Here is a 55,060-nt window from a genome sequence, read left to right on the forward strand (position 1 = left end):
ACCCCACCGCCGACCGCGTCCTGGACCGGATGCGCGGCTTCGACGGACAGGGCCGCACCTCATGACCGTCCTCAAAACCTCACTCCGCAGCTTCTACGCCCACAAGGGGCGCATGGCGCTGTCGGCGGTCGCGATCGTGCTGTCGGTCGCGTTCGTCTGCGGCACGCTCGTCTTCAGCGACACGATGAGCAGTACTTTCGACCGTTTCTTCGGCAGGACGAGTTCGGATGTGACCGTCGCGGCCGAGGAGGAGGAGCATCGGCAGCAGACCGGCGTTCCCCGGACGCTTTCCGAGGACGTGGTGGAACGGGTGGCCGCCGTCGAGGGGGTCGCCGGGGCGCACCCCGCGGTGGAGTCGACCGATCTCACGGTGGTCGACGCGGCCAACGAGAACCTGGACTCGGACAGCGGGGCGCCCACGATCGGCGCCGACTGGGGCCCGGTCAACCAGCGGTTGATGGAGCTGGTCGAGGGCCGGGAACCGGCGGGCGCCGACGAGGTGTTGGTGGACGCGGACACCGCCGAACGGCGGGACGTCGCGGTCGGCGACGCGTTGACCGCGGTCACGGCCGCCGGCAGCCACGCGGTGACGGTGGTCGGGGTGGCCGAGTTCGAGGGGAGCAACCCGGGCGTCGCCTATCTGCTCTTCGAGCCGACGGCGGCGCGTGCCACGCTGCTCGGCGCACCGGACCTGGTCAGCTCCGTGGCGGTGGACGCGGCGGACGGGGTCTCCGACGCCGAGCTGAAGTCCCGGATCGCGGAGGAGCTGGGCGGTGGCTTCGAGGTCAACACCCGGGAGGAGAACCGGAAGGAGGCCATGGAGGAGGTCGGCTTCCTGGACGTGCTGCGGTACGCGATGCTCGGCTTCGCCGGGATCGCGGTGCTGGTCGGGATCTTCCTGATCGTCAACACCTTCTCCATGCTGGTCGCCCAGCGCACCCGCGAGATCGGCCTGATGCGCGCCATCGGGACCAGCCGCCGCCAGATCAACCGCTCCGTCCTCGTCGAGGCGCTGCTGCTGGGCGTCGTGGGCTCGGCGCTGGGGGTGGCCGCCGGGATCGGGCTGGCCGCGCTGATGCTCCGCGGGATGAGCGCGATGGGGATGAACGTCGAGGGCACCTCGTTGACGGTCGCCGCGACGACCCCCGCGATCGGGATGGCGGTCGGTGTGGTCTCCACGGTGCTGGCGGCCTGGCTGCCGGCGCGCCGGGCGAGCCGGGTCTCCCCGATGGCGGCGCTGCGCGAGGCGGGCACGCCGGGTGACGCGCGGGCCGGCCGGGTGCGGGCGGCGTTCGGCCTGCTGCTGACGGGCGGCGGTGCCGCCGCGCTGGGGATGGCGGCCGCCGCGGACGAGGCGTCGGACGGTTCGGCCTTCCTGGCGCTGGGCCTGCTGGGGACGCTGGTGGGCGCGGTGGTGGCGGCGCCGGTGCTGGCGTCGTGGATCGTGCGGGTGTTGAACGCGCTGGTGCTGGGCGTCTTCGGCCCGGTGGGCCGGCTCGCCGGGCGGAACGCGCGGCGCAACCCCCGGCGCACGGGCGCGACGGCCAGCGCGTTGATGATCGGACTGGCGCTGGTGAGCGGGCTCGCGGTGGTGGGTTCCTCGGCGGTGGCCTCGGCCTCCGACCAGTTGGACCGCACGGTCGGCGCCGACTTCATCGTGGACAGCAGGGGCCAGTCGATCGTGGAGGAGGCCGCGGACGTCGTGCGGGAGACGCCGGGTCTGACGCATGTCACGGACTACACCGGCGTGTGGGCGACGTTGACCACGCCGGACGGCGCGGAACGGGACGAGGAGCTGGTGGCTGCCTCGCCGACCTACGCCGGTGACCTGGTCTCCGAGACGGTCGAGGGCGAACTGGCCGACGCCTTCGCGCCGGGCGCGATGTCGGTGCCGGAGACCTTCGCCGAGGAGCGCGGGCTGTCCCTGGGGGACACGGTGCGCGTCGACTTCACCGGCGGCGGTTCGACGGAGCTGACGGTGGCGGCCGTGACCTCGGAGGACACGGTGATCGACCAGGGCGCCATGTATCTGGGCATCGACACGGCCCGTGAGCTGCTCGGCGCGGAGATGCCGAACAACATCGCGATGTTCGCCAAGGCCGAGGACGGCCAGGAGGAGGCGGCCTACGCCGCGCTCAAGGAGCGGATGGAGCGCTTCCCGCAGTACGACGTCGCCAACCAGGCCGACTACAAGCAGCAGTTGGAGGACGAGATCGGGGCGCTGCTGAACCTGGTCTACGCGCTGCTGGCGCTGGCGATCCTGGTGGCGGTCCTGGGGGTGGTCAACACGCTGGCCCTCTCCGTGATCGAACGGACCAGGGAGATCGGGCTGATGCGAGCCATCGGCCTCTCCCGGCGGCAACTGCGGAGGATGGTGCGGCTGGAGTCGGTGGTGATCGCGCTCTTCGGGGCGGTGCTGGGGCTGGGGCTCGGCATGGCGTGGGGGCTGACCTCGCAGCGGCTGCTGGAGCTGAGCGGGTTCCGGGTGCTGGAGATCCCGTGGTCGACGCTGGCCGTCGTCTTCGTCGGCTCGGCGGTGGTGGGCCTCGTCGCGGCCCTGATGCCCGCCTTCCGTGCCGGCCGGATGAACGTGCTGCGCGCCATCGCGGACTGACTCCGTCGGTTTCGGGGAGCGACGACCCACCTGACCGGTACCGCTCCGTTGTCGTCCGCACCCCGGTGGGGGCGGGGGAAAGACGACAACGGGCCTGGCCGGCCGGGTGGGTCGTCGCCTGCGTCCCGGTGCGCGGTCACTCGCGCAGATCCCCACGCCCCCGGCCGTGGCGAGCGCGGTCGATCAGACGCGGGTCCACATTGGGCCACTGACAGCCGCCCTGCGGACACGCGAAACCACACGGCACATCCATGGCGAGGGAACGACGACAACGCAGCAGCACCGACCAGGTGGGTTGTCGCCCTCCCGCTCAGGCGTCAAGCGTCAGCGCCCAGCTCCCGGCTGCGGTCCCGCGCCGCCTCCAGGGCGGCGATCAGCGCGGCGCGCACCCCGTGGTTCTCCAGCTCGCGGATCGCGTTGATCGTCGTGCCGCCGGGCGAGGTCACCGCCTCGCGGAGGGCGACGGGGTGCTCGCCGGTGTCCCTGAGCATCGCGGCGGCGCCCACCGCCGACTGGACGATCAGCTCGTGGGCCTTGTCCCTGGGCAGGCCGAGCAGGATGCCGGCGTCGATCATGGCCTCGACCAGGAAGTAGAAGTAGGCGGGCCCGGAGCCGGAGAGCGCGGTGGCCGCGTCCTGCTGGGACTCGGGGAGCCGCAGGGTGCGCCCGACGCCGGCGAAGATCGCGTCGGCGGCGTCCAGGTGGCGCTCCGAGGCGTGGGAGCCGCCGGAGATCACCGACATGCCCTGGTCGACGAGGGCGGGGGTGTTGGGCATCACCCGCACCACCGGGGTGCCGGGGGTCAGCCGGGACTCCACGAACGCGGTGGTGATGCCGGCGGCGGCGCTGATCACCAGCCGGTCGGCGGCGACGTGCGGGGCCAGTTCGTCCAGCAGCGCCGGCAGGTCCTGCGGCTTGACCGCGAGGATCAGCGTGTCGGCGAGCTTCGCCGCCTCCGCGTTCGGCACCGCCCGCACGCCGTGCCGGGTCCGCAGCTCCACCGCGCGGTCCTCGCGGCGGGCGGTGACCAGCACGTCGTCGGGGGCCCTGCCGGCGCCCAACAGGCCCACCAACAGGGCCTCGCCGATCTTTCCCGTGCCGATGACGGCGATCTTCCCTGACATTCCGTGCTCACCCGCTCCGCATCCACGTCCGCACGCGACGGCCGTCCGTCCCGACACCGCCGTCATCCTCGCACCGGGCGGGCGCCGGGCGTCGAATCGTCCGAGTGTCGGTCAGGAGCCGGCCGCGAATGCGTGACGATCGCGCGTTCTCAGTCGGTGGTGAGCTCGTTCGGTCGCGGAAGATACGTCAGCCGCACGACATAGGACTCCTCCACCAGGCCGTCGGGGAAGAGCGCGCCGACGATCGCCTCCTCCTCGGCGAGCACCGGGCGGGTCTCCACCTGGTCCAGCACGGCGAACTGGGAGTGCGTGGCCAGATTGGCCAGATGGGTGGCGATCGGCACGGTGCGGCTCCAGGCGACCTCGCGGTAGACGGGGCGGAGCGCGGGTTCGAGCGCGGCGAGGTGGCGGCCCACGATGCGGGTCACGTCGTGCGCGCCGTGCTGCGGCAGGCGTCTGCGCAACCGTTCGACCTGCTCGTCGATCCAGCCGACGGAACGGTCGTTGGTGTTCCACCAGAGCGCCAGGCCGCCCTCGGGGCGCAGCACCCGCAGCGCCTCGGGCAACGCGACCTCGGGCCTCGTCCAGTGCCACGCCTGGGCGTAGGTGACCAGGTCGACGCTGCCGTCGGCGAACGGGAGCGCGTCCCCGACCGCCCGCACCAGGGGCACGCCGGGGGAGGCGGTGGCGAGTTGGGCGGCCATGCCGTCGCCCGGCTCGACCGCGGTGACCCGGACGCCCCGCTCGCCGAGGCCGCGGGTGGCCTTGCCGGTGCCGGCGCCCACGTCCAGCGCGTGGGCGTCGGCCAACGGACGGCCGAAGCACTCCTCCAGCGCGTCGTAGAGGGCGGGCGGATAGTCGGGGCGGGCGGAGGCGTACTCGGCGGCGACGGCGTTGAACGAGGTGGCGAAGTCAGAGGTCCGCATGGCCTCAGCCTTCCCCAACGTCCCCCTCCGCACCGGGGTTCTTCGGGGTCGGGCGGTCCTCGGGACGGTGGTGCTCCCGGGGGAAGCCGCGGTTGTCGTACTCGCCGTTGGGCTGGGCCGGCCGCACGATGCGGACCAGGCGGTGCAGGGCGCGCATGGGAACTCCTCCACGGAGGTGGATCACGGAAACGGTCGGTAACCGCCGGAAACAGTCTGGAACGGTCGGGAGGGCGGGTGGAAAGGCAAGCGTGAAGACAAGCGGAAGGACGGGCGGCGGGGCGGCGAAGTGCGGCGGGGACCCGTCCGGTCGGTTCGGCTCAGTCGACCTCGCGCATCATCCGCTCGACGGAGCCGACGGAGGTGCGGACCTGCGCGAGTTCGTCGCTGTAGCGGCGGAGGATCTCCGTGTTGTCCTCCAGGAGTTCGGCGTACTTGGCCGCGAGCCTGCGGTACTCCTCCTCGCGGCCGGCCAGCATCCTGGCCCGCCAGGTGGCGGCGATCTGCCAGACCACGACGATCATCAGGACGAAGACGCCTCCGGTGCCCAGGGCCGCCGCCCAGACGGCGGCGGGTTCGCTGGCCGCCTGGGAGGCCAGGGTGTCGTTCACCGCGTTTCCTCTCTCTGCCCGGTCCGGCTGAGTGTCTCGGTGGCCAGGGCGATGCTGTCGGGGGTGAGCTGGTACACGAACGGGGTGACTTCGTAGAAGCGCATGGCCTTGCCGTCGTCCGAGAGCTCCAGCGTGCTGGTGACCAGCCCGGCGGCCTCCAGACGTTGGAGGTGCATGTGCAGCAGCGGCCGGCTGATCCCGGTCTCCCTGGCCAGCCTGCTCACGTAGTTCCGCTCGTGGGTGAGCGCGGCGACGATCCGCAGCCGGTGCGGGTTGTTGAGCGCGCCCAGCACCTTCAGCAGGTGGTCGCCGTCGGACACGGCGTCCGCGTCGTCCCGGGACACGCGTCTCCTCTCCGGACCCGACCGCCGCCGGACCGCCCCGGGGCGCCCGACGCCCCGCGCGGCCGACGTGGCCGTGCCGTTCTCATGCGACCAGCGTCCAGCGGCGCGCGGCACGCGTCAAGAAAAGCTGACACATGCCAGGGGCCGCTGAGGGTTCCCCCTGAAGCACCCCTGAGACAACGGCTCGGGGTTCTCCGGGGGCCGCGTCAACGCCGCTTGCGGCGCGCGGGGTTGCGGGAGCGCTTGGCCACCAGCCGGCGGTAGCGCTCCAGCGCCTCCTCGTGGGTGGCGCGCGCCAGCCGCTCCCCCGGCGCCTCGACCGCGCTGCGCAGGGTGTAGGCGAGCAGCACCCCGACGAAGCCGACCACGTTGATGGAGCGGAACGCCGCCTCGTCCACTCCCGTCTCCGGCGCCGGCCTGGTGTATCGCAGCCACTGGCGGGTGAAGGCCAGCGCCGTGCAGATGGCGAACGCGAGCGCGACCAGGGCGCCCAGCCACCCCGGCGTCTCGGCCCCGCTCATCCCGCCGTAGCCCAGGGTCAGCAGCAGCGCGCCGGCCGCGGTCGCCACCAGGGCGCCGGTGAAGAGGACGACGCGGCGCAGCCGGTAGCCGCCGGAGCGGTCCACCCAGCTGGTGCCGTAGAACCGGATCGACTCCGGGCGCGGCTCGCTCGGGGGCTGGGCCGCGCTCTCCGACGCGGGCGAGGGGGCGGTGGGCCGCACAGACTTGGACATGTGGTCGATTATCTCCGTGGCGACCGCGCCGGGTCACGCCCCCCACGGAAGTACGCTGTCCCACGGCGCACCGCGAGGGACCGACACGCCCCGGGTGCGACCGGTACCGAGCCACTCCGGGGGAGTCGCATGGCTGACGGCCGCGAGACCAGACCAGAACGGATCGGTGACTACGTCATCGAACGCCGGCTGGGCAGCGGCGGCATGGGCGTCGTCCACCTGGGCCGCACGGTCGCCGGCCGGCAGGTCGCGATCAAGGTGATCCGGCGCGAGTACGCGGAGAACGCGGGCTTTCGCGCCAGGTTCCGCCGCGAGGTGGCCGCCGCGCGGCGGGTCAGCGGCGCGTTCACCGCGCCGGTGGTGGACGCGGACCCGGAAGGCGACCCGCCCTGGCTGGCCACGCTCTACGTTCCCGGCGGCTCGTTGACGGAACGGATAGACCGCGAGGGCCCGTTGGCGGCGCGGGAGGCGGCGCGGGTCGGCGCGGAGCTGGCCGAGGCGCTGCTCGACATCCACCGCTGCGGGCTGGTCCACCGGGACCTGAAGCCGGGCAACGTGCTGCTCGCCGACGACGGGGTGCGGGTCATCGACTTCGGCATCTCGCGCGCGTTGGACGACGGACACCGGCTGACGGAGGACGGCGCGGTGCTCGGCTCGCCGCCGTTCATGGCGCCCGAGCAACTGAGCGGCGGCGGCGAGGTGACGGCGGCGGCCGACGTGTTCGCGCTGGGCGCCGTCGTCGCCTACGCGGTGACCGGGCACAGCCCGTTCGACACGGACGGCACGGCCGGCGGCGACCCGCTCGCGGTGGCCTACCGGGTGGTGCACGAGGAGCCCGACCTGAGCGACGTGCCTCAGTCGCTGCGGGATCTGGTCGGGTTGTGCCTGGTCAAGGACCCCGAACAGCGGCCGGGCGTCGCGGCGGTGCTGCGGATGGCGGCCTGGGCCGACACCCGCGCGCAGGCCGCCGGCGTGCGCGAGTCGCCGGTGTGGCGCGGCACGGGTCCGGCGGAGCCGGGCACCGGCGCGGGCGGAGCGGGCGCGGGCGAGCGGCGCGGCACGCGCCCCGGCGTGAACGCCGGCGTGCGCGACGGGGAGGGGCGCGGGGGGCGCTGGCGGCGCTGGGCGGCGGCCGCGGTGGCGCTGGTGGCGGCGGGCGCGGTGGCCACCGCGCTGTGGCAGTACCGGCCCTCCGACGACGGCGAATCGGAGGGCGGGGGCACCGGCGCGGCGCCGGAGGACCCGTCGACGCTCGAAGGCCCGGCGCCGGCCGACCCCTGGGAGGTCGACCTGCGGGACTGGGGCGTGCGCGACGCGCCCACCGAGGGCTTCGGCTGCGAACCGGCCACCGACGGCGGCGTGCTGTGCTCGGCCGCCGGCCAGTTCACCCTGCTGCTCGACGCGGACGGCGGGGAACGCTGGCGGTTCAACGGCCCGCGCGCCGGCGGTCCCTGGCCGAACGCGACGGTCGTCGGCGACAGCGTCATCGCCCCGTCGGACGGGGGCCTCGCGGCGCTCGACCCGGCCAGCGGCGAGGTGCGTTGGCAGATCGACGCCCCCGAGCTGGGCGACACGCTGGCCGTCGGCGACGAGGCGGTGGCGTTCCGCAACGGCGACAGCACGGTGCGCTTCTACTCCGCCGACGGGCCGGACCCGTTGGGGAGCTGGGAGGCGCCCGGCCGCTACCTCACCGACCTGCTCGGGCACGGAACCCGTTTCCTGGCCGCCAGCAGGGAGGACGAGAGCGGGCAGTTGCCGCGGCTCCAACTGCTCTCGGACAGCGGCCAGTCCCTGTGGCCGACCCCGCTGGCGCCGCCGGACGAGGTGCCGGGGCTGCTGCACGGGGTCGGGATGGACGAGGAGGCCGCGTACTTCGAGGAGTGGGACGTGGACCTGCCGGTGACCAACGCGGTCTGGCGGCTCGACCTCGCCACCCGCGAGTGGACCAGGACGGAGCTGCCGGAACCGACCGAGCCGCGCACGGTGTTGGCGGAGGGCACGCTCTACGCCTCCAGCCTCGGCGGTCAGCTCGCCGCCGTCGACCCGGCGGCCGGCGAGGTGCGCTGGCACCGGTCGACCGGCGCGCGGATCGCGTCCCCGCCGACGCTGGCCGACGGGGTGCTCCATCTCTCCGACGGCGACGGCGCGTTGCACCGGTTCTCGGCGGAGGACGGCGAACCGCTGGGCGCGGGCGAGCCGCACCCCGGAACGCCGGGCCCCGGCAGCGACGCGTCCCCACCGTCACCGGCGGTCGGCGACGAGGCGGTGTTCGTCCCGACGCTCGGCAACACGCTGTATGCGGTGCCCCGCCGGTAGGGGTTGGCGGGGCGAGCACGACAACCCACCCGGCCGTGAAGCTCCCGGCGCGCAAGGGGCGCGGGGAACGGCGCGAGCAACCCACCACGGTTGGCAGACGACAACCCACCCGGGCCGGCAAGGCCAGTAGTCGACTGCGCCCCGCCACCCAGCAAGCGCGCAGTTCCCCGCGCCCCCAAACCGCCCACCGGCCGAAAAGGGGCGCGGGGAACGGCGCGAGCAACCGCCCACCGGCGCGCAAGGGGCGCGGACGAACAGCCGCGCGGAGTCGGCGGTTAGCCGCGCCGCTCCAGGGCGTCGAGGTCGCGGACCGCGCCGCGGTCCGCGCTCGTGGCCATCGCCGCGTAGGCGCGCAGCGCCAGCGAGACCTTCCGTTCGCGCGCGACCGGCGCGTACCGCCCGTCCAGCTCGGCCCGGCGCCGCGCCAACTCGTCGTCGGCGACCTTCAGTTCCAGCGAACGCCCGGGGATGTCGATGCGGATCGGGTCGCCGTCCCGCACCAGCGCGATGGTGCCACCGGCCGCCGCCTCCGGCGAGACATGACCGAGGGAGAGCCCCGACGTCCCGCCGGAGAACCGCCCGTCGGTGATCAGCGCGCACTTGGCGCCCAGCCCGCGTCCCTTGAGATAGGAGGTCGGGTACAGCATCTCCTGCATCCCGGGGCCGCCCCTGGGGCCCTCGTAGCGGACGACGACCACGTCGCCCTCCTTGACGCGCTTGGTGAGGATCGCCTCCACCGCCTCCTCCTGGGACTCGACGACCACCGCCGGCCCCTCGAAGGTCCAGATCGACTCGTCGACGCCCGCGGTCTTCACCACGCAGCCGTCCTCGGCGAGGTTCCCGAAAAGCACCGCCAGCCCGCCCTCGGCCGAGTAGGCGTGCGCGACGTCCCGGATGCAGCCCTTCTCGGCGTCGGTGTCCAGCGTCTCCCACCGTTCGGACTGGGAGAACGCCTCGGCGGAACGGACGCAGCCCGGCGCCGCGTGGAACAGATCGACCGCCTCGGGCGACGGCGAACCGCCCCTGATGTCCCACGTCTTGAGCCAGTCGGCGAGCGTGGCGCTGTGCACGGAGTGCACGTCCTCGTTGAGCAGCCCCGCCCGGTACAGCTCGCCGAGGATCGCGGGGATGCCGCCGGCCCGGTGCACGTCCTCCATGTAGTAGCTGCCGTTGGGCGCCACCTTGGAGAGGCAGGGCAGCTGGCGGGAGAGCGCGTCGATCTCCTGGAGGCCGAAGTCCAGCTCCGCCTCCTGCGCGGCGGCCAGCAGGTGGAGGATGGTGTTGGTGGAGCCGCCCATGGCGATGTCCAGCGCCATGGCGTTCTCGAACGCCGCGCGGGAGCCGACCACGCGCGGCAGGACCGAGGCGTCGTCCTGCTCGTAGAAGCGGCGGGTGATCTCGACCACCGTGCGGCCGGCGTCCTCGTAGAGCGCGCGGCGCGCGGTGTGGGTGGCCAGCACGGAGCCGTTGCCGGGGAGGGAGAGGCCGATCGCCTCGGTGAGGCAGTTCATCGAGTTGGCGGTGAACATGCCGGAACAGGAACCGCAGGTCGGGCAGGCGTTCTCCTCGATCCTGGCCATGTCCTCGTCGGAGACGGAGTCGTTGGCCGCCTCCGACATGGCGCTGATCAGGTCCAGCTTCCGGACGGTGCCGTCCACCAGCGTGGTGGTGCCGGACTCCATCGGGCCGCCGGAGACGAAGACCGTCGGGATGTTCAGCCGCATCGCGGCCATCAGCATCCCGGGGGTGATCTTGTCGCAGTTGGAGATGCAGATCAGGGCGTCGGCGCAGTGCGCCTCCACCATGTACTCGACGGAGTCGGCGATCAGGTCGCGGGACGGCAGGGAGTAGAGCATCCCGCCGTGGCCCATGGCGATGCCGTCGTCCACCGCGATCGTGTTGAACTCGCGGGGAACGCCGCCGGCCTCCTTGATCGCCTCGGAGACGATCCGGCCGACCGGCTGCAGGTGGGTGTGGCCGGGGACGAACTCGGTGAAGCTGTTGGCCACCGCGATGATCGGCTTCCCGAAGTCCTCCCTGGCTACCCCGGCGGCGCGGAGGAGGGCGCGGGCGCCCGCCATGTTGCGGCCGTGGGTGACGGTTCTGGACCTCAGGCTGCCCATGATGATGCCTCTCCTCGCGAGACGGTGCGGCTACCCTCCCGAGGCTACGCCCGCCGGCCGCGTTCCGGGACGGCGATACCGGCATCCGGACAGGCGGGGGCTGCCCGAGGGCCCGGCGTTCCCTCGCACGGGGCCCCGTTCCGAGGCCCCGTTCGGCAGGGCGCCCGCCGTCAGCCCACGGGCGCGGGCGGGTCGGCCGGGTGCGGGGCCAGCAGCGGGAGGGGGCGGACGCCGGGCGGGGTGGCACGCTGGGCGGCGAGCCTGGCCTCGCACAGCTCGACGAGCTGGTCGTAGCCGTCCTTGCCCATCAGCTCGGTCAGCTCGGCGCGGTATCCGACGTAGAGCGGCTCCGACCCGCCGTGTGCCGCCGGTGCGCCCGTGCACCACCAGTGCAGGTCGTGACCGCCGCCGCCCCACCCCCTGCGGTCGTACTCGCCGATGGAGACGCACAGCAACTGCTCGCCGTCGGGCTGCTCCACCCACTCGTAGGTGCGGCGCACCGGCAGCTGCCAGCAGACGTCCGGCTTGGTCTCCAACGGCTCGCGCCCCTCGGAGAGCGCCAGGAGGTGCAGCGCGCAGCCCTGCCCGCCGGCGAACCCGGGCCGGTTGTTGAAGACGCAGGCGCCGAGGTGGCGGCGGGTGCGTCGTTCGCCGTCCTCGTCGAGCTCGACCCAGCCCTCGCGGGAGGAGCCCTCCGCGTGGAACTGCCACTGCTCGGGCGTGAGTCGGGCCACATGCCCCGCGACCCGCTCCTCGTCCTCCTCGTCGGAGAAGTGCGCGCCCAGCGTGCAGCAGCCGTCGCTGGCGCGCCCCGGCTGGATGCCCTGGCAGCCGCGGCCGAAGACGCAGCTCCAGCGGGAGGTCAGCCAGGTCAGGTCACAGCGGAAGTACTGCTCGGGGTCGGCCGGGTCGGGGAACTCGACCCACGCCCTCGGGTGGTCGAGCGCCACCTCGTCCCCGGCCGCCCGGCGCCTCGCGCCGTCCCACGCGCCGTCGGAACCGCGGTCGTCCGGGGCGCTTCTGTCCGGCTTCGCCCTCTTCGTCTTCGCCACAAGGCCCAGGGTAGAGGGCCGGGTAGCGTTGTCGGGCATGAGACTCGGAGTTCTCGACGTGGGTTCCAACACGGTTCACCTGCTGGTGGTTGACGCCCATCCCGGCGCCCGCCCGCTGCCCGCCTACTCCCACAAGACGGAGTTGCGGCTGGCCGAGTTGCTCGACGAGCGGGGGGCGATCAGCCCGGCCGGCGTGGAGCGGCTGGTGGCCACCGTCCGGGAGGCGCTGGAGGTGGCGGAGGAGCACGGCGTCGCCGACCTGCTGCCGTTCGCCACGTCGGCGGTGCGGGAGGCGGGCAACGCGGAGCAGGTGCTGGCGCGGGTGGCGGCCGAGACGGGGGTGGCGCTCCAGGTGCTGTCCGGGGAGGACGAGGCCCGGCTGACCTTTCTCGCGGCGCGGCGCTGGCTGGGCTGGTCGTCGGGGCGGCTGCTGCTCTTCGACATCGGCGGCGGCTCCCTGGAGATCGCGTTCGGCCTCGACGAGGCGCCGGACGCGGCGGTCTCGCTGCCGCTCGGCGCGGGCCGGCTGACGGCGGCCCGGCTGCCGGGCGATCCGCCCTCGTCGGCCGACGTGCGGGCGCTGCGGCGCGACGTGCGCACCGAAGTGGCGGGCGTGGTCGGCCGGTTCAGCCGGCTGGGGGCGCCGGACCGGGTGGTGGCCACGTCGAAGACGTTCAAGCAGCTCGCCAGGATGGCGGGCGCGGCGCGCTCGGCCGAGGGGCAGTACGTCCGCCGGCAGCTGAGCAGGACCGACCTGCGGGAGTGGAGCCAGAAGCTCGCCGAACTCCCGGTGGCCGAACGGCGGGAGCTGCCCGGGGTCTCCCCCGGCCGGGCCGGTCAGCTGCTGGCGGGAGCGCTGGTCGCGGAGGCGGCGATGGACCTCTTCGGCGTGGAGTCCCTGGACATCTGCCCCTGGGCGCTGCGCGAGGGCGTCATCCTCCGCCGCCTGGACCGGATGCGCGCTCCCTGACCCCCGCGCCCCCGGCGCCGTGAGCGCGCCGGGGTGCGGTTCCTTCCACCGAACGGGTCACTCCGTGCGTCGCCGCAGCGTCGCCGCGCCCAGCGCCAGGACCAGCACCGCGACGCCGCTGACCACCACCGCGTCGCGCACGTAGTCGCCGGTGACCTCCGCGCTGGCCAGCACCTCGTTCATGCCGTCCACCGAGTAGGACATCGGCAGCACGTTGGACACGTACTCCAGCACCGGCTGCATCGTGTCGCGCGGCGCGAAGAGCCCGCACAGCAGCAACTGGGGGAAGATCAACGCCGGCAGGAACTGCACCGCCTGGAACTCCGAGGCGGCGAACGCCGAGACGAAGAGCCCGAGCGCGGTGCCGAGCAGCGCGTTGAGCAGGGCCACCAGCAGCAGCAGCCAGGGCGAGCCGGCCACGTCGAGCCCGAGGAGCCACAGCGCGACGCCGGTCGCGACCGCCGCCTGCGCCACGGCGAAGAGGCTGAACGCGAGGGCGTAGCCGACGATCAGGTCGCCCTTGCCCATCGGCATCACCAGCAGCCGTTCCAACGTGCCCGAGGTCCGCTCGCGCAGGGTCGCGATCGAGGTGACCAGGAACATGGTGATCATCGGAAAGATGCCCAGCAGCGAGGAGCCGATGAAGTCGAAGGAATCGGGGTCCGCGTCGAAGACATAGCGCAGCAGCACCAGCAGCCCCACCGGGACCAGCAGCAACAGCGCGACGGTGCGCGGGTCCTGGCGCAGCTGGCCCAGCACCCGGCGGGTGGTGGCGAACGTGCGGGCGGGGCTCACGGCCGCACCTCCCGCCGGTCGGCGTCGGCCGCCACCAGGGCGAGAAACGCCTCCTCCACGGTCGCGACCCCGCTGCGCTCGCGCAGCGCCCGCGGCGAGTCCTCGGCGAGCACCCGTCCCTCGCGCATCAGCACCAGCCGTCCGCAGCGGTCCGCCTCGTCCATCACATGGGACGAGATCAGCAGCGTGGTGCCGCGTTCGTCGGCGAGCCGGTGGAAGAGACCCCACAGCGCGTTCCGCAGCACCGGATCGAGCCCGACCGTCGGCTCGTCGAGCACCAGCAGCTCGGGGGCGCCGAGCAGGGCGGCGGCCAGGGAGACGCGGGAGCGCTGGCCGCCGGAGAGGTCCCGGGTGAGGGACGTCGCGCGGGCGGCGAGGTCCACCTCGTCGAGCACCCGGTCCACCTCGGCGGCGCGGGCGGAGCGCGCGAGGCCGAGGACGGCCGCGAAGTACTCCAGGTTCTGCCGGACGGTGAGGTCCGCGTACACCGAGGGCGCCTGGGTGACATAGCCGAGGCGGGGGCGGAGCGCGGCGGAGCCGGCGGGCCGGCCCAGCACCTCCAGCGTCCCGGTGACACCCTTCTGCGCGCCGACGACGGCCCGCATCAGCGTGGTCTTCCCGCAGCCGGAGGGACCGAGCAGCCCCGTGACGCTGCCGGCCGGGACCTCGAAGTCCAGCCCGCGCAGCACCTCGCGCCCTCCGCGCCGCACGTTCAGCCCGTGGGCGCGCACGGCCGGTTGACCGGCGTCGGCGTGCCCGTCGCCGTTTTTATTAATCATGCGTTTAATTATTCTCCCGGGGGCGTCACGGCGTCAAGCCACCCGCCGCGCCCGTGCGCGTAGGCTGGTCGCCGTGGCAGATCCAGAACCCGTCGACGAGGTGAGAGTCGGGCTGTCGACGGCCTCCGTCTATCCGGAGAACACGGCGGCGGCCTTCGAGATAGCCGGCAGACTCGGCTATGACGGGGTCGAGGTCATGGTGTGGACCGACCCGGTGAGCCAGGACGTCGAGGTCCTGCGCCGGCTCTCCGACGAGCACGGGGTGCCGGTGCTCGCCGTGCACGCGCCCTGCCTGCTGGTGACCCAACGGGTCTGGTCGACCGACCCCTGGCGCAAGCTGGTCACCGCCCGTGCCGCCGCCGAACGCCTGGGCGCGGACACCGTGGTGGTCCACCCCCCGTTCCGCTGGCAACGCGCCTACGCCCGCGGCTTCGTCGAGGGGATCGCTCGACTCGGCGCGGAGAGCGGCGTGCGCTTCGCCGTGGAGAACATGTACCCCTGGCGCTACCGCGACCGGGAGATGCAGGCGTACGCCCCCGGTTGGGACGTGACGGACGAGGAGTACCCGCACCTGACCCTCGACGTCTCCCACTGCGCGACCGCCAGGGGCGACGCCCTGGAGCTGGCCGAGCGGATGGGCGAGCGCCTGACGCACGTCCACATCGGCGACGGTTCCGGCTCCGGCAAGGACGAGCACCTGGTGCCGGGGCGCGGCGCGCAGCCGTGCGCCGCCGTGCTGGATCGGCTGGCCGCCACCGGGTACCGGGGCCATGTGATCGCCGAGATCAACACCCGTCGGGCGACGTCGGCCCGCGAGCGTGAGGCGGACCTCGCCGAGGCGCTGGCCTTCACCCGGCTGCATCTGCGGCAGCCGGCACCCGCGCCGCCGCCCGGCGGGCGGCGCGCCGCCGAGAGGCGCGGGGAAGCCGGCCGATGAGCACCGCCTCGGGGCGGCGCCGGGGCCGGCCGTCGCGGGCCGAGAGCGAGAACGGCTCCCCGGGCGCCCGCGAACGCATCCTGGAGTCCGCCCGCGCCGAGTTCGCCAGGCGCGGCTACGACCTGGCCTCCGTCCGCGCCATCGCGCGCGGCGCCGACGTCACCCCCGCGCTGGTGCACCACTACTTCGGCACCAAGGAGCAGGTCTTCGCGGCGGCGGTCCGCGCGGCCGTCGAGGTCGCCGCGCGCGCCTTCGCGGCGGCGGAGCCGACCGGCCCCGACGGGTTCGGCGAGAGCTTCACCCGGCTGTTCTTCGGTGTCTGGGAGAACCCGACGACCCGCGGTCCGCTGCTGGCGCTCTTCCGGTCGGCGGCGAACAACGACACGGCGGCGGCCATCTTCCGCGGCGCCATCACCGACCATCTGCTGAGCCGGGTGGCGGGCGCGCTGTCCGAGCCGGACGCCGAACTGCGCGCCGAGCTGGCCGCGATGCAGCTCGTCGGCGTCGTGCTCGGGCGCTATGTGCTGGGCCTGGAACCGCTGGCCAGCACCGACGCCGAGGTGCTGATCCGGCGGCTGGCGCCGGTCGTCCAGCACCACTTCACCGGACCGGCCACCGCGTTCTGACGCCTCGCCGCGCTCCGAACTCCGCGTCCCCAACTCCACGCCCCGACCGCCGGGTTCCGACCACCGGGTCCCGATGCCTCGGCGCGCCTCGGGGAGCGCGCCTCGGGAAGCGCGTTTCGGGGAGCGCGCCGGCCCTCCCGGGACGGCCCGCTCAGACGGGGCTCGGCTGCGGAACGGGGTCGTCGCTCGGCGGGTCGGACGGCTCCTCGATGGGCGGGTCCGACGGCTCCTCCGGGGGCTCCTCGGGATCCTCCGGACTCTCACCCGTGCCCTCGACGGTGATCTGGGTGCCGGTGGGCTGGACGAACACGGACCCCCGCCAGGGGCCGGCGGGCTGCCGCGCCGTGTCGACCAGCACCTCGATCACCACCGTCTCCCCCGGCCACAGGGTCCCGGAGGAGCGGTCGAGCAGCAGCCAGTCGGCGTCCGTCGAGGCCGACCAGTCGACCGGGGAGCCGCCGGAGACCGTGAGGGTGAGCAGCGTGCCCGAGCCCGTCGTCGCCACGTCGACGAACAGCTCCCCCGGCGCGGGCGTGGTCGGCTCCCCTGCCTCGGAGCCCGCGCTCTCGCGGTCCTCGGGGGAGGCGTCGTCCGACGGCTCGGGGTCGGGGCCGGTCGGCTCCTCCCCCTCCGCCGGCTCGTCGGGGGAGGCGGGGCGCCGGCGCTCGCGCTCGCCGTTCGGCTGGCGGCCGGGGCCGCCGCCCTCCTCCACCACCTCGTCGGGGACGCTGGCCGACATCCCCTCCAGCTCGGCCGCCTCGCCCGTCACGGGGCCGCCCCGGTACGCCGCCCACAGCGCCAGCACCGGGGCGGCCAGGACCGTGGCCACCACCGTGCCGGTGACGGCGCGGCCGCGCAGCCGCTCGCGGCGCGCCGCGCGGTCCTTCTCCGGAAGCGGGAAGCCCCAGCGGTCCCACCGCGGCCCCGGCTGCGCGCGCGCCCGGCGCACGGCCAGGCGCGCGGCGTGCACGGCGGGCCTGGGAGCGCGCACCACCGCGAGCCGCGTCTGGCCGGCGGGGGCGGTGCCCGGCCAGCCCAACCCGGCCATCGCGCGCTGCGCGACCAGCCGACAGGCCGGGCACTCGTCCACGTGACGCACCAACTCCCGCCGCAGCGTGGGCCCGAGGAGCAGCCGCCGGTCGTCGCCGGAGAGCATGGCCATCGAGGGGCAGTGCGCCGAGTCGACCGCGGCGAGCGCGGCCGTGGTGCGCTCGACCTCGCAGTGCGCCGTGGTCAGCAGGGCGCGCGCCGCGTCCTCCGCGAGCCGCAGCACCCGGGCGATCTCGGCGGTGGTCAGCCGGTGCCTGACCGCCAACTCCAGCGCCTCGCGCTGCTCCTGCGTGGTGCCGGCCGCCTCGGCCCAGGCCAGCATCGCCAACTCCCGGCGCCGCTGGGCGTCCTCCCCGACGGCACGCGGACCGGCGCTCACGCCCTGCTCGCGCTGGAGCGCGAGCCGGCGCAGACAGGACCAGCGCACCAGCGCGTACAGCCAGGATCGCGCCAGCTCGGGCGCCTCCGGGCGCCGCCCGCGCTCCTGCTGCCGCTCGGCCAGCGCCAACGCCTCGCCCAACGCGGCGATGGCGGCGTCGTGCTCGCACATCACGGAGAGGCAGTAGGTGAAGAGCCCGTCCAGGTCGGCGTCGGCGTAGGCGGCGGGGCGCGCGCCACGTCGGGCACGCGGCCGGGGCGAGGCGGCGTGCTGGGGGCGTCGCCCGGTCAACGGTGAGGGCTGGGCGCGACAGCTGGTCATCACCTGGTGACGTTAGGCGCCCGACGGGCGACCGGCGGAGCCGGAGGCCCCAGGTTCCCCCCAACGGGTGATCCTCGCTGCCCCGAGGCGACGACCTGTGGTGACGCCGGGCCGCGCGCCCCTGCCCGAGGCCGTCCCGCCCGGCGCCTAACGGGCGTCGGCGGGTGGTTCGTTCGGCTGTCAGTGCGCGACGGTAGCGTTCCGCCCATGGCTCGAAAAAGTGACCGTCCGGCGTACCGCTGCACCGAGTGCGGCTGGTCCACGGGGAAGTGGCTGGGCCGCTGCCCCGAGTGCCACGCCTGGGGCACGGTCGAGGAGGTCGGCGGCACGCCCGCCGTGCGCACGGTCCCGGCGGCGCGCGTCGCCTCACCCGCGCTCCCCATCGGGCAGGTGGACGGCGCGGCGGTCACGGCCAGGAGCACCGGCGTGCCCGAGCTGGACCGGGTGCTCGGCGGCGGTCTGGTGCCGGGCGCCGTGGTGCTGCTGGCCGGCGAGCCGGGCGTGGGGAAGTCCACGCTGCTGCTGGACGTCGCGGCCAAGGCTGCCTCGCAGCCCCGCCCGACGCTCTACATCACGGGCGAGGAGTCGGCCGGCCAGGTGCGGATGCGGGCGGACCGCATCGGGGCGCTCGACGACCACCTGTACCTCGCGGCGGAGACGGACCTGGGCTCGGTGCTCGGCCAGTTGGACGCGGTCAGGCCCGGCCTGCTGGTGCTGGACTCGGTGCAGACCGTCGCCTCCGCCGAGGTGGACGGCGCGCCGGGCGGGGTGGCGCAGGTGCGGGAGGTCGCGGGGGCGCTGATCCGCGCGTCCAAGGAGCGCGGGATGTCCACGGTCCTGGTGGGCCATGTGACGAAGGACGGCGCCATCGCCGGCCCCCGGCTGCTGGAGCACCTGGTGGATGTCGTGCTCCACTTCGAGGGCGACCGGCACGCCAGGCTCCGCCTGGTGCGCGGGGTGAAGAACCGCTACGGAGCGACGGACGAGGTCGGCTGCTTCGAGCTGCACGACGAGGGCATCACCTCGCTCGCCGACCCCTCGGGCCTCTTCCTCACCCGCAGGGACGAGCCGGTCCCCGGCACCTGCCTGACGGTCACCCTGGAGGGCCGTCGGCCGCTGGTCGCCGAGGTCCAGTCGCTGACGGTCGACAGCCAGATCCCCTCCCCCCGGCGCACCACCTCCGGCCTGGAGACCTCGCGGGTGTCGATGATGCTCGCCGTCCTGGAGCAGCGCGGCCAGATATCGGCCCTGGGGAAGAACGACATCTACACGGCCACGGTCGGTGGCGTGCGGCTCTCCGAGCCGGCGGCGGACCTCGCGGTCGCCCTCGCCCTGGCCAGCGCCGCCAGCGACACCCCCCTCCCGAAGAATCTGGTGGCCATCGGCGAGGTCGGGCTCGCCGGCGAGGTGCGCCGGGTCACCGGTGTGCAGCGGCGGCTGGCCGAGGCTTCGAGACTGGGCTTCTCGCACGCCCTGGTGCCGGTCGACTCGGGCGAGGCGCCCCCCGGGATGCGGGTGCTTGAGGTCGCCGATATCGGGGAGGCGCTGGGTGTGCTCCCGGCGTATCGGGCGGAGTCCGCCGGGCGGCAGAGGGCACGCCGGTAGACTCGGCGGCTCAGATCGCGGTTTCGTCCCCCGGAGGAGTGCATGGCAGCCAGCGACCGGCCGGCGAGTCCCGGCAGGGCCGTGGGTGGCTCGGGAGCGGACAGCCTGCTGCGCGCCGCGCTCAGCGCGGTAGCCCCCGGCACCCAGCTGCGGGACGGCCTGGAGCGCATCCTCCGGGGCAGCACGGGCGGTCTCATCGTGCTCGGAGTCGACCGCACGGTCGAGTCGCTGTGCACCGGCGGCTTCGTGCTGGACGTCGAGTTCACCGCGACCCGGCTGCGCGAGCTGTGCAAGCTCGACGGCGCGGTGATCGTGGACCGGGACATCTCCCGCATCGTGCGCGCCGGCGTGCAGCTGGTGCCCGACCCGAGCATCCCGACCGAGGAGACCGGCACCCGGCACCGCACCGCGCAGCGGGTCTCCCTGCAGACGGGCTTCCCCGTCGTCTCGGTGAGCCAGTCGATGCGGCTGGTCGCGCTCTACCTCGACGGCCAGCGGCGGGTGCTGGAGGACTCCGGCGCGATCCTCTCCCGCGCCAACCAGGCGCTGGCCACGCTGGAGCGGTACAAGCTGCGGCTCGACGAGGTCGCCGGCACGCTCTCCGCCCTGGAGATCGAGGACCTGGTCACCGTCCGGGACGTGGCGGCCGTGGCGCAGCGGCTGGAGATGGTCCGCAGGATCGCCGTCGAGATCGCCGAGTACGTGGTGGAGCTGGGCACCGACGGACGGCTGCTCTCGCTCCAGCTGGACGAGCTGATCGCCGGCGTCGAGCCGGAGCGCCAGCTGATCGTCCGCGACTACCTCCCGGACGCCGCGGGCAAGCGCTCCCGCAAGGTCGGCACCGCGCTCGCCGAGCTGGACGGCCTCGGCCACTCCGAGCTGCTCGAACTGGCCCTGGTGGCCAGGGCCCTGGGCTACAGCGTGGCCCCCGACTCCCTGGACACGGCGGTCTCCCCCCGCGGCTTCCGGCTGCTGGCGAAGATCCCCCGGCTCCCCGGCCTGGTCATCGACCGACTGGTCGACCACTTCGGCGGCCTCCAGAAGCTGCTGGCGGCCAGCGTCGACGACCTCCAGGCCGTGGACGGCGTCGGCGAGACCCGGGCCCGCTCCGTCCGCGAGGGCCTCTCCCGCCTGGCCGAGTCCTCGATCCTCGAACGCTACGTCTGACCCGCACCGGGGGGAGGGCCGGACCGGCCGACCCCCGACGACGCACCGCCCTCTCCCGCAGCCGGCAGCGACGAACCACGCGCCGCCGCGACGTAGCCGGACGGTCCGGGGCGCACAAGGCACCGCACACCCCGGCGCATCCGGACCGTTCCCCGCCCAGAGCCCCGCCGGCAGGCGGCAGGCGGCGGCCCGAGGGCCTAGTCCTCGGCGAGCCGGAAGGACGTCTGGGTGACCGGGTGGCCGGAGAGCTGGGCCTCGGCGAGGTAGGTGCCGGGCGAGGCGGCGGGGCCGGGATCGGCGTCGCAGTCGGCCGACGAGTGCCGCAGGTCCCAGATGATCGTGTGGTCGGCGGTGCCGCCGGCGGAGACCGCCGTGGGCGAGGAGGCCGGGGTCTCGGGGCAGTCGGCGGAGGACCAGATCTCGTCGCCCGCGTCGTCGACGAGCGAGATCGTCAACGCGTCGTGGCCGAAGTCGACCCGGCAGGACGCCGCGCCGGTGTTCTCAGCCGTGAACCGCAGTTCGGGTTCCTCGCCCGGGGAGTAGTCGTTGGCGTCGCTGCGCAGCGAGAGCGTCAGTTCGCTCTCCAGGCATCCGGGAAGCCCCCCGGCCCCGCCGCCCCCGCCGCCGGAGTCGCCGCCGCTCTCGGAGCCGTCACCGCCCGCGCTATCGCTGTTCCCGCCGTCGTCCTGCCCCTCGGAGCCACCAGAACCGTCCGAGTCGGCCGAGCCGCCGTCGTCCCCTTCTTCGTCGCCCTCGTCCCCGTCACCGTCGTCCTCGCGGCCGCCGGGGCGTTCCTCGATCAGCGACTCCGAGGGCGTCGGCCCCGGGGTGATCGAGTCGGCCGGGCCCTTGCCGTCGTCCTGGCCGGAGGCGTTGGAGCTTCCGCCGCCCGTCGAACGCACCGCCCAGAAGACAAGCAGCAGCACCACGGCGAGCACGCACGCCATCACGGCCCTGCGGCGCCAGTAGATGGCGGAGGGCAACGGGCCGACCGGAGTTCGCAGTGATCCCACGCGGAAACCTTACGAGACTTCGGCCACACCCGAATGACCCACCCTCGGCTTGCCAGGACACCGTTCCGTATCAACACGCGCGAGGCGCGGGCCGCTTTGTGCCGTGGCCGGGCCGTGCCAGGATCGCCCTTGCCATGACTGCGACGACTGCGACTGACACAGCCCAGGGCGAGGCGTCCTCCGGGACCGACCCCGACGCCCTGCACGCGCCGGTGATCGAGTGGTTCCACCACAACGCCCGTGACCTGCCCTGGCGACGGCCCGAGGCCGGTGCGTGGGGCGTCATGGTGAGCGAGTTCATGCTTCAACAGACGCCGGTCAGCCGCGTGCTGCCGGTCTACGAGGAGTGGCTGCGCCGCTGGCCGCGCCCGGCCGACCTGGCGGCGGAGCCGTCGGGCGAGGCCGTCCGCGCCTGGGGACGCCTGGGCTACCCGCGCCGCGCGCTGCGGCTGCACGGGGCGGCGGCGGCCATAGCGGAACGGCACGGCGGCGAGGTGCCGACCGACCACCACCAGCTGCTGGCGCTGCCCGGCGTGGGCGAGTACACGGCGGCCGCCGTCGCCTCGTTCGCCTACGGCCAGCGGCACGCGGTGCTGGACACCAACGTGCGCCGGGTCTTCGCCCGTGCCGTCTCGGGCACCGAGTACCCGCCGAACGCCACGACCGCGGCCGAACGCAAGCTCGCCAGGCTGCTGCTGCCCGAGGAGCCGAAGACGGCGGCCCGTTGGGCGGCGGCCACCATGGAGCTGGGCGCGCTGCTGTGCACGGCGCGCACGCCGGACTGCGGGCGCTGCCCGATCCTGGAGCAGTGCGCCTGGCGCCGCGCGGGCTCGCCGGCGCACCAGGGCCCGCCGCGGCGCGCCCAGACGTATGTGGGCACCGACCGCCAGGTGCGCGGCAAGCTGCTCGCCGTCCTGCGGGAGCTGCCGGGGCCCGTGCCCCGCGCGGCGCTGGACCGGGTCTGGCACGACCCGGAGCAGCGCTCCCGCGCGCTGGGCGGGCTGCTCAGCGACGGGCTGGTCGAACGGCTCCCCGACGGGCGCTACCGCCTCCCCGGCAGCTCCTGACGGCGACGGCGAACGGCGGCGGCGAACGGGAGCACCGCCGCCGTACGCCGTGCACGCTCCCCCGAGCCTCCTAAGCCGCCTAAGCCCCCGAGGGCTCCTCCGCCGGCGCGAAGTCCCAGACGGGCACCTGGCAGAGCTCCTCCGTCCGGCCGCCCGCGGAGCGGTAGGTCGCCAGGGCCGCCTCGTTGTCCGCGTCGACCGGGACCCACATCCCGTAGCAGCCGTGGGCCCGCGCCAGCTGGCCCAGGGCGTCCACCAGGCCCCTGCCTATGCCCCGGCGGCGGTGGGACTCCGCGACGCACAGCTCGTAGAGCATCATCTCGGTGCCCTTGTCCGGGTGCGTCATCTGGACGCCCGACGCCATCCCCACCGGGCCCTCGGCATCGGTGGCCCGCGCCAGCAGCAGGTGGTGGCCCGGCGAGGCGAGGAACCGCTCCGCCCACTCCCGACGGGCCGGCCCGTCATAGAGGGCCTCGGCGCCCATCACCTCCTCGACCGTCTCGGCCTCGACGATCAACCAGTCACGCTCCGCCATGTGGCTCGACTCCTCCCTCTCTCAGCTGACCGCATCCCCCGCCGGGCGTCCCGTCACTCTCCCCTGGCGTGACACTCCCGCAGATGATCGTTGACCAGACCGCACGCCTGCATCAGCGCGTACGCCGTGGTGGGCCCGACGAAGCGGATGCCGCGGCGCTTCAGCTCCTTGGCCAGGGCGACGGACTCCGGCGTGGTGGCCGGCACGTCGGCCAGGCTCAGCGGCGCCTGACGGGCCGCGTGGTCGGGGGCGAACGACCAGACCAGCTCCGTCAGCTCCCCCTCGGACCAGCCGGCGAGCGCCCGCGCGTTCGCCAGCGTGGCGTCGATCTTCCGTCGGTTGCGGATGATGCCGGTGTCGGCGAGCAGCCGCTCGGCGTCCCGCTCCGTGAACCCGGCCACCGCCGCGATCTCGAAGCCTGCGAACGCCGCCCTGAACCCCGGCCGCCGCCGCAGGATGGTCAGCCAGGAGAGCCCGGACTGGAACGCCTCCAGGGAGATCCGCTCGAAGAGCGCGTCGTCCCCCCGGACCGGACGCCCCCACTCCTCGTCGTGATAGACCCGGTACTCCTCGGGCGTGCACCCCCAGGGGCAGCGCGCCAGCCCGTCGGCTCCGGTGACGACCCGCTTCTCAGTCATGCGGGCAGTCTGCCGCAGCCCACTGACAGTCGACCCGAACGGCCTCACCCACCCACCCGCCGGGGGCCGCCGCTAAGGCGACTCGCGCAGGTAGAGCGCCCCGCAGGTGTGGCAGAACGGTTCCGGGGTCCGTCCCCACTCGGCCTCGGAGAGGCCCCTGGCGTCGGGGCGCAGCACCCGGCCGCACATCGCCTCTTCCTCGCCGGGCCGCACCATGTGCCACGTCTTCACGGGCCAGGCGCCGGCGGGTCCGCCCGCCTCGTCGGCCTCGTCGACCTCGGCGTACTCGGCCCGCATCTCGTGCCGCATGGGCGTCGCTCCTCCCGGCGCTCGACGGTCGACCGGCTCGGCCAGACCCCGTACCCCCATCCTGGGCGGGATCGGCCCGGCCGGCGAGCGCAGCGGCCCGGAACGACGAACGGACGGGTGCCCCGCGACCCGAAGGCCGGGGGCACCCGTCCGTGTCAGGACCGAGGAACGCCTCAGTCCTTGGAGAGCTTCGGCCCGCCCTTGGCGGCCTGCTCGACCGGCGGAGCGTCGGGCAGCGAGGACTTCTCCTCACCCCGGAAGGTGAAGGTGCGGTCCTTGCCCTCGCCCTCGGTGTCCACCACCACGATGTGGCCGGGGCGCAGCTCGCCGAAGAGGATCTTCTCCGAGAGCACGTCCTCGACGTCGCGCTGGATGGTGCGCCGCAGCGGCCGGGCGCCGAGCACCGGGTCGTACCCGCGCTTGGCCAGCAGCTCCTTGGCGTCCGTGGACAGCTCGATCGCCATGTCGCGGTCCTTCAACCGCTCGTCCACCTGCGCGATCATCAGGTCGACGATCTTGATGATGTCTTCCTGGGTCAGCTGGTGGAACACCACGGTGTCGTCGACACGGTTCAGGAACTCCGGGCGGAAGTGCTGCTTCAGCTCGTCGTTGACCTTGGCCTTCATCCGCTCGTACCCGGTGTTGACGTCGCCCGCGACCGCGAAGCCGAGGTTGAAGCCCTTGGAGATGTCCCGGGTACCGAGGTTGGTCGTCATGATGATGACCGTGTTCTTGAAGTCCACGACCCGGCCCTGGGAGTCGGTCAGGCGACCGTCCTCCAGGATCTGCAACAGCGAGTTGAAGATGTCCGGGTGGGCCTTCTCGACCTCGTCGAAGAGGACCACGGAGAACGGCTTGCGCCGCACCTTCTCCGTCAGCTGGCCGCCCTCCTCGTACCCGACGTAGCCGGGCGGGGAGCCGAAGAGCCGCGAGACCGTGTGCTTCTCGCCGAACTCCGACATGTCGAGGGAGATCAGCGCGTCCTCGTCGCCGAAGAGGAACTCCGCCAGCGTCTTGGACAGCTCGGTCTTACCCACACCGGACGGGCCGGCGAAGATGAACGAGCCACCGGGACGCTTCGGGTCCTTCAGGCCGGCCCTGGTGCGGCGGATGGCCTGGGAGAGGGCCTTGATCGCGTCCTGCTGGCCGATGACGCGCTTGTGCAGCTCGTCCTCCATGCGCAGCAGTCGCGAGGACTCCTCCTCGGTCAGCTTGAAGACCGGGATGCCCGTGGAGGCGGCCAGAACCTCGGCGATCAGGTCCTCGTCCACCTCGGCGACGACGTCCATGTCGCCGGACTTCCACTCCTTCTCCCGCTGGGCCTTCGCGGTGAGCAGCTGCTTCTCGTTGTCCCGGAGGGAGGCGGCCTTCTCGAAGTCCTGCGAGTCGATCGCGGACTCCTTCTCCCGGCGCACGTTCGCGATCTTCTCGTCGAACTCGCGCAGGTCCGGCGGGGCCGTCATCCGGCGGATGCGCATCCGCGAGCCGGCCTCGTCGATCAGGTCGATCGCCTTGTCGGGCAGGAAGCGGTCCGAGATGTACCGGTCGGCGAGCTGCGCGGCGGCGACCAGGGCCGAGTCCGTGATGGAGACCCGGTGGTGCGCCTCGTAGCGGTCCCGCAGGCCCTTGAGGATCTCGATGGTGTGCGGCAGCGACGGCTCGGCGACCTGGATGGGCTGGAAGCGGCGCTCCAGCGCGGCGTCCTTCTCCAGGTACTTCCGGTACTCGTCCAGCGTCGTGGCACCGATCGTCTGCAGCTCGCCGCGGGCCAGCATCGGCTTGAGGATGCTGGCGGCGTCGATCGCGCCCTCGGCGGCGCCGGCGCCGACCAGGGTGTGCAGCTCGTCGATGAACAGGATGATGTCGCCGCGGGTGCGGATCTCCTTGAGGACCTTCTTCAGGCGCTCCTCGAAGTCACCGCGGTACCGGGAGCCGGCGACCAGGGCGCCGAGGTCCAGGGTGTAGAGGTGCTTGTCCTTGAGGGTCTCGGGCACCTCGCCCTTGACGATCGCCTGGGCCAGGCCCTCGACGACGGCCGTCTTGCCGACGCCGGGCTCGCCGATCAGCACCGGGTTGTTCTTCGTCCGGCGGGACAGCACCTGCATGACCCGCTCGATCTCCTTCTCGCGCCCGATGACCGGGTCGAGCTTGGTCTCGCGGGCGGCCTGGGTCAGGTTCCGGCCGAACTGGTCGAGCACCAGGGAGGTGGACGGCGTGCCCTCGGCCGGGGCGCCGGCGGTGGCCGCCTCCTTGCCGCCCGAGTAGCCGGAGAGCAGCTGGATGACCTGCTGCCGCACCCGGTTCAGGTCGGCGCCGAGCTTCACCAGGACCTGGGCGGCGACGCCCTCGCCCTCGCGAATGAGGCCGAGCAGGATGTGCTCGGTGCCGATGTAGTTGTGGCCGAGCTGGAGTGCCTCCCGGAGCGACAGCTCCAGGACCTTCTTGGCCCGGGGGGTGAAGGGGATGTGGCCGGACGGCGCCTGCTGGCCCTGCCCGATGATCTCCTCCACCTGCTGGCGGACTGCCTCAAGCGAGATCCCGAGGCTCTCCAGGGCCTTAGCGGCGACACCCTCACCCTCGTGGATCAGGCCCAGAAGGATGTGCTCGGTGCCGATGTAGTTGTGGTTGAGCATCCGGGCTTCTTCCTGAGCCAGGACGACAACCCGCCGCGCGCGGTCGGTGAACCTCTCGAACATCGATAATCGCTCCTCAGAGCGGTCAGGCAGTAAAGGGGTCGGTCCCCTCCCTGTCCTTCCGCAGCTTAGTCCCGCAACGGGGGACCGCTCATTCCGACTGTGTGGCTCCTGTCCCCGGCTCCGTGCCCCGAACAGGCGACAACAGCTCCAACCCGATAGTGCGAGACGATGTTCCCGCAGGCCACGACTGAGCGCCGAAGACGGCTACGCCGTCGGCGAACGCACCCCGGATAGCCGGTCGTGACCCACAATCCACCGCCCCCCTCATCCATTAGGGACTTCCTACCCCCTAAGGCTGACACTCCATGCGGCCCGGTACCCCGACATCCGCTACAGGCGAACGCGAACACCCTGAGCGGCGGTACGCGGGCGCAGCGTCACCGGGGAGTTTCCCGGCCGGGAATCCGGCGCCGGACATGCCTCGGGGGGCCGCACGAGGCGGCCCCCCGCACACGGGACCCGGCCTCCTCCCCCGCGCGCCGGCCGCGGGGACCGGTACGGGAGCACGGGAGACCGTCTGATGTCGGCAGGCCGACGAGGGAGCCCCTCAGACGCCGGCCTTCTCGTACGCCTCGCGGATGTTCGCGGGAACGCGACCCCGGTCATTGACCTCGAATCCGTTCTCCTTCGCCCACGCACGGATTTTCGCGGTGTCCTGGGTGGCGCCCCCGGCGGTCGCACCCGTCGCCGCTCCCCGGCCGCGCCCGCGCGCGGCACGGCCGCTGCCGGCCCGCCGACCCGCCTTGACATACGGGTCGAGGGCGTCGCGAAGCTTCTCGGCGTTTTCCGAGTTGAGGTCGATCTCGTAAGTCTTGCCGTCGAGGGCGAACGTAACTGTCTCGTCCGCCTCGCCCCCGCTGAGGTCATCGAGGAGAAGGACCTGAACCTTCTGTGCCACCGGGCTACTCCTCTTTCATAGTTCGGAATACCATTAGGACTGCGGATGTAATCAAACCGCCATTGCCGGGAAAACACAAACCCCGGGCCCTGATTAGCCGGTGGCGCATATGACACGGCGGGACGATTCGGACATAACACTCGCCGCTCGTCACATGAATCAGAGTTGCAGCAGCATCCGGCTGTTACCCAAAGTGTTGGGCTTCACCCGTTCCAGTCCCAGGAACTCGGCGACGCCCTCGTCATAGGAACGCAGCAGCTCGCTGTAGACATCCCCGTCGACCGGAGCGTCGCCGATCTCGACGAAGCCGTGCCGGGCGAAGAACTCGACTTCGAAGGTGAGGCAGAAAATTCGACGAACGCCGAGCCACCTGGCCGTCCCCAGCAGCTTCTCCAGCACCCGGCGGCCGACGCCGCGCCCGCGCACGGCCGGGTCGACGGCGAGGGTCCGCACCTCCGCCAGGTCCTCCCACATGACGTGCAACGCGCCGCAGGCCACCACGGCCGCGTCCTCGTCGCGTTCGGCCACCCAGAACTCCTGGATGTCCTCATAAAGGGTCACCGTCGCCTTGTCCAGCAGGATGCCGCGCCGGGCGTACGCGTCGATGAGCCGGCGCACCTCCGCGACATCCGTAGTCCTGGCGCGGCGCACAGTGACTTCCGTTGGGTTTTCCGACACAGCGGCGAGGTTATCGCCGGGGCTGGTCGCCGTCCTCTTCGGGGGAGGCCACCCGAACTCCGGCCACGTCGACCACCCGCAGGGCGCCGCGCAATGCCGCGACCTGCTCGGGGGACATCATGCCGAAGAAAGCGACGAGAGCGGCGGCCGGGTTGTCGCTCTCCGACCACGCGTCATTCATCAAAGCCGCCGAGTAGGCGGCCCGCGTGGAGACCGCCTCATAGCGATAGGCCCGGCCCTCCTGCTCGCGGCGGACCCAGCCCTTCTGATGCAGGTTGTCCAGAACCGTCATCACAGTCGTATAGGCGATCGAACGGTCCTGGCGCAGATCTTCGAGTACTTCTCGCACCGTGACCGGGCGGTTCCACTCCCACACGCGGGTCATCACCGCGTCTTCCAACTCTCCCAAAGGCCGAGGCACAGGAAGCACAATAGTGCCGCCGGGATAAAACGGGCGGCCCCGCGCCCCCGCCGTGCGGGGGTGGATCGGCTCAGTCGGAGGAACGCGCGGCCTCGCCCCGCTCGGGCTCGGCCTGCCGGGAGGCGGCCGTGGCGAGCGCGGCGTCGACGGCGGCGTCCTCCTTGTACTTGTTGGCGCCGCCCTGGCTGCGGACGATGGTGATGATCAGGAAGGTGAAGGCGACGGCCATCACCGTGGGGGCGAAGAGCGCGGCGACGTAGTCCACGGGAAGCGACCTCCTTGGGGGCTGCTCGGGTGAGTCAGCCTACCGACCGCCCTGTGCCGGCTTCGCCTCACTCCTCCCCTTCGGCGCGCTCCCCCGCGCCCGGCTCCTCGCCCTCTCCCTCCCCGCCCCCCGGGGACGGCGGCGGGGGCGCGGGGCGCCCCCGGCGCGGCGGGAAGACCTCCGCCGGCGTGGGCACCGGGCGGCGGGCCGCCGGACGCCGCGACTGCTGCTCACCGTTGTCGTCCCCGTCGCCGCCCGGGGTGGGGGAGGAAGCCTGAGACATAGCCATAAACCGACTTTAAGTACTAAACAGACAATCCACCGTCATTGGGGCGGCGTGTTCCGGCGAAAGCGGGACCTGCGGTCAGAGGACGACAGCGACGCTCAGAGTCGGGAGGCGTTCCGTTCATAGACCATCCGCAGGCCGATCAGGGTCAGCCAGGGCTCGTGCGCGTCGATCACCGTGGACTCCCGCAGGACCATCGGGGCGACGCCGCCCGTGGCGATGACGGTGACATCGTCCGGGTCGTCGGCCAGCTCGCGCGACATGCGCTCCACCATGCCGTCGACCTGCCCGGCGAAGCCGTAGAGGATGCCGGACTGCATGGACTCGACCGTGTTCTTGCCGATGACGTGGCGCGGCCTGGCCAGCTCCACCTTGTGCAGCTGGGCGCCGCGCAGCCCCAGGGCCTCGACGGAGATCTCGATGCCGGGGGCGATCGCGCCGCCCGCGTACTCGCCGCGCGCGGAGACCGCGTCGTAGGTGGTGGCGGTGCCGAAGTCGACCACGATGCAGGGGCCGCCGTACAGCTCGACGGCGGCGACCGCGTTGATGATGCGGTCGGCGCCGACCTCCTTCGGGTTGTCCGTGAGGATCGGCACGCCCGTCTTGACGCCGGGCTCGACCAGGACGGCCGGGATGTCGCCGTAGTACCGCCTGGTCACCTCGCGCAGCTCGTGCAGCACCGAGGGGACGGTCGAGCAGATCGCGATCCCGTCGATACCGTCGCCCAGCTCCTCGCCGAGCAGCGGGTGCATCCCCATCAGGCCCTGGAGGAGCACGGCCAGCTCGTCCGCGGTGCGGCGGGCGTCGGTCGAGATCCGCCAGTGCTCGACGATCTCCTCGCCGTCGAAGAGGCCGAGCACGGTGTGGGTGTTGCCGACGTCGATGGTGAGCAGCACGGTCAGTCGCCCCCCTCGGCGGTGTCGGCCTCGCGCAGGTCCAGGCCGATGTCCAGGATCGGGGCCGAGTGGGTGAGCGCCCCGACGGCCAGGTAGTCGACGCCGGTGGCCGCGTAGGCCGGCGCGTCGGCCAGGGTCAGCCGCCCCGAGGACTCCAGCTCGGCCCGGCCGGCGACCAGCCGGACGGCCTCGGCGGTCAGCTCGGGGCTGAAGTTGTCCAGCAGCAGCAGGTCGGCGCCCTCGGCGAGGACCGGCTCGATCTGGTCCAGCCGGTCCACCTCGACCTCGACCGGGACGCCGGGGAACTCGGCGCGCACCCGGCGGAACGCCTCGGCGACGCCGCCCGCGGCCACCACGTGGTTGTCCTTGATCAACGCGGCGTCCGAGAGCGACATCCGGTGGTTGACCCCGCCGCCGCAGCGCACCGCGTACTTCTCCAGGGCACGCAGCCCCGGGGTGGTCTTCCTGGTGTCCCGCACGCTGGTGCCGGTGTCGCCGAGGGCGTCGGCCCAGGCGCGGGTCGCGGTGGCGACCCCGGAGAGCCGGCAGAGCAGGTTGAGCGCGGAGCGTTCGCCCGTGAGCAGGTCGCGGGTGCGGCCGGTGACGGAGAGCAGCACCTGGCCCGGCTCGACGCGGTCGCCGTCGGCGACGTGCCGCTCCACCTCGAACTCGTCGGTGCAGACCACCGAGAGCACCGCCTCCGCGATGTGCAGCCCGGCCACCGTGCCGGCCTGCCGCGCGGTGAAGTCTCCGGTGGAGACGGCCTCCTCGGGGACGGTGGCCACGGTGGTCAGGTCGACGCCGTTGTCCAGGTCCTCCTCGACCGCGAGGTGCGCGATGTCCTCCACCCGCACCGGGTCCAGGCCGCCGGCCGCCAGCAGCGCGGCCAGGTCGGGGTCGAGGCCGCACTCCAGGGGGTCGAGGCCGAGCTCCTCGTCGTGCCCGTCGCCGCAGCCGCAGCCCGAGCCGCAGCCACCGCCGACCGGCTCGTCCGCCGGGCGGCTACCCAGCGGCAGCAGCGTCAACTCGACCGGCCGCGCGGGCGGTGTGCCTGGGGTTCGGGGACTGCTGGTCACGGCGAAGGCTCTCCTAGGGGACGACCGGGCCGTCGGGGAACGCGGTCGATTCGGTGGGGTGGACGGCGAGGTGGTGCCCCGCCGCTGAGGTGCGGAGGGCGGCCACCAGATGGTGCCGCCCACGGGCGTCGTCCGGCTCGGGGTGGTCCTCGCGCCAGTGGCAGCCGCGCGTCTCCGCGCGGGCCTGGGCGACGGCGACCAGCACCCGGGCGACCAGACGCAGGTTAGCCGTCTCCCAGCTGTCGGCGCCCGGCTCGGCCGGCTTGCGGTCCTCGGCCGGCGCGTCCAGCGCGGCGGCGGCCTCGGCGAGGCTGGCGCCGGAACGCAGCACGCCGGCGCCGGCCGTCATCAGCCGCTGGAGGGCGACCCGCGCCTCCGGCGACGGCAGCCCGGTGCCCGGGGGGCCGGGCGGCGGGGTGACGGGCGGGCCGGCGAGGGGGGCGTCCTCCCGCACGGCGGTCGCGATCCGCTCGGCGAAGACCAGGCCCTCCAGCAGGGAGTTGGAGGCCAGCCGGTTGGCGCCGTGCACCCCCGTGCAGGCCGTCTCGCCGCAGGCGTAGAGGCCGGGAACGGTGGTGCGGCCGGCCAGGTCGGTGCGGACGCCGCCGGAGGCGTAGTGGGCGGCGGGCGCGACGGGGACGGGCGCGGTCACCGGGTCGATGCCGTGGGCGCGGCAGGCGGCGAGGATGGTGGGGAACCTGCTCTCCCACATCGCGGCGCCGAAGTGCCGGGCGTCCAGGTACATGTGGTCGGTGCCCCGCTCCCGCATCCGGCGGGTGATGCCCTTGGCCACGATGTCGCGGGGCGCGAGCTCGGCCAGCTCGTGGCGGCCGAGCATGAAGCGCACCCCGTCCGCGTCCACCAGGTGGGCGCCCTCGCCGCGCACCGCCTCGGAGATCAGCGGCTGCTGCCCCTCGGCCTCGGGGCCGAGGAAGAGCACGGTGGGGTGGAACTGGACGAACTCCAGGTCGGAGACCTCGGCCCCGGCGCGCAGCGCCAGGGCGACGCCGTCGCCGGTGGAGACCGAGGGGTTGGTGGTGGCCGAGTAGACCTGGCCCATGCCGCCGGTGGCCAGCACCACGGCCGGCGCGCGCACCGCGCCCACCCCGTCGTGGCGGCCCTCGCCCATCACGTGCAGGGTGACGCCGGCGGCGCGGCCCTCGGCGTCCTTCAGCAGGTCGAGGGCGAGCGCGTTCTGCACGGTCTCGATGCGGGCGGCGCGCACGGCGGCGAGCAGCGCCCGGGAGATCTCGGCGCCGGTGGCGTCGCCCCCGGCGTGCGCGATGCGGCGCCGGTGGTGGCCGCCCTCCCGGGTCAGCGACAGCGCGCCGTCGGGGCCGGTGTCGAACGTGGCGCCCAGCGCGATGAGCCGGCGCACCGCCGCCGGCCCCTCGGTGACCAGGGCCCGCACCGCGCGTGCGTCGCACAGGCCGGCGCCGGCGACGAGGGTGTCCTCCAGGTGGCGCTCGGGGGTGTCGCCCTCGCCGAGGGCGGCGGCTATGCCGCCCTGCGCCCAGCGCGTCGAGCCGTCGTCCAGCCTGGCCTTGGTGACGATCACGGTGCGCCGGCCGGCGGCGGCGCAGCGCAGCGCGGCCGTCAGCCCGGCGACGCCGGAGCCGACCACGACGACGTCCGCCTCGATCGCCCAGCCGGGCGCCGGGGCCGGCAGCGGCCCCGCCAGGGCGGCGGGCAGCGGCGTGCGCCCGGTCACGCGGGGCCGCGCAGGGTCAGCCGGCGGTTGTCGATCAGCCGGGTGGTGCCGACCCTGGCGGCCACGGCCAGCAGCGCCTCGCCGGTGAAGTCGTCGGGGGCGTCGGTGAGTTCGGCCGGGTCGAGCAGCGCGAGGTAGTCGAGCGCGAGCGGCGGGTCGGCCTCGGCCGCCGCGGCCAGCTCTGCGGCGGCGGCGGCGCGGGCGCCGGCGGCGTCCGGGCGCGCGGCGGCGGCGGTCAGGGCGCGGGAGAGCGCCAGCGCGGTGGTGCGCTCGGCGGCCGAGAGATAGCGGTTGCGGCTGGAGCGGGCCAGCCCGTCCGGCTCCCGGACGGTCGGCACCGGCAGGATCTCCACCGGGAAGTCCAGGTCGGCCACCATCCGCCGCACCAGCGCCAGCTGCTGGGCGTCCTTCTCCCCGAACGTCGCCACGTCGGCGCGGGTGAGGTGGAGCAGCTTGGCGACCACGGTCAGCATCCCGTCGAAGTGCCCCGGGCGTGAGGCGCCCTCGAGGCGGTCGCCCAGCGGGCCGGCGGAGAGCGTGACCAGCGGGCGCCCCGACGGGTACATCTCGGCGTCCGAGGGCGCGAAGAGCAGGTCGGCGCCCGCCTCCTCGGCGACCCTCAGGTCGGCCTCCAGGGTGCGCGGGTAGCGCGCGAAGTCCTCGCCCTCGCCGAACTGGAGCGGGTTCACATAGACCGTGACCACGACCTGCCCAGCGGGTCCGACCCGCTCCCTGGCGGCGCGGACATTGGCCGCGTGGCCCTCGTGGAGCGCGCCCAGCGTCATCACGACCGCGCGGCGGGCGCCGTCGGTGTAGTGGGAGCGCAGCCGCTCGGCGGTGTGCGCCACGGTCACGGTCATCGTTCCGCTCCGTCCGGTCCCCGGCCGGTGCCCCGGCCGCCCTCCGCGTCGCCCGCCAGCACGTCGAGCAGCGCCTCCGCCGACTCGGGCCGCAGCAGGCCGTGGTCGAGGGCGCGGTCCGCGGTGGTGCGGGCCAGCGCCAGATAGCTGGCCAGGGCGTCGGGGGCGTGCTCCCGCAGCTCGGCGACGTGCGCCGCGACGGTGCCCGCGTCCCCGCGCGCCACCGGCCCGGTCAGCGCCGCGTCACCGGAGCGCAGCGCGTTGTCCAACGCGGCGCCCAGCAGCGGGCCGAGCATCCGGTCGGGGGCGGCGACGCCGAGGCCGCGCAGCACGTCGAGCGACTGCGCGACGAGCGTGACCAGGTGGTTGGCCCCCATCGCGAGCGCCGCGTGGTAGAGCGGGCGGTCCCGCTCCTCGATCCACTCGGGCTCGCCGCCCATCTCGATGACCAGCGCCTCGGCGGCCATCCGCAGCTCCTCGGGCGCGGTGACCCCGAACGAGCAGCCGGCCAGCCGCTGCACGTCGACCGAGGTGCCGCTGAACGTCATCACCGGGTGCAGCGCCAGCGGCAACCCGCCGGCGCGCAGCGCGGGTCGCAGCACCCCGACGCCGTGCCGGCCCGAGGTGTGGGCCAGCAGCTGGCCCGGTCGGATCGCGCCGGTCTCGGCGAGGCCGGCGACCAGCGGCGGCAGCGCGTCGTCGGGAACGGTCAGCAGCACCAGGTCGGCTTTGGCCAACACCTCGTCGGGGGTGACCAGCGGCACGCCGGGCAGCAGCGCGTCGGCGCGACGGCGGGAGGCGTCGGAGACGCCGGAGGCGGCCACCGGCTGGTGCCCGGCCAGCCGCAGTGCGGCGGCCAGCACGGGGCCGACGCGGCCGGCGCCGACCACGCCGACGCGCAGCCGCGCCGGGCGGTCGTGCGCCTCGGTGGTGCGGGACGCTGAGGCGGCGTTCACGTGGGTTCTCTTCCTGGTCGAGCGTTCCGGTCCGTCCCCGCGGTACCGGACGTCCCCCACATGCTACGGCTCCCGGTCGGCGTGCGGACCGTCCGGCTACTGGCCGCCGGCCCGCACCAGGCCCGCCTCGTAGGCGAGGACGACGGCCTGGACGCGGTCGCGGAGGTGGAGCTTGTTCAACACGCGCCCGACGTGGGTCTTCACGGTCGCCTCGGAGACGACGAGCCGGGCGGCGATCTCCGCGTTGGACAGGCCCTGCGCGATCAGCAGCAGCACCTCGCGCTCGCGGTCGGTCAGCAGGTCGAGCTCGGGGGTGCGGCGCTCCTGGGGACCGGGGAGCAGGGTGACGAAGCGGTTGAGCAGCCGGCGGGTGGTGGTGGGGGCGACGACCGCGTCGCCGCTGTGGACGGCGCGGATCGCGGCGAGCAGCTCGTCCGGCGGCACGTCCTTCAGCAGAAAGCCGGAGGCGCCGGCCTGGAGTCCGGAGAACGCGTACTCGTCCAGGTCGAAGGTGGTCAGGATCAGCACCCGGGGCGTGCCGGGCCCGCCCTCGCCGCCCTGGCAGATCCGGCGGGTCGCCTCGACGCCGTCCAGCCGCGGCATCCGCACGTCCATCAGCACCACGTCGACCGCGGTGGCCCGCAGCTGCTCCAACGCCTCGACGCCGTCGCCCGCCTCGGCGACGACGGCGATGTCGGGCTGGGCGCTGAGCACCATGCGGAAGCCGGTGCGCAGCAGCGCCTGGTCGTCGACGAGCATCACGCGGATCGGCATCGGGGCGGTCCTTCGCTGGGTAACGCTGCTGGAAGCTGCTGCGGGCTGGGGGAAGCTGGTAGAGGGGCGGGCGGAGGCCGGTGGAGACGGTCGTGGCGGGGCGGCGGGCCGGTCCTCACTGCCCGCCGTTGAGCGGCAGGGTGGCGCTGATCCGGAAGCCGCCGCCGGGGCGGGGCCCGGCGACGAGCAGGCCGTTGACCATCCCGACGCGTTCCCGCATTCCGATCAGTCCATGCCCCTGGCCGTCGGCACCGCGCCCCTCGTACAGCTCCTGCTGCGCGCCGCGCCCGTCGTCCTCGGCGAGCACGGTCAGCGCGTCACCGCCGTACTCCAGGGCGACGGTGGCCCCGGCGTCGGGGCCGCCGTGCTTGCGGGTGTTGGTCAGCGCCTCCTGCACGATGCGGTAGGCGGTCAGCTCCACGCCGCTGGGCAGCGGCCTGGGCGTGCCGGAGATGCGGAAGTCGACCGGGAGGCCGGTGTCCCTGACCTGGTCGACCAGCTCGCTCAACTGCTCCACGCCGGGCTGCGGCACGTAGTCCTGCGCGCTGACGGAGCTGTCCTCGGTGCGCAGCACGCCCAGCAGCCGGCGCATCTCGGCGAGCGCCTGGCGGCCGGTGCCGGAGATGGTGCGCAGCGCGTTGAGGGTCTGCTCGGGGGCGCTGTCCAGCACGTAGGCGGCGCCGTCGGCCTGGACGACCATGACCGAGACGTTGTGCGCGACCACGTCGTGCAGCTCCCTGGCGATGCGGGCGCGTTCGGCGGCGACCGCCATCCTGGCCTGCGTCTCCCGCTCCAGCTCCAGGCGGGCGGCGCGCTGCTCCAGCTCGGCGTAGTAGGCGCGGCGGGTGCGCAGCGAGTCGCCGAGCACCCAGGCGAGGCAGAAGGCGACGGTCAGGAACGCGCAGGAGATGATCATGCCCGCCAGCGACTGCTCCTCGGGCGCCGGCCAGCGCACGGTGGAGAGCACCGGGGCGGCGACGGAGGTCAGCAGCCCGAGGCGGGAGGCCCAGCGCTCGGGGCGGGCCGCCACGGTGAAGATGATCATCAGCAGGGCGAAGTTCGCCGGCAGCGGCGGCACGTCGACGGCCAGCTGGAAGAGGCCGAGCAGGATGGCCAGGCCGAGCATCTGGCCGGGCCAGCGGCGGCGCAGCATCACCACCGTGCCCAGGCCGATCAGCGCCACCACGGCGCCGGCCTCGGACCCCTCGTACTCTCCTCCCTCGAAGGGCAGAGCCATCACGAAGACGGAGGTGAACACGAGCACGAACGCCCAGCAGCCGTCGACCCAGGTCGGGTGACGGCGGAGAAAGTCATAGAGCCGGTTCACTTCACCCAGCGTATGCACTGGGAACGCCCGGGGAGTCAGCCCGGCGACCGATACATGAAGCGCTCAACTACTCCTCAAGGTGGACGGAGACCCTCACATGCCCGGCCCCGTGTCCGACCGGACGGCCGCCGAGGGGTGGCGCCCGGCGATGCAGCGCGCGCTCTACGGACCGCGCGGCTTCTACCGCGAGCAGCCGCCCTCGGCGCACTTCAGGACCTCGGTGCACGCCTCGCCGCGCTTCGCCGGCGCGGTACTCGAACTGCTGCTCAGGGTGGACGCCGCCCTGGAGCGGCCCCCCGAACTGGCGTTGGTCGACCTCGGCGCCGGCCGGGGCGAGCTGCTCGCCGGGGTGCTGGCCCAGGCGCCGCCGGAACTGGCCGGACGGCTGCGGCCGTTCGCGGTCGAGAAGGCGGACCGTCCGGCGGGGCTCGACCCGCGCGTGGTCTGGCGCGCGGAGCCGCCGGCGGACAGCGTGGGGCTGCTCTTCGCCAACGAGTGGCTGGACAACGTGCCGCTCGAAGTGGCCGAGACGGACGCGGCCGGCGTGCTCCGGCGCGTGCTGGTCGCCGAGGACGGGACGGAACGCGCCGGGCCCGCGCCGGACGCGGCCGAGGCGGCGTGGCTGCGGCGCTGGTGGCCGCCGTCCGGGCGGCAGGGCGAACGGTTCGAGATCGGGCTGACCAGGGACGCCGCCTGGGCGGGCGCGGTGGCCACGCTGGCGCGGGGGCTGGCCGTCGCGGTGGACTACGGCCACACGGCGGAGAACCGGCCGTTCGGCGGCACGTTGACCGGCTACCGCGCCGGGCGGATGGTGGCGCCGGTGCCGGACGGGCGGTGCGACCTGACCGCCCATGTGGCGCTGGACTCCTGTGCCTCCGTGCGCCCCGGCGGGCGGTTGCTCACCCAGCGCGAGGCGTTGCGCGCGCTGGGCGTGCGCGGGGCGCGTCCGCCGTTGGAGCTGGCGAGCGGCGATCCGGCCGGCTATCTCAGGGCGTTGAACGGAGCGGGCGAGGCGGCCGAGCTGACCGACCCGGCCGGGCTCGGCGGCTTCCGCTGGCTGCTGCACCCGGTGGGCGTCGCGGCGGACGGCCTGTTGTGAAGCGCGCCCGCTACTTGTCGATGTCGCCGACCACGAAGAAGAACGAGCCGAGGATCGCCACCATGTCGGCGACCAGCGTGCCGGGCAGCAGCTCGCGCAGCGCCTGGATGTTGTTGAACGAGGCGGAGCGCAGCTTCAACCGGTGCGGGGTCTTCTCCCCCTTGGAGACGAGGTAGTAGCCGTTGACGCCCAGCGGGTTCTCCGTCCAGGCATAGGTGGCGCCCTCGGGGGCCTTGAGCACCTTCGGCAGTCGCTGGTTGACCGGCCCCGGCGGCAGCTCGGCGAGGCGGTCCAGGCAGGCGTCGGCGAGGTCGAGCGCGTTCGCCGTCTGGTCGAGCAGCACCTCGAAGCGCGCCAGGCAGTCGCCCTCGGTCCTGGTCACCACCCGCAGCGTGTCGGCCAGTTCGCCGTAGGCGAGATAGGGCTCGTCGCGGCGCAGGTCGAAGTCGACGCCGCTGGCGCGGGCGATCGGCCCGCTCACGCCGTAGGCGCGCGCCGTCTCGGGGCGCAGCACGCCGACGCCCCGGGTGCGGGCCTGGAACACCTCGTTGCCCAGCACCAGTTCCGACAGGCGCGGCAGCCCGGCGCGCGCCTCGGCGACGGCGGCCCTGGCGCGCCCGGTCCAGCCGGCCGGCAGGTCCTCCTTGAGACCGCCGACCCGGTTGAACATGTAGTGCATCCGGCCGCCGGAGACCTCCTCCAGCACCCGTTGCAGGCCCTCGCGCTCGGTGAAGGCGTAGAAGATGGGTGTCAGCCCGCCCAGTTCGAGCGGGTAGGAGCCGAGGAACATCAGATGGTTGAGCACCCTGTTCAACTCGGCGAGCAGCGTGCGCAGCCAGACCGCGCGCTCGGGCACCTCCATGCCGAGCATCCGCTCGACGGCGAGCACCACGCCCAGCTCGTTGGCGAAGGCGGAGAGCCAGTCGTGGCGGTTGGCGAGCACCACGATCTGCCGGTAGTCGCGGACCTCGAAAAGCTTCTCCGCGCCGCGGTGCATGTAGCCGACCACCGGCTCGGCCCGCGAGATCCGCTCCCCGTCGAGCACCAGCCGCAGCCGCAGCACACCGTGGGTGGACGGGTGTTGGGGCCCGATGTTGAGCACCATGTCGGTGCTCTCGGCCGCGCCCCCGACGCCGACCGTGGTGTGCGTGGCCGTGCCGCCGCCCGGGGCCGCGCTCGCGTCCGTGCCGAACGTGGCCGCCGTCTCACTGTCCGCGCTGCCGGTCTCCGCCATGCGGCCAGTCTGTCACCAGGTCACCCCGGAAGTCTCCGGCGTCGCCCGCGCCAAGTGGCCCGCCCGACGCGCCGGGAACGACCTAAGCTTCCGGCATGGACGAGGTTGCGCGGGGGCCGGGCGGCGACGGCGGCCCCGGGTCGGCGGACGAGGGCTGGCGGCCGATCGAGGCGGGGGTGCTCACGCTGCGCCGGCTGCTGCTGGCCTGCTGGCTCGGGCCGTTGGCGCTGGCCGGCGCCGTGCTGCCCCCGGTGCTCGGCGCGCCGCTGTGGGCGCTGCTGGCGCTGCCGGTGCTGGCGGGCGGCGGCTGGGGCTGGTGGGCGCTGGAGCGCAACTGGCTGTCCTGGGGCTATCTGGAACGCGACGACGACCTGCTGATCAACCGCGGGGTGCTCTGGCGCCAGCTGACCGTGGTGCCCTACGGGCGGATGCAGCTGGTCGAGGTGACCTCGGGCCCGTTGGAGCGCCGCTTCGGGCTGGCCAGGCTCCAGCTCCACACGGCCGCCGCCGCGACCGACGCCACCATCCCCGGGCTGGCCCCCGCCGAGGCGGAGCGACTGCGGGACCGCCTGACCGAGCTGGGCGAGGCCCGATCGGCCGGCCTGTGAACCCGCCGGACGGGGAGTCGGGGAACGGGTCCGCCGACGAGATCCCCAGCGGCCGGGGCAAGCGGCTGCATCCGCTCACTCCCTGGCGCCGCGCCTGGGCGCCGCTGGCGGGCCTCTTCGCCGTCGCGCTCCAGAACGCGGGGGAGGTCCGCGACCAGGCCGAGGGCGCCGGGCTCGGCTGGCTGCTGCTCGGCGTCGCCGTCCTGGTCCTGGGCGCCACCGCCTACGGCTATCTCTCCTGGCGGGTCACCCGCTATCTGGTCACCGAGACCGAACTGCGCATCCGCACCGGGCTGTTGTTCCGCCGCACCGCGCATCTGCGGTTGGACCGCATCCAGGCGATCGACATCTCGCGCCCGCTGCTGGCCAGGGCCTTCGGCGTGGCCAAGCTGAAGATGGACGTGGTCGGCTCCGGCTCCCACGACGAGCTGGTGTTCCTCGCCGAGCGCGAGGCGACCGAGCTGCGCGCCGAACTGCTGGCCAGGGCCGCGGGGATCGCCCCCGAGGCCGCGTCCAGCGCGGGCGAGGCGCCGGCGCGCGAGCTGCACCAGGTGGACTCGCGGATGCTGGGCTGGTCGCTGGCGCTGCTCGGCAGCGCCTGGGGTTCGCTGCTCGCCGCGCTGGTGACCACGCCGTTGATCTGGCTGGCGACCGACAGCGTGCTGCCCGCGCTCGCGGTGCTGCTGCCGCTGCTGGCCGCGATCTGGCGCGGCAGCCTGGGGGCGTTCCTGACCCAGTACGGCTGGACGGTCAGCGAGTCGCCCGACGGGCTGCGGCTGGACCACGGGCTGCTGCAACGCGACCACGCCACGGTGCCCCCGGGGCGGGTGCAGGCCGTGAGGATCGTGGAACCGGTGCTGTGGCGCCGACGCGGCTGGCTGCGGGTGGAGTTGGCCGTCGCCGGGGAGGGCAACGAGGGCGGCATGTTGCTGCCCGTCGGCACGCGCGAGACCGTCCGCGCGCTGCTGGGCCGCATCCTGCCGGACGTCGACCTGGACGAGACGCTGGCGCGGATCGAGGCCGCGCCCACCCGCGCGCGTTGGGCCGTGCCGGTGTGGCGGGTCGGCTACGGCTACGGCGCGACCGACGCGGTCTTCGTCGCCCGCCACGGGCGGCTGCGCCGCACCCACACGCTGGTGCCGCACGCCAAGGTGCAGAGCGTGCGGCTGGCGCAGGGGCCGTGGGAGCGGCGGCTGGGCCTGGCGTCGATCCACGTGGACCAGGGCGCCAACGGAACGGCGACGGCGCGGCTGCTGGACGCGGCGCACGCGGCCGACGAGGTGGCCCGCCAGGCCGACCGCTCCCGCCTTGGCCGCCGCTCGGCGACGCCGGACCGTTGGCTGACCTAGATCGCCTCGTTCGGGCGCCGGGGCCAGGCGCCGCGTCAGCCGGACTGGCCGCCGCCGGCGGCGACGAGGTGGAGGAGGGCCTCGGCCGCCGACTTCACGTGGGCCGAGTCGCCGGGCAGCACGAACACGCCGCGGGCGCCCCAGCCGGGCGCCGCGTTGTACTTGGTCCCGTTGACCGTGAGCGAGACGGACTTGCCGCCCGTGAACCGGATCTTCTTGGCGACGACCTGGCTCACCGGGCCGCTGTCGATGGGCTGCCGCTCGGAGTCGAGCAGGGTGAGCGTTCCCCGGTCGACGACGATGAAGCCGTGTTGCGCGAGGGGCCTGAGCCCCTTGCCGATCTGGACCTGCTCGAAGACGTACTCGGGATCAGTCGTCGACATGGGGGGCTCTCCGCCTTCACTGGGGGCTGATGGTCAGCGTCTGGGCGATGTCGTCGGCCGTCTCCACCATCGTCTCGCCGAGCGTGGGGCTCGGCCAGGTGACGGTCAGTTCCACGAACCCACCGTCGGGGCCCGGGGGCACCACGTAGTAGGAGACGTACTCGATCATCGAACGTCGGCCGTCCTCCGCGGGTTCCTCCAGGATCAGCTCGTGCACCCGGCACGTCGGCCCGGCCGGCAGCTCGACGACGGTGACCAGCGGGTCCCGGAACCGGTAGGGCTGCGGCTGGACGGCCAGTCGGGCCATCGCCTCGGCGGTGCGGACCTCGGACGGCGTGGGCACCGGCGCGCAGAACGCGGTGACCGGCACCAGGGGGCGCGAGTTCAGCGGCTCGGGGGGCACGTAGACGGCGACGGGCGACGCCTCGCGTTCCACCGCGCCCTCCCAGATCGCCCTCAACTCCGGGTAGGCGGCCTCCGCGTAGTCCTGGCTGTACTCGCCGCCCCGGTCGGCGACGGCCTGCGCGACCCGTTCGGCCGCGTCCTCCTCCGCCATCTCCAGCTGATGCCAGAACTCCTCGGGGTGCTCGAAGGAGGCCACCCAACGGGTCGCCGCCGTCTTCGTCACCGCTATACCGGCCGCGTCGGTCACGACCTCTCCTCTCCTTGCTTGTCGAGGCGCGCGCCGTGGCCGCCCCCCGTGGCGCCCACCCCCTCCGGCGGCACCAGGACGTTGAGCTTCCACTTGCGGTAGGCGCCCCGCACCGCGTAGGCCGGGACGGCGATCAGGAACGCGCCGGCCAGCACGGGGTAGAACGGGTCCCACGCGAGGTCCCACACGAACAGGCCGTAGACGAGCGAGAAGATCCCGAAGGCCATCACCCCGGGGGTCTCGGCGGAGTAGGCGAAGAGGCGCTCCTGCCGCGCGTAGTGCTTCGCACGCCAGACGCCAGCCGTCCTGTCCTCCCGCTGCCTGCCGGGGAACGCCCTCAACTGCTTCTTCCGGATGCCGAGTCCGGCCTGCCGGCAGAAGTCGCCGAGCGCGACGAGTTGGGGATCTCCGGCGAACCAGGTGTCCCAGTGCAGAAACGCGTGCACCGTCTCCCTGTCGTCCACCAACGCCACGCCCCAGGGCCGCCCCTGGTCCTCCAGCACCACGGCCTCCCGCAGCCCGAGCACCGGGTCCGCCGGCGGCGGCATGAGCCGCATCATCCGCTGCGCGGTGCGCAGTTCGACGGCCTCTGCGGTGAGCCGCAGCGCGCTGCGGTCCAGGAACGACCGGGTGACGGGAACGCCGGGCCTGGGTCTCAGCTCCGCCGCGGCGACGGTGCGCCCGGCACGCGTCCCGGCCAGGCCCAGCACGGCCGCGGGAACGACGGTGACGAGGGCGATGATCAGGAAGGGCAGCGAGGCCATGGCGTTGCGCCACTCCGCGCCGGGAGGGGCCCAGGAGAAGAAGAACAGCAGCATGGAGGCGAAGGCCGGAAGGGCCCACACCGTCGTCGCCAACTCCGGCCCCGGCCGCAGCGGACCCGCGAACCCCGCCGCCCGGGGCGGCTCCTCCTCGTCCTCCGCCGCCACGTGGACGGGGATGCCGTGATGGCGCAGGAAGGGGGCGAGTCCGGAACGCTCGGCGTAGTCGGCGTCCCCGGGCCCCAGGGTGAACGGGGTCCAGGAGTCCGGCCTCTCCAGTGGCAGCGGCAATCCACCTGTCGGGAGCCAGCCCCCGAGGGGCAGACAGGCGACGGACTTGCCCGCCCCGTCCAGCAGATGGAGGCAGCCCCCCGACGCGCCGATCTTTCCGCTGCTCACACCGCCCCCGCCGGTGCGGGACGCGGCGGTGCAGAGCTTCCCCGGCAGATAGACCGCCGAGGCGACCCCCTCCGGGCCCAACGGCCAGGAGCGGGAACGCCAGCGCTGCCGCACCACCAGCCGGCCGTTCTCGACCGTGATCCGGGCCCGGCGCAGCACCCCCCAACGGACCAGGGGACGTTGCGCCGGGAAGACGACCGGCTCCACCGGGTTCATCGGGCCATGGCCTCGCTCTCGTCGTAGGTGAGGTCACCGGCTTCGGTGAAGTCGCCGACCAGCGGGTGGTCACCGTCACCGAGTCCCGGCCAGTTCCAGAGGGAGTCGACCCCCGTGACTCCGAAGAGTCCGATGTTGCCAGAGATGGCACCCGCGCCGGCGGCGCCGATCGCGGCGGAACTCGAAGCACCCAGTTCGCCAACCGTGACTCCCCGAGCGCTCGCCCGGCCCAGTGCCGCCAGGTCGTCCGCCGCATCCGCCTGCCCGAAGAACTGGTGAACCCCACCCCGAAACCCAACGCCGCTGAATGCGCCGCGCATCCCGGATATGCCCTGGCCCCAGTTGGAGCCGCTGCCCAGCACCCGCAGGTTGCCGGCCATCTCGCCGCCGAGCCCGCCGAAGGCGGAGCGGCCCCAGCCGAGCAGCCCGGAGGGGCGGGTGAACGTGGTACCGGCGCGGGCGGCCAGCGTCGCGCCGTCGCCGACGACGCCGGCGGCGATCGCGTTGCGGGCGGCGCGGTTGCCCGCGGCGTTCTGCATGACGCTGCGGAACGCGCCGAAGCGGGCGGTGCCGCCGGCGGCGCGCAGCATCGGGGTCACCGCGCGGCCGATGCCGAAGGTGACGATGCCGACCACGTCGAGGGCGAAGCCGACCCAGTTGCCCGAGAGGGCGTTGCCGACCATGGAGAAGACGGTGGCCACCAGCGCGATGGTCCCGAGGACGGCGGCCAGGGCCTGGCCGACGACGGGTATCCAGCTCACCAGCAGCGCGAGGACCCCGCAGATCGCGGCGATTCTCCCCGCCCACTCGCCGATCATGATCAGGAAGTCCTTGAGCCCGTCGAAGAACGCGCCCACGTGGTCCCAGAAGCCGTCCTTGAGGCCGTCGCCGCCGATGAAGTCGCCGATGGCGTCGGCGGCCCGCTGGGCGGCCTGGTCCTTGGCCTCGACGATCTCGGAGAGCCGGGTGCGCAGCCGGTTCAACTCGCCCTGTTGGTATTCGAGTTGCCCCTGGAGGTTGCTGACCTGGCGGTTCGCCTCCTCCTCGCGGTCCTCGGCGTCGTCGGCGTCCGAGTCGCCCGCGCGCTCCGCGTCGGCCTCGGCGCCCTCGATGCGCCCGCTGAGGCTGTCCATCTGCGCCTGGACCTCCTGGGCCTCGGTGCGCAGCGTCAGGCTCTCGGTCTGGGCGTCCTCCAGCGCGGGCCAGTAGCCCGCCAGGGCGTCGGCGGCGGCGTCGTAGCGGCCCCACGCCTTCCACACGTCGTCGGAGACCTCGGTCGACTTCTCGCGGAACGCGGTGCCGGCCTCGGAACGCCAGCCGTCCTCGCTGTCGGTGACGTCCTCCAGCAGCTCCTTGGCGCGCTGGATCGCGTCGGCCGTGCGCCGGTAGCGGGCGGCGGCCTCCTGGACCATCTCCCAGTCACCGGGGACCGGGTCGCGGCCGTCGTCGGTCAGCGGCTGCCAGTCGGCGGGACGTGTGCCCATCAGTTACCGCCCTGGAGCGCCTGGGCCAGCTCGGACTCGATCCCGTCGTAGCCCTCCGCGGCCTGGATGGCCTTCTCCGCGAGTGTGCGCAGGCCGTCCATGAGTTTCTCGCGATGAACTCCCCAGTTCTCCGCAAACTCTTCAAGTTCGTGCGCGAGGCCGTCGTGGCTCACCTGCTCCGCGTAATCGGACGCGGCGTCCTCGGCGTTCTCGAACTCGGTGGCTATCAGGCGCAGTTTCTCCCCGAGCTCCTGGACTTCGCTGACTGTGATATCGAGGTCGGACATTCCCCCTCCTCCTGCTGCGGACCCGGTCGGCCCTTAATCGGACCACCGGAAAGAAGCGGCGATGGCGTCGAACATCTGGACCTGCGCATCCGCCAACTCCTTCAGCGGTGCACTGAAAGTGAGGACCAGCCACGCGGTGGAGTGGGGAACCGGCAGGAAGAACTCCAGCAAGGTGTTGGGACGTGCCTTGTCCTGTCCCAGTTCCAGCGAGTCCTCGCTCAGTTCCTCCCGGCGACCGCGCACCGCCTCGCCCGAGGGAAGGGTCACGACGGAGACCTGCGCGCCCTCGCCGTACCGGTCCCGGATGCCGTCGGCCAGCAACGACACCGGCATCTGCCGCGGCAGCGACGGGTTCTCGGGCTCCGCGGTCACCATGAGGCTCGCGGGGATCGGAACGCCCATCACGGCCTCGGTCGCGAGATAGATCTCAATCGCCTCACGCTGCGAGGCGTTGTGGGTGACCTCCGTCAGCAAATCCCGCAACTCGTGACGCTTCACAGCGAACTCGTCACGGTTCGGATATGCCTTGTCGACCAGGATCTGGACGGCCCGCATCCGCTTCGGCTCCGAACGGAGCGGAATTCGGAACCAGTCCGTCGGAGTGATCATCCGGTAACGCTTCGGAGGGCCGCCCCGGCCCTTTTCGCCCTCCGTTGGGGAGATTTTCGCCGGCTGTTCATGCGCCGCAGCACCGCCGCCCTCTCTGTCGAACGCCACGCGTTCTTCCGCCCGTGCCACGCGGAACTCTCCCGTCAGATGAAACTCACGCTTGCCATTCTTCGCATCCAATCAGCCGGACGCGAGGAAGGGAAGCGCGGTTCCCCTCAGCCGATCTCCGTCAAACCGCCGCCCTCGTCGCGGTCGTCGGAGCCGCCGCCCTCTCCTTCCTCGTCGGAGTCCTCGCCCTCCCGGTCGATCAGGACCGGAGAACCGTGGTGCGACCAGACCCGCCACTCGCCGTCCTCCGCCCTGCGGAAGACGTTGGTGGCCACCACCAACCCGCCGACCAGCGGCCCCACTTCCCCCTCCGCCTCGGAGGGACCGCCGCTGAGGATGTTCTCCGTGCAGGTCACCAGCGCCGTGTCGCCCAGCACCGAGACCTCGACATCGGTGAGGAAGAACTGGATGTAGTCGGTGTTGGCCATGATCAACGCGTACGAACGCAGCACCTCGGCCCGCCCGTTGATCACCGGCCAGCCCGGGTGCACCACGCTGATGTCGTCGGTCAGCCAACGCTCCGTCAGAGCGTCCAGGTCGCCGCGCTCGATCGCGTCGTAGAGCGCCGTGTTGGCCGCCGCGACCGCCTCGATGTCGGTGCTCGCTCCGGTCATACCGCTCCCTCCCCGCCGTCGCCCACCCGGCGGTCCGCCTCGTCGATGGCACGGGCCACCCGGACGGCGTCCGCGCTGGCCCGTGCCTCGTGTACCCGCACAGCCCACGCCCCAGCCGCGGCGGCGAGCGCGGAGACGGCGGCGGTCGCCGCGTCGCGCTCGCGCGCGGGCGGCGGGGTGCCGTCGGGGCCGGCGAGCACCCGGCCGAGGAACCGCTTGCGCGAGGCCGCGACCAGCAGCGGGAACGGCAGGTCGGCGCGGATCCTGCCGAGCGCGGCCAGCAGCGCCAGGTCGTGCTCGGCCCGCTTCGCGAAGCCCAACCCCGGGTCGACCACCAGCAGCTCGGGCGCGATGCCGCCGGCCACCGCGCCGGCCAGGCTCTCCCGCAGCTCGTCGACCACCTCGCCGACCACGTCGGCGTAGACGGCCCGGTCGTTCATGTCCACGCTCTGCCCGCGCCAGTGCATCACCACGAACGGCACGGCCCGTTCCGCCACCAGCGGCACCATCGCGGGGTCGGCCCGGCCGCCGCTCACGTCGTTGACCATCCGGGCGCCGGCGTCCAGCGCGCGCCCCGCCACCGAGGCGCGGGTGGTGTCCACGCTGACCAACGCCCCCCGATCGGCCAGCTCCCGCACCACGGGCAGCACCCGCCGCAGCTCCTCGGCCTCGTCCACCCGGGTGGCACCCGGGCGGGTCGACTCGCCGCCGACGTCCACCAGGTCCGCGCCCTCGGCCACCAGATCGAGCCCCCGCTTGACCGCCGACTCCGGATCGAACCAACGCCCCCCGTCGGAGAAGGAGTCGGGTGTGACATTGACCACCCCCATCACCGCACAGCGGTCCCAGCGGGGCAGACCTGTCACCTGACCATGCGCGATGCTCATGGCCCCAGGGTAGGCGCAGGTGGTGGGCGCCCGACCGACCCTTCACCGGCCCCGGGCCCGCGTTCCCCGCCCTCCGAGGGGGAACAGGTCGGCCGGTACCGGCGCTGTTCCCCATGCCCCGACGGAGCGTCGGGCGGGCGCGGGTAGATTCGAACCCCCGGGCGGTGAGCACCCGAACGGGACCGGCGGCGCACGGGACACCGGAGCGCGCGCTCAGTCGGACAAGACCAGAGACGAGGGAGTGAGGCCGTGGACCGCATCACGCTGCGTGGAGTACGCGCACAGGGCTTTCACGGGGTCCTCCCCAGTGAGCGCGCCGAGGGCCAGACCTTCGTGGTGGACGTGGAACTCGGCGTGGACACCAGGCCGGCCGCAGAGGCGGACGCGCTGGAGCTGACCGTCGACTACGGAGTCCTCGCCGAGCAGATCGTCGCCGTCGTCGCCGGCGAACCCTGCGACCTGCTGGAGACGTTGGCCCAGCGGCTCGCCGACCAGTGCCTGACCCACCCGGCGGTGCGCGAGGTCACCGTGACCGTGCACAAGCCGCACGCCCCGATCACCGTGCCCTTCGAGGACGTGACCATCAGCATCGAACGGAGCCGAGCATGACCCCCAGCAACGCCGCCTCCTCCCCCGACCCCACCGTGCAGCCGGTACCGGCGTCCGTGGTCCGGCAGGTCGACGCGGCCGACTCGACCCTCCACAACCCGATGCGCGCCGTGCTCTCCCTCGGTGCCAACATGGGCAACCGGCTGGAGAACCTCCAGGGGGCCGTCGACGCCCTGGAGGACACCCCGGGCGTCCGGGTCAAAGCCGTCTCCCGGATCTACGAGACCCGCCCGTTGGGCGTCGCCGAGGGCGAGCAGTCCGACTACTTCAACGCGGTCGTCCTGGTGAAGACGACCCTGCCGCCCTCCTCGCTGCTGGAGCGCGCGCAGGCCATCGAGGAGGCGTTCGAACGGGTCCGCGACCTGCGCTGGGGGCCGCGCACCCTGGACGTGGACATCGTCTCCTACCAGGGCGTCGTCTCCGCCGACCCGGCCCTCACGCTGCCCCATCCCCGGGCCCACGAGCGGGCGTTCGTGCTGGTGCCGTGGCACGATGTCGACCCGGGCGCCGAGGTGCCGGGCCATGGACCGCTGCGCGAGCTGCTGCCCTCGGTCGACGACCAGGGCGTCGTGCTGCGGGAGGACCTGTCACTGGTGCTGCCCGACTGACCAGGGGCCCGGGGGGCTCGCCCGGGGACTTCCCGGGACGCGAACGAGATGGACGAGGGGCGCGCGGAGCGGTGAACCAACTGCGGATCGGCACGCTGGCCGGGCTGTTCGCGGCAGCGTTCGGCCTGTGCTGGGCGGGGGCCGGGCTCTGGGACTCGATGGACAACACGCTGCCCGCGGTCCCCCTTCTCGCGCCGGTCGTGCTGGCGCTGATCGCCGCGGTGCTGCTGGGCACCGCGCTGTCGCTGCGCGCGCGGTTGCGCGCCCAGCGCGAACGGCGCCCGGACGCGCGGCCGGTGGACCGGATGAGCGCCGCCCGCGCGGTGGTCTTCGGACAGGCGAGCGCGCTGGTCTCGGCGTTGGTGGCCGGGGCGTACGGCGGCTTCGGGCTCTTCCTGCTGCTGGAGCGGATGGAGGTGCCCAACCGCAGGGACCAGGCCCTGTACGCCGGGCTCGCCGTCGCGGCGGGCGTCGCGGTGGTGGCGGCGGCGCTGTATCTGGAACGGGTGTGCCGCCTCCCCGAAGGCGACGAGGACGACCCCACCGGCCCCATGGGCTCCCGGGCGTAGCCCCCGGCGGCCTCGGGGTTCCGAAGGAGCGCGGGCGACTGCGCGAGCGACCCGCCACACCGGAGGCCGCCGCCGGACAGAGCCTAGACCCCGCTCACCGTCTCCAACTCGACGTCCGACCGTTCGACCGAACGGGTGTCCGCGTCGATGGAGCGACGCAGCGCCTCGTGGAGGGTGCTCGGGGTCAGCACCCCGAGCAGCCGGTCCTCCTCGTCGAGCACGGCTATCCACCCCGCGTCGTACTGGAGCATCGTGCTGAACGCCGTCTTCAGCGACGAGCCCAGCCGCAGCCACGCCTCCATCCGCCGCGCGTGCTCGGCCACCGTGCCACCGCGCGCGGCGTCGCCCGGGGTGTCCCCCACCGAGACCCACCCGTGCAGCACGTCGTCCTCGTCGAGCACGACCGCCCAGCGCACCCCGTCGGCCCGCATCCGTTCCCGCGCGGTCGCCATCGAGTCCGCGAGGTGCACGACCGGCGGCTGCTCCAGGTCGCCGCGTTCCACCGGCGTCACCGAGAGCCGCTTCAGGCCGCGGTCGCTGCCGACGAACGAGGCGACATAGTCCGTGGCCGGCGCGCCCAGCACCGCCGCCGGCGAGTCGTACTGCTCGATCCGCCCCTCGCCGAAGACCGCGATGCGGTCGCCGAGCCGCACGGCCTCCTCGATGTCGTGGGTGACGAAGAGCACCGTCTTGCGGACCTCCTGCTGGAGCCGGAGGAACTCGTTCTGCAACCGCTCCCGCACCACCGGGTCGACCGCGCCGAACGGCTCGTCCATCAGCAGCAACGGCGGGTCCGCGGCCAGCGCCCGCGCGACGCCGACCCGCTGCCGCTGCCCGCCGGAGAGCTGGTCCGGGTAGCGGCCGCCGTAGACGGCCGGGTCGAGGCCGACCAGCTCCAGCAGCTCGCCGGCGCGCTGCCGCGCCGCCTTCCGGCCCCGGCCGAGCAGCACCGGAACGGTCGCCGTGTTGTCGAGCACCGTGCGGTGCGGGAAGAGGCCGACCTGCTGGATCACATAGCCGATGCGGCGGCGCAGCTTCACCGGGTCGACGCGGGAGATGTCCTCGCCGTCGAGCAGGATGCGGCCGGCGGTCGGCTCCTCCAGCCGGTTGACCAGCTTCATCGTGGTGGTCTTGCCGCAGCCGGACGGCCCGACGAGGGTGACCAGCTCGCCCTCGCGCACCTCGAAGTCGAGGTCGTCGACGGCCACGGTCCCGTTGGGGTAGCGCTTGGAGACGTGCTCGAACCGCAACATGTTCATGATTCTGTCAGGTTAACCGTCTAGGCTGCTGGAACATGAGTGCGGCAACCGCCCAGAGCTGTCTGGCGGCCAACGAGTGGATCTGCGGGGAGTACCTGCGCAGTCGCAGCGAGGAACTGACCGAGGCCACGGTCGACCACGTGGTGATCACCGCCACCTCGATCGGCATCGCGGTGCTCATCGCCTTCCCCCTCGCGCTGCTGGCCCGCCGCTGGCGGCTCGCGTCGGCGGGCATCCTGAGCGCCACCACGGTGCTCTACACCATTCCCACGCTCGCCATGTACGCGCTGCTGCTGCCGATGTTCGGCATCTCGGTCTCGCTGGTGATCTGCGGCCTGGTGCTCTACTCGCTGACCATCCTGGTGCGGAACATCCTCACCGGGCTCGACTCCGTTCCCACCGAGGCCCGCGAGGCGGCGATCGGCCTCGGCTACGGCAGGACCCGGCTGCTCTTCGCCGTCGAACTGCCGCTGGCGCTCCCGGCGCTGATGGCGGGGCTGCGGATCGCCACCGTCTCGGCGGTCTCACTGACCACGGTCGGCGCGATCGTCGACAACGGCGGCCTGGGGAACCTGATCTACGCCGCGATGGACAGCTACTTCAAGGCCCAGGTGCTGACCGCCTCGGTGCTCTGCGTGCTGCTCGCCGTCACCGCCGACCTGCTGCTGCTGGGGTTGCAGCGCCTGCTCACGCCCTGGACGAGGGCCGCCGGCGGCGGGCGGCGGCGCGTCCGCAGGGCCGCCGGGGCCGAGGGGCGCGACGCCGTGCTGGACAACCGGGCCACGGCCTGACGGGGAGCCCGAGATGGACGCGATCATCGACGCCTGGGCCTGGCTGACCACCGCCGACCACTGGTCGGGCACGGGCGGGGTCTGGCAACGCCTCTCCGAACACCTGGAGCTGACCGGCCTCTGCCTGCTGCTCTCGGCGGCCATCGCGCTGCCCCTGGCGTTCTGGCTGGGCCACGGCGGCGGGCGGCGCTTCGGCGGCACGCTGGCCATCAACATCTCCAACGCCGGCCGCGCGGTGCCCACGTTCGCCGTGCTGGTGCTGCTCACCATCAGCCCGGTCGGGGAGCACGGGGAGGCCCCGACCATCATCGCGCTGGTGCTCTTCGGGGTGCCGCCGCTGCTGACCAACGCCTATGTGGGGGTGGCGGAGGCCGACCGCGACGTGGTGGGGGCCGCGAGGGGCATGGGCATGTCCCCGCTCCAGCTGATGTTCCGGGTGGAGCTCCCCCTCGCCTACCCGCTGGTGATGACGGGGCTGCGCACCGCCGCCGTGCAACTGGTGGCCACCGCCTCGCTGGCCGCGCTGGCCGGCGGGGGCGGCCTCGGCCGGATCATCACCGCCGGCTTCGACACCAACAACACCCCGCAGGTCTTCGCCGGCGCCGTCCTGGTCGCCGGCCTCGCCCTGCTGGTGGAGGGCGCGCTCGCGCTGCTCCAGCGGCTGGCGGACCCGCGTCGCCGTCCCCGCGACGCGCGCCGGACCCCCGACGACGAACGGCCGGCGGCTTCCCCGGGCCGGGCCACGACCACACCCGAGATGGAGACCACGTGACCGCGACATTCCGCGCCGGCGCCGTTCGCCGCGCCCGGCTGCCCCTGGCCGGCCTCGCCGCACTCGCCCTCGCCCTCACCGCCTGCGGCGGGGAGAGCCTGGAGGAGAGCGAGTCGGGCGGCTCCTCCGACGGCGGCGACGGCAAGGGCTCGGTGACCGTCGGCGGCGCCAACTTCACCGAGGCGACGCTGATGGCCGAGCTCTACCGGGGCGTGCTGGAGGAGGCCGGCTACTCGGTCTCCATCACCAACGTGGACAGCCGCGAGCTGTACGAACCGGAGCTGGAGAGCGGCGGGATCGACGTGGTCCCCGAGTACGCGGCGACGCTCGCCGAGTTCCTCAACACCGACGAGAACGGCCCCGACGCCGAGCCCGTCGCCTCCTCCGACGTGGCGGACACGGTGACCGCGCTGCGGGAGCTGGCCGAGCCCCGGGGCCTGACCGTGCTGGACGCGGGGGACGCCGTCAACCAGAACGCGTTCGCCGTCACGGAGGAGTTCGCGACGGAGAACGACCTCACGACCCTCACCGATCTGGGTGAACTCGGTGAGCCGGTCCGCCTGGCGGCCGGTGAGGACTGCCCCCAGCGGCCGTTCTGCGAGCCGGGCCTGGAGAACACGTACGGCATCGACGTCACGGAGATCGTTCCGCTGGGCGTCGGAACCGTCCAGGGCAAGCAAGCGGTGCAGCGCGGCGAGGCCGAACTGGCGCTGGTCTCCACCACGGACGCGGTGCTGGAGGACTTCGGGCTGGTGACGCTGGAGGACGACCAGCGGCTCCAGCAGGCCGACAACCTGCTGCCCGTCGTCAACGCCGACAGCCTCGGCGGCGAGCAGGACGCGCTCGACGCCCTCGACGAGCTGACGGCGACCCTGACCACGGAGGACCTGAAGGAGCTCAACCGCCAGGTGGACTCCGAACGCCGCAAGGCGGAGGACGCCGCGCACGACTACCTGGTCGAGCGGGGGCTCGTCGGGTAGCCCCTCGACCGCCGGAGGGGCGGGGCCGGAAGGCGCCGCCCGCGCCGGATAACCGACCGGGCACAACCCGTCGGTCACCCTCCCGCGCGCCCGTGCGGTCACGGTAGGTTTCGACCATGGCACGTGGACGTCACCGTAGCTCAGCGCTGCACAAGGTGCTGCTGCCCGCCTCGCTGGCCGCGCTCGCCGTGGCCAGCGCCGCGGCGGCCTGGCTGGTCGGTGACGCGGCGCTGCTGCGTGCGCTGACCGCCGTCGCCGCGCTGGCGGCCGTGGTCGCCGCCGTCCAGCTGCGCCGCTGGGACCTGGCGGCCGGCCGGCAGGTGGCGCGCGAACGCGCCGGCCGCGCCGGGCTCAGCTGGAAGGCCGAGGAACGGCAGGCCGAGCTGGAGGAGGCCCAGGAGCAGGTCGCCACGCTGGAGGCCAAGGTCGCCGACAAACGCGCCGAGTTGGGCAAGCTCCGCACGGAGCACGCGGCGCTGCTGCGCCGCTACGCCACGGCGGAGAGCGAGCGGGCCAAGGCCCTGGAGGGCCGCCGGCAGCTGGCGCTTGAGGCGGCCGAGCCGGCCAAGGCACTGCCGGCGAAGGCCACCGACCACCGCACGGCGGACGGCGCGCCGACGGCGCTCACCTACCAGCAGGCGCTGGAGTCGCTGCGTCATCTCTCCCGCCACGTGGCCCGCCAACGCGGCGACCGCGAGCCGGTGCCGCCGCCGGCGGCGGGGCCGGCCGGTCCCGAGACGCCCCCGCGGCAACGCGCGGCCTCCCAGTTCGACTTCTTCGGCCGCGCGAAGCGCTGAGCCGCTGGCCGCAGCCCCCACAAGGGGCGCGGGGAACGGCGCGAGCAACCCACCACCGGGCCGAGGACGACAACCCACCCAGCCAGCCCCGACCGCTGTCGCCTGACCCCCGCCACCCATGCACCGCGCAGTTCCCCGCGCCCCCAAGGCCGCCCACCGACCGAGAAGGGGCGCGGGGAACGGCGCGAGCGACCCACCACCGGGCCGAGGACGACCACCCACGGCAACCGCCCAGGCACCGCTGTCGCCTGCCCCCCGCCGCCCCCTACCCCAGCGCTCGCTCGATCGCGCGGCGAGCGCGCCCGGCCGCCGCATCGTCACGGTCCAGCTGCATCGCCGCGTTCAACGCCAACCCCGCCGCGACGATCTCGAACAGCGCCTGGTCGACGTCGAAGCCGTCCGGCAGCTCCCCGTTCTCCACCGCCACGCCCAGGTCCGCCCGCAGCTGTCCGCGCCACCGCGACCACACCTCGGCCACCGCGTCGCGGACCACCCCCGGCCGGCCGTCGTACTCGCTGAGCGCCGCCGTCATCAGGCAGCCGCCGGGCAGCAGCGGCCTCTCCAGATAGCTCACGGAGTTGGCGCACACCGCGCGCAGCCGCCGCAGCCCCGCCGGTTCGGCCAGCGCCGGCTCGACCACCCGGTGCCAGAAGTCGACGAACGCCTTGTCCAGCGTCGAGAGCTGCAACGACTCCTTGGTGCCGAAGTGCTTGTGCACCCCGGACTTGCTCATTCCCAGCTCCTCGGCGAGCCGGCCGATCGTGATGCCGTCCAGCCCCTCCTCGGAGGCGATCCCGGCGGCCCGGTCGAGAATCCGGCCCCTGGTGGCGAGCGCTTCGGCCGCCGAGCGTCGTGGTGACATGCACCGAGGATAGCGTACGACCGTTCGCTATTGATTTGGCGAACGGTCGTACGCTAAATTCCTCGGCAGTCAGCGACGAGAACCACCGAGACGAACGAAGGAGCGCGGGATGCGCGTACGACGACTGGGCTGGGCCGGGCTGGAGATCGAGGCGGGCGGCGGACGGCTGCTGATCGACTACGTGCGGGACCTGACGCCGCTGTTCACCGGCTGGAGGCCGGGCACCGGCCTCGCCGCGCCGAGCGGG

Annotated in this window: 58 protein-coding genes (1 of these 58 cut by a window edge); 19 read left to right on the forward strand and 39 right to left on the reverse strand. The window is 73.6% G+C overall.

The genetic code is table 11. From position 1 onward, the window contains the following. The first annotated feature begins 61 nt into the window (after positions 1-61). Complete coding sequence (locus CRP51_RS14235) at positions 62-2,614, forward strand: ABC transporter permease (protein ID WP_097231553.1); 2,553 nt, start codon at positions 62-64, stop codon at positions 2,612-2,614. Between the two features lie 317 nt (positions 2,615-2,931). On the opposite strand, the gene proC is transcribed toward CRP51_RS14235, so the two are convergent. The 6 genes from proC to CRP51_RS14260 form a co-directional block, all read right to left on the reverse strand. After that, positions 2,932-3,738: a pyrroline-5-carboxylate reductase gene (gene proC, locus CRP51_RS14240; RefSeq protein WP_097231554.1), complete on the reverse strand. Its 807-nt coding sequence runs from the start codon at positions 3,736-3,738 to the stop codon at positions 2,932-2,934. A 149-nt stretch (positions 3,739-3,887) separates the two neighbouring features. Beyond that, positions 3,888-4,664, reverse strand: a complete 777-nt coding sequence (locus CRP51_RS14245; RefSeq protein WP_097231555.1) for a class I SAM-dependent methyltransferase — start codon at positions 4,662-4,664, stop codon at positions 3,888-3,890. A 4-nt stretch (positions 4,665-4,668) separates the two neighbouring features. Then, positions 4,669-4,821: a hypothetical protein gene (locus tag CRP51_RS28855; RefSeq protein WP_170970554.1), complete on the reverse strand. Its 153-nt coding sequence runs from the start codon at positions 4,819-4,821 to the stop codon at positions 4,669-4,671. Between the two features lie 160 nt (positions 4,822-4,981). Continuing rightward, the gene (locus CRP51_RS14250) at positions 4,982-5,272 is read right to left on the reverse strand and encodes a hypothetical protein (RefSeq protein ID WP_170970555.1); all 291 of its coding nucleotides are present in this window, start codon (positions 5,270-5,272) and stop codon (positions 4,982-4,984) included. Further along, positions 5,269-5,616, reverse strand: a complete 348-nt coding sequence (locus CRP51_RS14255; protein WP_097231556.1) for an ArsR/SmtB family transcription factor — start codon at positions 5,614-5,616, stop codon at positions 5,269-5,271. The genes CRP51_RS14250 and CRP51_RS14255 overlap by 4 nt, the downstream gene beginning before the upstream one ends. A gap of 206 nt (positions 5,617-5,822) precedes the next feature. Further along, a complete protein-coding gene (locus CRP51_RS14260; protein ID WP_097231557.1) occupies positions 5,823-6,350 on the reverse strand; it encodes a hypothetical protein in 528 nt (175 codons plus the stop codon). A 129-nt stretch (positions 6,351-6,479) separates the two neighbouring features. Here CRP51_RS14260 and CRP51_RS14265 point away from each other — a divergent pair, with 129 nt between their 5' ends. Next, the gene (locus CRP51_RS14265; RefSeq protein ID WP_097231558.1) at positions 6,480-8,666 is read left to right on the forward strand and encodes a serine/threonine-protein kinase; all 2,187 of its coding nucleotides are present in this window, start codon (positions 6,480-6,482) and stop codon (positions 8,664-8,666) included. Between the two features lie 275 nt (positions 8,667-8,941). On the opposite strand, the gene ilvD is transcribed toward CRP51_RS14265, so the two are convergent. Next, entirely contained in the window at positions 8,942-10,789 is a 1,848-nt protein-coding gene (gene ilvD, locus CRP51_RS14270) for a dihydroxy-acid dehydratase (RefSeq protein ID WP_097231559.1), read from the reverse strand. Positions 10,790-10,959: 170 nt separating this feature from the next. After that, positions 10,960-11,841 (reverse strand): DUF3109 family protein, encoded by an 882-nt coding sequence (locus CRP51_RS14275; protein ID WP_097231560.1) that lies wholly within the window; start codon positions 11,839-11,841, stop codon positions 10,960-10,962. A 37-nt stretch (positions 11,842-11,878) separates the two neighbouring features. Here CRP51_RS14275 and CRP51_RS14280 point away from each other — a divergent pair, with 37 nt between their 5' ends. Next, positions 11,879-12,811 carry a Ppx/GppA phosphatase family protein gene (locus CRP51_RS14280; RefSeq protein WP_097231561.1) on the forward strand — a complete coding sequence of 311 codons (933 nt, stop codon included), beginning with the start codon at positions 11,879-11,881 and terminating at the stop codon, positions 12,809-12,811. Positions 12,812-12,868: 57 nt separating this feature from the next. On the opposite strand, the gene CRP51_RS14285 is transcribed toward CRP51_RS14280, so the two are convergent. Together CRP51_RS14285 and CRP51_RS14290 are read right to left on the reverse strand one after the other, a co-directional pair. Then, the gene (locus CRP51_RS14285; protein WP_097231562.1) at positions 12,869-13,606 is read right to left on the reverse strand and encodes an ABC transporter permease; all 738 of its coding nucleotides are present in this window, start codon (positions 13,604-13,606) and stop codon (positions 12,869-12,871) included. Further along, positions 13,603-14,385, reverse strand: coding sequence for an ABC transporter ATP-binding protein (locus CRP51_RS14290; protein ID WP_097231563.1), 783 nt, complete (start codon positions 14,383-14,385; stop codon positions 13,603-13,605). Before CRP51_RS14290 ends, CRP51_RS14285 begins: the two co-directional genes overlap by 4 nt. Before the next feature lie 64 nt (positions 14,386-14,449). On the opposite strand from CRP51_RS14290, the gene CRP51_RS14295 reads away from it, so the two are divergent. After that, positions 14,450-15,322 carry a sugar phosphate isomerase/epimerase family protein gene (locus CRP51_RS14295; protein WP_245880593.1) on the forward strand — a complete coding sequence of 291 codons (873 nt, stop codon included), beginning with the start codon at positions 14,450-14,452 and terminating at the stop codon, positions 15,320-15,322. Beyond that, positions 15,319-15,948, forward strand: coding sequence for a TetR/AcrR family transcriptional regulator (locus CRP51_RS14300; protein WP_097231565.1), 630 nt, complete (start codon positions 15,319-15,321; stop codon positions 15,946-15,948). The genes CRP51_RS14295 and CRP51_RS14300 overlap by 4 nt, the downstream gene beginning before the upstream one ends. Positions 15,949-16,099: 151 nt before the next feature. Here the strand turns inward: CRP51_RS14300 and CRP51_RS14305 are convergent, their stop codons facing one another. Continuing rightward, positions 16,100-17,698: a BACON domain-containing protein gene (locus CRP51_RS14305; RefSeq protein WP_141514604.1), complete on the reverse strand. Its 1,599-nt coding sequence runs from the start codon at positions 17,696-17,698 to the stop codon at positions 16,100-16,102. A 207-nt stretch (positions 17,699-17,905) separates the two neighbouring features. Between CRP51_RS14305 and radA the strand changes: the two genes are divergently transcribed. Continuing rightward, positions 17,906-19,303, forward strand: coding sequence for a DNA repair protein RadA (gene radA / locus CRP51_RS14310; RefSeq protein WP_097231567.1), 1,398 nt, complete (start codon positions 17,906-17,908; stop codon positions 19,301-19,303). Between the two features lie 42 nt (positions 19,304-19,345). Next, positions 19,346-20,470, forward strand: coding sequence for a DNA integrity scanning diadenylate cyclase DisA (disA, locus tag CRP51_RS14315; protein ID WP_097231568.1), 1,125 nt, complete (start codon positions 19,346-19,348; stop codon positions 20,468-20,470). Between the two features lie 197 nt (positions 20,471-20,667). Here disA and CRP51_RS14320 read toward each other — a convergent pair whose 3' ends face one another. Then, positions 20,668-21,483: a hypothetical protein gene (locus CRP51_RS14320; protein ID WP_097231569.1), complete on the reverse strand. Its 816-nt coding sequence runs from the start codon at positions 21,481-21,483 to the stop codon at positions 20,668-20,670. A gap of 134 nt (positions 21,484-21,617) precedes the next feature. Between CRP51_RS14320 and CRP51_RS14325 the strand changes: the two genes are divergently transcribed. Next, positions 21,618-22,550, forward strand: coding sequence for an iron-sulfur binding domain-containing protein (locus CRP51_RS14325; protein WP_097231570.1), 933 nt, complete (start codon positions 21,618-21,620; stop codon positions 22,548-22,550). A 79-nt stretch (positions 22,551-22,629) separates the two neighbouring features. Here the strand turns inward: CRP51_RS14325 and CRP51_RS14330 are convergent, their stop codons facing one another. The 16 genes from CRP51_RS14330 to CRP51_RS14405 form a co-directional block, all read right to left on the reverse strand. Further along, positions 22,630-23,085 carry a GNAT family N-acetyltransferase gene (locus CRP51_RS14330; RefSeq protein WP_097231571.1) on the reverse strand — a complete coding sequence of 152 codons (456 nt, stop codon included), beginning with the start codon at positions 23,083-23,085 and terminating at the stop codon, positions 22,630-22,632. Positions 23,086-23,138: 53 nt separating this feature from the next. Further along, a complete protein-coding gene (locus CRP51_RS14335; protein WP_097231572.1) occupies positions 23,139-23,723 on the reverse strand; it encodes a DNA-3-methyladenine glycosylase I in 585 nt (194 codons plus the stop codon). A gap of 72 nt (positions 23,724-23,795) precedes the next feature. Beyond that, positions 23,796-24,032, reverse strand: a complete 237-nt coding sequence (locus tag CRP51_RS14340) for a hypothetical protein (RefSeq protein WP_097231573.1) — start codon at positions 24,030-24,032, stop codon at positions 23,796-23,798. 173 nt (positions 24,033-24,205) lie between these two features. Further along, positions 24,206-26,728, reverse strand: coding sequence for an ATP-dependent Clp protease ATP-binding subunit (locus CRP51_RS14345; RefSeq protein ID WP_097231574.1), 2,523 nt, complete (start codon positions 26,726-26,728; stop codon positions 24,206-24,208). 547 nt (positions 26,729-27,275) lie between these two features. Then, positions 27,276-27,626, reverse strand: coding sequence for a histone-like nucleoid-structuring protein Lsr2 (locus CRP51_RS14350; protein ID WP_097231575.1), 351 nt, complete (start codon positions 27,624-27,626; stop codon positions 27,276-27,278). A 159-nt stretch (positions 27,627-27,785) separates the two neighbouring features. Further along, positions 27,786-28,304 (reverse strand): amino-acid N-acetyltransferase, encoded by a 519-nt coding sequence (locus CRP51_RS14355; protein ID WP_097231576.1) that lies wholly within the window; start codon positions 28,302-28,304, stop codon positions 27,786-27,788. Positions 28,305-28,314: 10 nt separating this feature from the next. Beyond that, entirely contained in the window at positions 28,315-28,725 is a 411-nt protein-coding gene (locus tag CRP51_RS14360) for a BlaI/MecI/CopY family transcriptional regulator (RefSeq protein ID WP_097231577.1), read from the reverse strand. Between the two features lie 70 nt (positions 28,726-28,795). After that, positions 28,796-28,990, reverse strand: coding sequence for a hypothetical protein (locus CRP51_RS14365; protein ID WP_097231578.1), 195 nt, complete (start codon positions 28,988-28,990; stop codon positions 28,796-28,798). Between the two features lie 67 nt (positions 28,991-29,057). Then, positions 29,058-29,279: a hypothetical protein gene (locus tag CRP51_RS28325; protein ID WP_097231579.1), complete on the reverse strand. Its 222-nt coding sequence runs from the start codon at positions 29,277-29,279 to the stop codon at positions 29,058-29,060. A 95-nt stretch (positions 29,280-29,374) separates the two neighbouring features. Then, positions 29,375-30,172, reverse strand: a complete 798-nt coding sequence (locus CRP51_RS14375; protein ID WP_097231580.1) for a type III pantothenate kinase — start codon at positions 30,170-30,172, stop codon at positions 29,375-29,377. Between the two features lie 2 nt (positions 30,173-30,174). After that, positions 30,175-31,248 (reverse strand): carboxylating nicotinate-nucleotide diphosphorylase, encoded by a 1,074-nt coding sequence (nadC, locus tag CRP51_RS14380; RefSeq protein ID WP_439333165.1) that lies wholly within the window; start codon positions 31,246-31,248, stop codon positions 30,175-30,177. A gap of 13 nt (positions 31,249-31,261) precedes the next feature. Further along, positions 31,262-32,959, reverse strand: coding sequence for an L-aspartate oxidase (locus CRP51_RS14385; RefSeq protein WP_245880577.1), 1,698 nt, complete (start codon positions 32,957-32,959; stop codon positions 31,262-31,264). Further along, positions 32,956-33,819 carry a pantoate--beta-alanine ligase gene (gene panC / locus CRP51_RS14390; protein ID WP_097231582.1) on the reverse strand — a complete coding sequence of 288 codons (864 nt, stop codon included), beginning with the start codon at positions 33,817-33,819 and terminating at the stop codon, positions 32,956-32,958. Before panC ends, CRP51_RS14385 begins: the two co-directional genes overlap by 4 nt. Continuing rightward, complete coding sequence (locus tag CRP51_RS14395; protein ID WP_097231583.1) at positions 33,816-34,775, reverse strand: Rossmann-like and DUF2520 domain-containing protein; 960 nt, start codon at positions 34,773-34,775, stop codon at positions 33,816-33,818. Before CRP51_RS14395 ends, panC begins: the two co-directional genes overlap by 4 nt. Positions 34,776-34,871: 96 nt before the next feature. Beyond that, the gene (locus CRP51_RS14400) at positions 34,872-35,549 is read right to left on the reverse strand and encodes a response regulator (protein ID WP_097231584.1); all 678 of its coding nucleotides are present in this window, start codon (positions 35,547-35,549) and stop codon (positions 34,872-34,874) included. A 115-nt stretch (positions 35,550-35,664) separates the two neighbouring features. Then, on the reverse strand, positions 35,665-36,876 hold the full coding sequence (locus CRP51_RS14405; protein WP_097231585.1) for a sensor histidine kinase: 1,212 nt from the start codon (positions 36,874-36,876) through the stop codon (positions 35,665-35,667). 97 nt (positions 36,877-36,973) lie between these two features. On the opposite strand from CRP51_RS14405, the gene CRP51_RS14410 reads away from it, so the two are divergent. Beyond that, positions 36,974-37,975: an SAM-dependent methyltransferase gene (locus tag CRP51_RS14410; RefSeq protein ID WP_097231586.1), complete on the forward strand. Its 1,002-nt coding sequence runs from the start codon at positions 36,974-36,976 to the stop codon at positions 37,973-37,975. Between the two features lie 10 nt (positions 37,976-37,985). On the opposite strand, the gene CRP51_RS14415 is transcribed toward CRP51_RS14410, so the two are convergent. Further along, positions 37,986-39,080: an NADH-quinone oxidoreductase subunit D gene (locus tag CRP51_RS14415; RefSeq protein ID WP_245880594.1), complete on the reverse strand. Its 1,095-nt coding sequence runs from the start codon at positions 39,078-39,080 to the stop codon at positions 37,986-37,988. A 224-nt stretch (positions 39,081-39,304) separates the two neighbouring features. Between CRP51_RS14415 and CRP51_RS14420 the strand changes: the two genes are divergently transcribed. Both CRP51_RS14420 and CRP51_RS14425 read left to right on the forward strand, forming a co-directional pair. After that, entirely contained in the window at positions 39,305-39,817 is a 513-nt protein-coding gene (locus tag CRP51_RS14420; protein ID WP_097231588.1) for a PH domain-containing protein, read from the forward strand. After that, on the forward strand, positions 39,814-41,166 hold the full coding sequence (locus CRP51_RS14425) for a PH domain-containing protein (RefSeq protein WP_097231589.1): 1,353 nt from the start codon (positions 39,814-39,816) through the stop codon (positions 41,164-41,166). Before CRP51_RS14420 ends, CRP51_RS14425 begins: the two co-directional genes overlap by 4 nt. Before the next feature lie 35 nt (positions 41,167-41,201). Here the strand turns inward: CRP51_RS14425 and CRP51_RS14430 are convergent, their stop codons facing one another. The 8 genes from CRP51_RS14430 to folP are packed head-to-tail and all read right to left on the reverse strand — an operon-like array spanning position 41,202 to position 47,566. Further along, positions 41,202-41,549 carry a hypothetical protein gene (locus CRP51_RS14430; protein WP_097231590.1) on the reverse strand — a complete coding sequence of 116 codons (348 nt, stop codon included), beginning with the start codon at positions 41,547-41,549 and terminating at the stop codon, positions 41,202-41,204. A gap of 16 nt (positions 41,550-41,565) precedes the next feature. After that, positions 41,566-42,201 (reverse strand): hypothetical protein, encoded by a 636-nt coding sequence (locus CRP51_RS14435; protein WP_097231591.1) that lies wholly within the window; start codon positions 42,199-42,201, stop codon positions 41,566-41,568. Further along, complete coding sequence (locus CRP51_RS14440) at positions 42,198-43,577, reverse strand: hypothetical protein (protein WP_097231592.1); 1,380 nt, start codon at positions 43,575-43,577, stop codon at positions 42,198-42,200. The genes CRP51_RS14435 and CRP51_RS14440 overlap by 4 nt, the downstream gene beginning before the upstream one ends. Further along, complete coding sequence (locus CRP51_RS14445; protein WP_097231593.1) at positions 43,574-45,061, reverse strand: hypothetical protein; 1,488 nt, start codon at positions 45,059-45,061, stop codon at positions 43,574-43,576. Before CRP51_RS14445 ends, CRP51_RS14440 begins: the two co-directional genes overlap by 4 nt. Continuing rightward, positions 45,061-45,348 (reverse strand): type VII secretion target, encoded by a 288-nt coding sequence (locus CRP51_RS14450; protein WP_097231594.1) that lies wholly within the window; start codon positions 45,346-45,348, stop codon positions 45,061-45,063. The genes CRP51_RS14445 and CRP51_RS14450 overlap by 1 nt, the downstream gene beginning before the upstream one ends. 33 nt (positions 45,349-45,381) lie before the next feature. Further along, positions 45,382-46,137: a hypothetical protein gene (locus CRP51_RS14455; RefSeq protein ID WP_141514605.1), complete on the reverse strand. Its 756-nt coding sequence runs from the start codon at positions 46,135-46,137 to the stop codon at positions 45,382-45,384. Positions 46,138-46,172: 35 nt separating this feature from the next. Continuing rightward, positions 46,173-46,679 (reverse strand): nuclear transport factor 2 family protein, encoded by a 507-nt coding sequence (locus CRP51_RS14460; RefSeq protein ID WP_097231596.1) that lies wholly within the window; start codon positions 46,677-46,679, stop codon positions 46,173-46,175. After that, positions 46,676-47,566 (reverse strand): dihydropteroate synthase, encoded by an 891-nt coding sequence (gene folP / locus CRP51_RS14465; protein WP_170970556.1) that lies wholly within the window; start codon positions 47,564-47,566, stop codon positions 46,676-46,678. Before folP ends, CRP51_RS14460 begins: the two co-directional genes overlap by 4 nt. Positions 47,567-47,815: 249 nt before the next feature. Between folP and folB the strand changes: the two genes are divergently transcribed. The 3 genes from folB (at position 47,816) to CRP51_RS14480 (ending at position 49,352) form a co-directional block, all read left to right on the forward strand. Beyond that, positions 47,816-48,175, forward strand: a complete 360-nt coding sequence (gene folB, locus CRP51_RS14470; RefSeq protein WP_097231598.1) for a dihydroneopterin aldolase — start codon at positions 47,816-47,818, stop codon at positions 48,173-48,175. Then, positions 48,172-48,783 carry a 2-amino-4-hydroxy-6-hydroxymethyldihydropteridine diphosphokinase gene (folK, locus tag CRP51_RS14475; protein ID WP_097231599.1) on the forward strand — a complete coding sequence of 204 codons (612 nt, stop codon included), beginning with the start codon at positions 48,172-48,174 and terminating at the stop codon, positions 48,781-48,783. Before folB ends, folK begins: the two co-directional genes overlap by 4 nt. Before the next feature lie 71 nt (positions 48,784-48,854). Further along, on the forward strand, positions 48,855-49,352 hold the full coding sequence (locus CRP51_RS14480; protein ID WP_097231600.1) for a DUF3180 domain-containing protein: 498 nt from the start codon (positions 48,855-48,857) through the stop codon (positions 49,350-49,352). An 83-nt stretch (positions 49,353-49,435) separates the two neighbouring features. Here CRP51_RS14480 and CRP51_RS14485 read toward each other — a convergent pair whose 3' ends face one another. Next, positions 49,436-50,605 (reverse strand): ABC transporter ATP-binding protein, encoded by a 1,170-nt coding sequence (locus tag CRP51_RS14485; protein WP_097231601.1) that lies wholly within the window; start codon positions 50,603-50,605, stop codon positions 49,436-49,438. A 41-nt stretch (positions 50,606-50,646) separates the two neighbouring features. Here CRP51_RS14485 and CRP51_RS14490 point away from each other — a divergent pair, with 41 nt between their 5' ends. The 4 genes from CRP51_RS14490 to CRP51_RS14505 all read left to right on the forward strand — a co-directional run bounded on the left by CRP51_RS14490 (position 50,647) and on the right by CRP51_RS14505 (position 53,951). Then, complete coding sequence (locus tag CRP51_RS14490; protein ID WP_097231602.1) at positions 50,647-51,402, forward strand: ABC transporter permease; 756 nt, start codon at positions 50,647-50,649, stop codon at positions 51,400-51,402. Positions 51,403-51,415: 13 nt separating this feature from the next. Beyond that, a complete protein-coding gene (locus CRP51_RS14495; protein ID WP_097231603.1) occupies positions 51,416-52,174 on the forward strand; it encodes an ABC transporter permease in 759 nt (252 codons plus the stop codon). Beyond that, entirely contained in the window at positions 52,171-53,154 is a 984-nt protein-coding gene (locus CRP51_RS14500) for an ABC transporter substrate-binding protein (protein ID WP_245880578.1), read from the forward strand. Before CRP51_RS14495 ends, CRP51_RS14500 begins: the two co-directional genes overlap by 4 nt. A gap of 116 nt (positions 53,155-53,270) precedes the next feature. After that, the gene (locus CRP51_RS14505; RefSeq protein ID WP_141514606.1) at positions 53,271-53,951 is read left to right on the forward strand and encodes a hypothetical protein; all 681 of its coding nucleotides are present in this window, start codon (positions 53,271-53,273) and stop codon (positions 53,949-53,951) included. A gap of 265 nt (positions 53,952-54,216) precedes the next feature. Here the strand turns inward: CRP51_RS14505 and CRP51_RS14510 are convergent, their stop codons facing one another. Beyond that, on the reverse strand, positions 54,217-54,813 hold the full coding sequence (locus CRP51_RS14510) for a TetR/AcrR family transcriptional regulator (RefSeq protein WP_097231605.1): 597 nt from the start codon (positions 54,811-54,813) through the stop codon (positions 54,217-54,219). 109 nt (positions 54,814-54,922) lie between these two features. On the opposite strand from CRP51_RS14510, the gene CRP51_RS14515 reads away from it, so the two are divergent. Beyond that, a protein-coding gene (locus CRP51_RS14515) for an MBL fold metallo-hydrolase (RefSeq protein WP_097231606.1) crosses the window boundary here: on the forward strand, positions 54,923-55,060 show its 5' end (the start). 645 nt of this gene lie beyond the right edge of the window; the window shows 138 of its 783 coding nt (coding positions 1-138); the start codon lies at positions 54,923-54,925; its stop codon lies off the right edge, out of view.

Origin of the sequence: Streptomyces zhaozhouensis (genome assembly GCF_900230195.1) — a bacterium.
GTDB lineage: Bacteria > Actinomycetota > Actinomycetes > Streptomycetales > Streptomycetaceae > Streptomyces > Streptomyces zhaozhouensis.

Coding starts and splice junctions, on each gene's coding strand:
- CRP51_RS14235 (WP_097231553.1), top strand. CDS start 62: ATGACCGTCCTCAAAACCTCACTCCGCAGCTTCTACGCCCACAAGGGG.
- proC (WP_097231554.1), bottom strand. CDS start 3,738: ATGTCAGGGAAGATCGCCGTCATCGGCACGGGAAAGATCGGCGAGGCC.
- CRP51_RS14245 (WP_097231555.1), bottom strand. CDS start 4,664: ATGCGGACCTCTGACTTCGCCACCTCGTTCAACGCCGTCGCCGCCGAG.
- CRP51_RS28855 (WP_170970554.1), bottom strand. CDS start 4,821: ATGCGCGCCCTGCACCGCCTGGTCCGCATCGTGCGGCCGGCCCAGCCC.
- CRP51_RS14260 (WP_097231557.1), bottom strand. CDS start 6,350: ATGTCCAAGTCTGTGCGGCCCACCGCCCCCTCGCCCGCGTCGGAGAGC.
- CRP51_RS14265 (WP_097231558.1), top strand. CDS start 6,480: ATGGCTGACGGCCGCGAGACCAGACCAGAACGGATCGGTGACTACGTC.
- ilvD (WP_097231559.1), bottom strand. CDS start 10,789: ATGGGCAGCCTGAGGTCCAGAACCGTCACCCACGGCCGCAACATGGCG.
- CRP51_RS14280 (WP_097231561.1), top strand. CDS start 11,879: ATGAGACTCGGAGTTCTCGACGTGGGTTCCAACACGGTTCACCTGCTG.
- CRP51_RS14290 (WP_097231563.1), bottom strand. CDS start 14,385: ATGATTAATAAAAACGGCGACGGGCACGCCGACGCCGGTCAACCGGCC.
- CRP51_RS14300 (WP_097231565.1), top strand. CDS start 15,319: ATGAGCACCGCCTCGGGGCGGCGCCGGGGCCGGCCGTCGCGGGCCGAG.
- CRP51_RS14305 (WP_141514604.1), bottom strand. CDS start 17,698: ATGACCAGCTGTCGCGCCCAGCCCTCACCGTTGACCGGGCGACGCCCC.
- radA (WP_097231567.1), top strand. CDS start 17,906: ATGGCTCGAAAAAGTGACCGTCCGGCGTACCGCTGCACCGAGTGCGGC.
- disA (WP_097231568.1), top strand. CDS start 19,346: ATGGCAGCCAGCGACCGGCCGGCGAGTCCCGGCAGGGCCGTGGGTGGC.
- CRP51_RS14325 (WP_097231570.1), top strand. CDS start 21,618: ATGACTGCGACGACTGCGACTGACACAGCCCAGGGCGAGGCGTCCTCC.
- CRP51_RS14330 (WP_097231571.1), bottom strand. CDS start 23,085: ATGGCGGAGCGTGACTGGTTGATCGTCGAGGCCGAGACGGTCGAGGAG.
- CRP51_RS14335 (WP_097231572.1), bottom strand. CDS start 23,723: ATGACTGAGAAGCGGGTCGTCACCGGAGCCGACGGGCTGGCGCGCTGC.
- CRP51_RS14340 (WP_097231573.1), bottom strand. CDS start 24,032: ATGCGGCACGAGATGCGGGCCGAGTACGCCGAGGTCGACGAGGCCGAC.
- CRP51_RS14345 (WP_097231574.1), bottom strand. CDS start 26,728: ATGTTCGAGAGGTTCACCGACCGCGCGCGGCGGGTTGTCGTCCTGGCT.
- CRP51_RS28325 (WP_097231579.1), bottom strand. CDS start 29,279: ATGGCTATGTCTCAGGCTTCCTCCCCCACCCCGGGCGGCGACGGGGAC.
- panC (WP_097231582.1), bottom strand. CDS start 33,819: ATGACCGTGACCGTGGCGCACACCGCCGAGCGGCTGCGCTCCCACTAC.
- CRP51_RS14400 (WP_097231584.1), bottom strand. CDS start 35,549: ATGCCGATCCGCGTGATGCTCGTCGACGACCAGGCGCTGCTGCGCACC.
- CRP51_RS14410 (WP_097231586.1), top strand. CDS start 36,974: ATGCCCGGCCCCGTGTCCGACCGGACGGCCGCCGAGGGGTGGCGCCCG.
- CRP51_RS14415 (WP_245880594.1), bottom strand. CDS start 39,080: ATGGTGCTCAACATCGGGCCCCAACACCCGTCCACCCACGGTGTGCTG.
- CRP51_RS14420 (WP_097231588.1), top strand. CDS start 39,305: ATGGACGAGGTTGCGCGGGGGCCGGGCGGCGACGGCGGCCCCGGGTCG.
- CRP51_RS14430 (WP_097231590.1), bottom strand. CDS start 41,549: ATGTCGACGACTGATCCCGAGTACGTCTTCGAGCAGGTCCAGATCGGC.
- CRP51_RS14440 (WP_097231592.1), bottom strand. CDS start 43,577: ATGAACCCGGTGGAGCCGGTCGTCTTCCCGGCGCAACGTCCCCTGGTC.
- CRP51_RS14445 (WP_097231593.1), bottom strand. CDS start 45,061: ATGGGCACACGTCCCGCCGACTGGCAGCCGCTGACCGACGACGGCCGC.
- CRP51_RS14450 (WP_097231594.1), bottom strand. CDS start 45,348: ATGTCCGACCTCGATATCACAGTCAGCGAAGTCCAGGAGCTCGGGGAG.
- CRP51_RS14460 (WP_097231596.1), bottom strand. CDS start 46,679: ATGACCGGAGCGAGCACCGACATCGAGGCGGTCGCGGCGGCCAACACG.
- folP (WP_170970556.1), bottom strand. CDS start 47,566: ATGAGCATCGCGCATGGTCAGGTGACAGGTCTGCCCCGCTGGGACCGC.
- folK (WP_097231599.1), top strand. CDS start 48,172: ATGACCCCCAGCAACGCCGCCTCCTCCCCCGACCCCACCGTGCAGCCG.
- CRP51_RS14485 (WP_097231601.1), bottom strand. CDS start 50,605: ATGTTGCGGTTCGAGCACGTCTCCAAGCGCTACCCCAACGGGACCGTG.
- CRP51_RS14490 (WP_097231602.1), top strand. CDS start 50,647: ATGAGTGCGGCAACCGCCCAGAGCTGTCTGGCGGCCAACGAGTGGATC.
- CRP51_RS14495 (WP_097231603.1), top strand. CDS start 51,416: ATGGACGCGATCATCGACGCCTGGGCCTGGCTGACCACCGCCGACCAC.
- CRP51_RS14505 (WP_141514606.1), top strand. CDS start 53,271: ATGGCACGTGGACGTCACCGTAGCTCAGCGCTGCACAAGGTGCTGCTG.
- CRP51_RS14510 (WP_097231605.1), bottom strand. CDS start 54,813: ATGTCACCACGACGCTCGGCGGCCGAAGCGCTCGCCACCAGGGGCCGG.